Source organism: Streptomyces sp. NPDC085937, assembly GCF_044540535.1.
Lineage (GTDB): Bacteria > Actinomycetota > Actinomycetes > Streptomycetales > Streptomycetaceae > Streptomyces.
The window spans coordinates 224,066-281,736 of the sequence record NZ_JBITSH010000010.1; the positions used below are offsets into that span (position 1 = coordinate 224,066).

Below are 57,671 nucleotides of genomic sequence, written 5' to 3' on the forward strand. Positions count from 1 at the left end.
CTGCTGCCCAACGTCATGGCACCGCTGGCCACCATCGGCACCCTGCACGTCGCCGCCGCCATCGTCGCCGAGGCCTCCCTCAGCTACCTCGGCCTGGGCGTCCCCAAGGAGACTGTCACCTGGGGCGGCATGCTCGCCGACGGCCAGCTCTACCTCGGCACCTCCTGGTGGGTCGCCGTCTTCCCCGGCATCGCACTGATGCTGACCTCCCTCGCCATCAACATCACCGGCGACGCCCTGCGGGACGTCGCGGACCCGAAGGCCTACCGCCGATGACCAACGACCGCACCCCGACCGACCCGTCCCGGCGTCCGGCCAAGGACGAGCCGCTGCTGGAGATCGACGGACTCAGCGTCGACTTCCGGCTGGAGACGTCCGTCGTCCACGCCGTCCAGGACGTCTCCCTGCACGTCCGCGCCGGCGAAACCCTCGCCGTCGTGGGCGAGTCCGGCAGCGGCAAGAGCGCCACCGCCCTGTCCGTCCTGCGTCTCAACCCGAGCCCGCCGTGCGTCTACCCGAGCGGCCAGATCCGCTTCGACGGACGGGACCTGCTGAAACTCTCCGAGAAGGAACTCGGCACGGTCCGCGGCCGCGACATCGCCATGGTCTTCCAGGACCCGATGACCTGCCTCGACCCGCTCCAGCGCGTCGGCGCCCAGGTGGCCGAGGTCCTCAGGCACCACACCGGCATCTCCCGCTCCGAGGCCAAGGGGGCCGCACTGGCGGCACTCGACGAGGTCGGCATCCCCGACCCGGCCCTGCGCTACCGCCAGTACCCGCACGAACTCTCCGGCGGCCTGCGCCAGCGCGTGATGATCGCGACGGCGCTGGTGGCCCGCCCCCGCGTCCTCATCGCCGACGAGCCCACCACCGCGCTGGACGTCACCGTGCAGCGCCAGATCCTCGACCTCCTCGTCACCCTCCAGCACAAGCACGACATGGCCGTCGTACTGATCACCCACGATCTCGCGGTCGTCGCCGAGACCGCCGATCGCGTCGTGGTCATGAACCAGGGCAAGGTCGTCGAGACCGGCGACGTCCTCGACGTCTTCGACCGTCCGGCCGACCCCTACACCCGCGGACTTCTGGCGGCCACCCCACGACTGGAGGCGGCATGAGCACGGACACGGCCGACACCACCGCGCCCGCATCCCCGGCCGGGCGGCCACTCCTCGAACTGCGAGGCCTGCGTAAGGAGTTCGGCGGCAGGCGCACCAACGTCGCCGTCGACGACGTGTCACTCGACGTGCACGAGGGCGAGACCCTGGCCCTGGTCGGTGAGTCCGGCTGCGGCAAGACCACCCTCACCCGGCTGCTCCTCGGCCTCCTCGACCCCACCGCCGGGAGCGTGCGTTTCGGCGGGCAGGACCTCGCCACCCTCACCGCGGCCGAACTGCGCGGTACACGGCGGCAGATGCAGGTCGTCCTTCAGGACCCCTACTCCAGCATGAACCCGCGCATGCGCATCACCGACGTCGTCGCCGAACCTCTGGTCACCCACGACCCCGAGGCACGTGGCCGGCGCGCCCGCGCCCGGACCAGGCAGCGGGTCGGGGAGCTCCTCGAAGCCGTCGGCCTCGATGCCGGCATCCAGGACCGTTACCCGCACGAGTTCTCCGGTGGCCAGCGCCAGCGCATCTCGATCGCACGGGCCCTGGCACTCCACCCCCGGATGCTCGTCCTCGACGAGCCGACCAGCGCCCTGGACGTCTCCGTGCAGGCGACCGTCCTCGACCTCCTGGCGGACCTGCAACAGCGGCTGGGCCTCACCTACGTCTTCGTCTCGCACAACCTCGCCGTGGTGGCGCAGGTGGCCGACCGGGTCGCGGTGATGAGCCGCGGACGTCTGGTCGAGGTGGGCGAGACGGCGGCGGTACTGCGCACTCCGCGGCACCCCTACACCCGGCAGCTGCTCGACGCCGTACCGGTCCTCGACCCGCGCCTGGGCCGGCGTGCCGCGGCCCGCGCGTCCTCCCCGACGGGCGAAGCGGGCCGATGACCCGCCACCCGCCACCGGCACGACAGCCGCTAGAGGTGCGACAGCACCAGACCCGCCCCGCCCAGAAGGGCCACGTCGTCGACCGCGGCGGCACCGACCAGCACCCGGGGCAGCTCGGCCCCCGCGAAGGCGACCGCGTCCCGCAGCCGCTCCTCCACCACGGTACGGAAGCGCTCACCGCCCTCACGCGCCTCACCGTGCAGGATGAACAGGCCCGGCGCGAACAGCTGCTGCACGTTCACCAGCCCCAGCGCCAGGTTGTGCGCGTACTCCTCCACCACCTGCCCGGCGAGCGCGTCGTCCCGGCGCACCAGCGCGGCCAGCGACGTCTCCTCCCCGAGCCCCGCGGCACGCGCCCTGGCCCGCAGCCATCCGGTCGTGGCCAGGGTCTTCCAGCAGCCCCGGTTCCCGCACGTGCACCGCTCGCCGCTGGCCGACACGGTCATGTGCGCGCCGCTGCGCCCGCCGGGCGGAGCCAGCACGTCCCCGTCGTAGAGGACACCCACCCCGAGCACCTCGCCGGTCGACACCGAGGCGAACGTGCGCCGCCCGCGGCCCGCGCCGAACCAGCGGTCGCCGAGCACCTGCAGCCGCGCCCGGTGCTCCACCCGCACCCCGGTCCCGGTGAGGGCGGCGAGCCGTTCCGTAACCGGGTAGCCGTGCAGCGCCGGCACGTCGTTGACCTCCAGGATCAATCCGGCGAGGGGGTCCACGAGCCCTGCGGCGGCGACGCCGATCCCCTGGACCTCGTGGCCGGCGAAGACACCGGCCACCTGGGCCAGCGCCCTGTCGATGTCCGCGGGCGTCGCGCCGGCCGCGTCGTAGCGCGACTCGGTGCGGTCGAGCACCTGTCCCGCCGTGGACAGCACGGCCGCCCCGATCCGGCCGGGCACCAGTTCGACGGCACCCAGGCGCCGCGGCGCCGGGGGAGTGGGGGGCCGCTGCGCGGCCTCGGGGACCAGCCGCAACGGAGAACGTTCGTGGACCATGCGCCGACTGTGCCATGGCCGTGTTTCGGAGAGGTAGCACTGTGAGCCAATCGAAACTGAGTGACCTCACCTGGCAGGAGGTGCGCCGGGCCGGCGAGAACGGCCTGGCCCTGTTGCCCGTCGGCTCGCAGGAGCAGCACGCCGGGCACCTGCCCATGGGGACCGACACCCTCCTGGTCGAGGCGGTCGTGGACCGGGCGCTGGAACTCCTCGACCAGGAGGCCTCCGCGTCCTCCGCACCCTCGGCATCCCCCGTTCCGGACGTCGTGCGGCTGCCCGCGCTGCCGTTCGGACACAGCCCGCACCACCTGTTCGCTGCGGCCGTCTCGCTCTCCGCGTCGACCCTGGGCGCCGTGTTCGACGACATCCTCGACTCGCTCGTGACCAGCGGCCACCACCGGATCATGGTGGTCAACGGGCACGGCGGCAACGACGAGATCATGCGGCTCGCCGTGAAGCGGTTCGCGCTGCGCGCCCAGGTCACGGTCGCGGCCTGCTCGTACTGGACCGTCACCGCCGGGGCCGACGAGGCCGAACGGCCGGACGTCACCCCGGGGCACGCCGGATGGTTCGAGACGTCCCTCATGCTCGCGGCCCACCCCGCCCTGGTGCGCACTCCCGTGCCCGCCCGTACCCCCGTCGAACCGCCCCCGCTGTTCGACAATCCGCCGCACCCCGGCCTGACCGTCGAGCGGCACGGCGAATGGCAACGCGTCGCCGGCTCCACCGACGACGCCTCCGGCGCCGACGCCGACCGCGGCGACCGGCTGCTGCACGAACGGGCGCTGGGACTGGCCCGGGCGATCCGCGCCTTCGACGCGGCGAGCCGATGACCCAGATGATGCGAGGAGAAGCAATGAAGATCACCGACGTCGACGTGTGGGTCGTCAACCTCCCACTCGTCAATCCCTTCACGAGTTCCTTCGAGACCAAGACCGGCGAGACCCGCACCGTCGTCCGCGTGCGCACCGACGCGGGCGTCGAGGGCTGGGGCGAGACGATGTGGGGCGCGCCCGTCGCCGCCGTCGTCCGGCGGATGATCCCCGACCTGATCGGGACCAGCCCGTTCGCGCTGGAGGGCTTCCACCGCAAGCAGCACATGGTGCCCTTCTTCTACGGCTACCTCGGCTACGCGGCGATCGCCGCCGTCGACGTCGCCTGCTGGGACGCGATGGGCAGGGCCACCGGCCAGTCCGTCACCGACCTGCTGGGCGGCGCGGTACGCGACGAGGTGCCGATCACCGCGCTGATCACCCGCGCCGACGCGCCGGGCGCGGCACCCGCCGACCTGCCCAGGGCCATGGCGGAGCACGCGGCACGCGTCGTCGCCGAGGGCGGATTCGAGGCGGTCAAGCTCAAGGGCACCAAGGACTGCGCGGGCGACGTCGCCATCCTGCGCGCCGTCCGCGAGGCGCTTCCCGACGTGAACCTGCGCGTCGACCCGAACGCGGCCTGGTCCGTCCCCGACTCCGTCCGCGCCGGCATCGCCCTGGAGGAACTGGACCTCGAGTATCTGGAGGACCCCTGCGCCGGCATCGAGGGCATGGCACAGGTGAAGGCCAAGATACGCATCCCGCTGTGCACCAACATGTGCGTCGTCCGCTTCGAGGAGTTCGCCCCCGCCATGCGGCTGAACGCGGTCGACGTCATCCACGGCGACGTCTACAAGTGGGGCGGCATCGCCGCGACCAAGGCGCTCGCAGCGCACTGCGAGACCTTCGGCCTGGGCATGAACCTGCACAGCGGCGGCGAACTGGGCATCGCCACGGCCGCCCACCTGGCCGTCGTGTCGAGCACGCCCGTCCTCTCGCGGGCCATCGACAGCATGTACTACCTGCACGCCGACGACATCACCGAGCCCCTGCACCTGGAGAACGGCCGGCTGCGGGTGCCGTCGGGGCCGGGCCTGGGCGTGAGCGTCGACGAGGACAAGCTCCGGCACTACGCGGGCGTCAACGAGCGGGACGGTGACCTGACCGGATGAGCGAGCCGCTCGGTATGCGAGCCGTGGACACGCCCGCGGCTCCCCGTCCCGCGGGCGCCTACTCCCAGGGCGTGGCGGCCGGCGGTTTCCTGTTCACGGCCGGATTCGGCCCGCAGGACCCCGCCACCGGGGCCGTGCCGGAGGGCGTGGGCGCGCAGACCGCTCAGGTCCTGCGCAACATCGGCGCGGTCCTCGCCACCCACGGCCTGTCCCTGCGGGACGTCGTGAAGGTCACGGCGCACCTGCAGCACCTCAGGAGGGACTTCGCCGCGTACGACGCGGCCTACCGGGAGTTCTTCGAGGAACCCTGCCCGGTGCGCACCACGGTCGGGTCCGACCTGATGGACATCCTCGTGGAGATCGACGTGGTGGCCCGGATACCCGACCGGGAACCGCCCCGGTGAAGCCCCGGCCCGCCGGGTGACGCCCCGGCCCGCCGGTCCGGCGGGACCGGCGGGACCGGCGGGACCGGCCGGAATCCGCCGCCGTACGCTGAACAGCACCGACCGACATCGTGTGGGAGTCGAACGTCATGCCCTTGCTGGAACCCAAGCCGGAAACCCTCCGTCCCGGCACGGCCCGTGCCGCCGCCGCCGACCGGGTGCCCGACGACGGGGCCACGGGCACCCCCGAGGCGCTGCGCGCCGGACTGACCGCGCTCCTGGGGCCCGGCAAGGTCCTGTGGAAGATCTCCGACCTGGTGAAGTACGCCTCCGACGCCAGCCCCTACCGGTTCGTCCCGCAGGTCGTCGTCCTCCCGGAGAGCACCGACGACGTGTCGGCGGTGCTGGCGTACGCCCGTGACCACGACCGTCAGGTCGTCTTCCGCGCCGCCGGAACCAGTCTGAACGGACAGGCGCAGGGCGAGGACATCCTCGTCGACGTGCGCCGGCACTTCACCGGCATCGAGGTCCTGGACGACGGCGCCCGGGCCCGGATCCGGCCCGGCACCACGGTCATGCGGGCCAACGCGGCCCTCGCCCGGTACGGCAGGATCCTGGGGCCGGACCCGGCCAGTGCCATCGCGTGCACGGTCGGAGGCGTCGTCGCCAACAACGCCTCCGGCATGACCGCCGGCACCACCCGCAACTCCTACCGCACCCTCGCCTCCCTGACCTTCGTCCTTCCGAGCGGCACGGTCGTCGACACGGCCGACCCGCACGCGGACGAGACGCTGGCCCGCGCGGAACCCGAACTGTGCGAAGGACTGCTGGCACTCAAGGCGGAGATCGAGGCCGACGCCGACCTGACCGCCCGCATCCGCGCCAAGTACGAGATCAAGAACACCAACGGCTACCGGCTGGACGCCTTCCTCGACGGCGCCACGCCCGTCCAGATCCTGCGCGGGCTCATGGTCGGCTCCGAGGGCACCTTCGGCTTCATCTCCGACGTCGTCTTCGACACCCTGCCGCTGGACCGCAGGACCTCCAGCGGCCTGCTGTTCTTCCCGTCGCTGACCGCCGCCGCGGCGGCCGTACCCCTGTTCAACGAGGCCGGGGCCATCGCCGTCGAGCTGATGGACGGCAATACGCTGCGCGCCTCCGTGAGCGTGCGGGGTGTGCCGGCCGACTGGGCCGATCTGCCGCGGGAGACCGCGGCGCTGCTCGTCGAGTTCCGCGCGCCCGACGAGGCGGGCCAGGAAGCCTTCGAGCGGGCGGCGGCCCAGGTCGTCGAACGCCTCGACCTGGTCACGCCGGTCGCCTCGGTGACCAACGCGTTCACCCGTGACCCCAAGGTGATCAGCGGTTACTGGAAGGCTCGCAAGGCCTTCGTCACGGCCGTCGGCGGTTCCCGCCCGGCGGGCACCACCCTGATCACGGAGGACTTCGCGGTGCCGCCGTCCCGGCTGGCCGAAGCCTGCCAGGACCTGCTCGGACTCCAGGCGGAGCACGGCTTCGACGCCGCCGTCGCCGGCCACGCCGCCCACGGCAACCTGCACTTCCTGCTCGCCTTCGACGCGTCGAAGACCTCCGACGTCGACCGCTACGCCGCGTTCATGGACGACTTCTGCCGGATGACCGTGGAACGCTTCGACGGGTCGCTGAAGGCCGAGCACGCCACCGGACGCAACATCGCCCCCTTCCTGGAGCTGGAATGGGGGCCCAGGGCCACCGAGCTGATGTGGCGGATCAAGCAACTGATCGACCCCCGGGGCGTCCTGGCACCCCGGGTCGTTCTCGACCGTGACCCCAGGGCCCACCTGCGCGGACTGAAGACGATCCCCGGCATCGAGCCCGTCGCCGACCCGTGCATCGAGTGCGGCTTCTGCGAACCCACCTGCCCCAGCCACGACCTGACGACCACCCCGCGCCAACGCATCGTGCTGCGACGGGAGATGCTTCGCCAGCCGGACGGATCACCCGTGGAGGAAGAACTCCTCGCCTCCTACGGCTACGACGCGGTCGACACCTGCGCGGGCGACTCCACCTGCGCGATCGCCTGCCCGGTCGGCATCGACACCGGCGCCATGATGAAGGACTTCCGCCACCGCCGGCACTCACCGCGCGAGGAGCGGATCGCCGCACTCACCGCCCAGCACTTCAAGACCGTGGAGGCGTCGGCACGCCTCGCGGTCGGCGCGGCGGAGAAGATCAGCGACCGGCTGCTGGAGGCCGCGACCGGCCTCGCGCGCAAGGCCGTACGCCCCGACCTGATGCCCGAGTGGCTGCCCGAGATCCCGGGCGCCGCCGCCCGCACCACACCGCCCACCTCCCGCACGGGAGCGAGCGCCGTCTACTACCCGGCCTGCGTCAACCGCATCTTCGCCGGACCCGAGGACGACGGCACCCCCTCGCTCCAGCAGGCCGTGGTCGACGTGTCGGCCCGCGCCGGCCGGCCGGTGTGGATCCCCGACGACGTCGCCGGGACCTGCTGCTCGACCATCTGGCACTCCAAGGGCTACGAGGACGGCAACACGCTGATGGCCAACCGTGTCGTCGAGGCCGCCTGGGCCTGGACCGACGGCGGACGGCTCCCGCTGGTCGTCGACGCGTCCTCCTGCACGCTCGGCATCCAGCACGAGGTCGTCCCCTACCTCACCGACGCCAACCGGGAGCTGCACGGGCGCCTGATCGTGATCGACTCCGTCGTGTGGGCCGCCGAGGAACTCCTGCCGCGGCTCACCGTCCGCCGGACGACCGGCTCGGCGGTGCTGCACCCGACCTGCTCGATGCAGCACCTGGGCGACGTGGACCAGCTGCGCACGGTAGCGGACGCGATCGCCGACGAGGTCGTCGTCCCGGACGACGCCGGCTGCTGCGCCTTCGCCGGCGACCGGGGCATGCTGCACAAGGAGCTGACGGCGTCCGCGACGGCGAAGGAAGCCGCGGAAGTCACCTCGTGGGCCTACGACGCCCACCTGTCCGCCAACCGCATGTGCGAGATCGGCATGGACCGCGCGACGGGCCGGGCGTACTACTCGATCCTGATCGAACTGGACCGCGCCACCCGCCCCTGAACCGCCTCACACCGACGACCGGCACGGTGGCCTCCTCACGGAGTCACACTTCTGCGTCGCTGTGCGCCGTGACCGGGTGCACCGTGCCGCCGTCGGGCAGTGACGCGGCGGCCCGTTCCCGGTTGGCGCGGAAACGGCGCAGGTACGCGCGTGCCAGGGGCCCCGGCGGGACACCGCGGGCGAAGGCGCGCATGTTGCGTTCGCCGGTGTTGTAGCCGAGGGCCAGGAGTTCGTCGCGGGTGTAACGCCGTACGTGCCGCCGTGGCAGGCTCCGGTCGAGGTCCCGCAGGTGGAGGGCCGCCGCGCGGATGGCGAAGGCGGGGTCGTCGCGCAGGTCCTGCCACCGTCCCGGCAGGCCGTGCGACCGCCTGACCCGCTCGAACGTCGCCCGGTGCATGTTGGCCACGCCGAAGGACGCTCCGGGCTTCCACCACTGCCACAACCGCTCCAGCAAGGGGTGGTGAGGTTTGTACGCCTCGTTGTGCAGCACGGTCATCACGAGGACGGGGGACACACCGGCCTCCCGGGCGCCGCGCACCACGGCATCGGCGTAGTCGGCCGGCGTGTAGTCGTGCGGACGGAGGGGCGGCGTACGGACGTCGTCACGGTCCGCGGGCCGCCGGACCTCAGATTGCGCCGTCGGCACCCGTCGCAGGGCCATGGCTGTCACCCCTTCACCGTCGTCGGTCGTGGGACTGCGCGTGCCCCCGAGTCCCCTCCGCAATCCGGACGGGCGGCGGACGGTGAGAAGCCAGGGCCGTCGCCGCCGGCTGCCGCGCGGGGCGCCGCACCTAGGGTGGGCGCATGAGCGAGCCGACCTCCGCACCCTCCCTGCAGGCCCTGAACTCCTTCGAGACATGGGCGCCGCTCCTGCGCGCCTGGGCCGACCGGGGCGAGGGCACGGCGCACATCGCGGGAGCCGTGGGGCGCGAGAGCTGGAGTGCGTCGTCAGGGGCCCGCACGCGCGGGCGGGCCACCGACGCGGAAGTGGAGGCGGTGGAGCGTGTGCGCGCTGCCCTGGTGGCAGCCGGCGCGGAATCCGTGACGTTCTCCGCCCACATCGACCCCTCGGGCAGGACCCGCCTGCGGGTACTCGGACCCAGCACCGCGGTGGAGTCCGGGCCGGCTGCCGGGAGGGCGCTGCTGCTGGTCGAGGGCGCTGTCGCCGCGCCGTGGCGGCGACAGCCCACGCGGTTCCCCGACGCGCGGCCCGCCCGGTCGGCCGACCGGGCGGCGCTGGAGCGCTGGTTGCTCGCCAGGCTGCCCGGCGCCATCGGGGCCCGGGACGAGGAGGTCCGCGCGGCCGAAGCGCGCCTGGATCTGACGCTCCCCGACGAACTCGCCTCCCTCTACCGGGTCGTGGGCGGCGTGGGGGAGGGCCGGGGGCAGGACACCTGGTCGGCGAGTGAGGTGTACGACGTCGTCGGCTTCGAGTTGTTCCCGCTGGACGACGTGTACGTGGCGGACAGCGCGTCCCGGCCGGCTCCCTGGAGATACGCGGCCTGCGAGGCACCCGTCACCCTGCCCGACGACGCGGTCCAGGGCCTCGTCGGTTCACCCGGCTGGATCGTGTTCGGTGACAACGGCGGCGGTGACCGGCTCGCGGTCGACCTCACGCCAGGACCCGCCGGTCACACGGGACAGATCGTGCTGCTGAGCCACGAGGGGTTCAGCGGAGCCGAGTTGCTCGCCGACTCGCTCACCGACCTGGTGCGGGGGAAGCGACCGCACAGCCGACGGGGCGGCCGGTCCCGCCGCCGGGGCGAGGGGCCGGCCGTGGCCCACGTCAACGTGGGGCATCTGCGCAGCGTGGAGGCCGCCGCGCACCCCGAGTTGGAGGTCCTCTGCATAGGGGTGTGGGACGACGCGCCGGTCGATCTCACGCCGGTGACCGGACTGCCGCGTCTGCGTACCCTCACCGCCTACCCGGGCACCCTCGCCGACCCCCGGCAGATCGGCGCGCTCGCCGGCCTCGAGTACCTCGAGACCGGACCGGCCGAGTGGCGGACCCTGCTGGACGCGGAGGCCGTCCCCCGCGGCCTGGCGGCGGCCGCCGTCACCACGCACGGTCTGGACGACCACGAACCGCTCGCCGACCTCTCCAACGACATCCTTGCCCTGTGGGGACGACCGCCGATCGTGCGCGTCCTGCTGAACGGTGACCTGAGCCACCCGGCCGGTCGGTGACGGCGAGGCGTCGTCAGCTCAGACCGAGAACGTTCATGGTGTGCTCGGCCATGCGCCGCTCTCCGAGGGCGTTGGGGTGGACGGGCACCACGCTGGTGCCGAAGAGCAGCGGCTCGATCCACCGGGTTCCGCCGGCCTTGCACGCGTCGTGGCCGTCGGAGACCTGGGAGAAGTCCACGTAGGTGGCGCCGGTCTCCTCGCTGGCCCGCCGGACCGCCGCGTTCAGGTGGGCTTGTATGTCACGCAGGTACGGCACGTCACCTTCGGCGACCGGCAGCTTCACGAAGCACGACCGGTCGGCCTCGGCCGGTGTGATCCACGGGTAACCCAGCACGGCCACCCGGGCGTTGGGCGCCTTGGCGCGTACGGCCTGAAGGGCGCTCCTCAGCGCGGGGTAGGTGTTCTTCTCGATCTCGTCGGTGAAGGAGGAGCCGTGCTCGTCCTTGCAGGGGCTGCCCTTGCCGAGGGTGAGCAGACCCGCGCTGCCGCACGCGGTGATGGCGTTGATGAAGGTGCCGTTGTCGTTGCCGCCGATCGTCAGTGTCACCAGGTCGGTGCCCGCGTCGAGCGCGTTCACCTGCGGCGCCACCCCGGGGTACTGCGACGAGGTGAAGTCCTTCGTCTGGGCCGCGCCGCAGGTCACGTCCTTCAGGTGGGCGCCCGTTCGGGACGCGATCACATGGGGGTAGTTCACGGTGGAGCGCAGACACAGGAGGTTGGTCAGATCGACCGGCAGCACGCCCGAACCGGCGCTGTAGCTGTCGCCGAGAGCGACGTACTCCAGCGAGTCGGACGCGTGGGCGGTGCCGCCCGTGAGGCTCAGGGCGAGCGCACCGACGAGCGCGAATGATGTGGCCATGACATTGCGCGGGGCGTGCTTCAGCATGTGATCCCTCTCCTGGGGGCGGAGCTGCGGGTGCGGCGGCCGACAGGGCATGCCGACAGCGAGGAACGGAGCGGTGCGGACGGGAAAAGCGCCTGGCCGAACGGTTACCGGTGGTTCTACCGTCAAGTAATGTGCAGGGCTCCTGAGGCGGAGTCAACATTGTTGACCGAACTTCTTGAAACACTCACGTGACGTCGGGCCGTCCCCGGTGATTGGGTGAACGCGCAGTTGCGAAGCGCGGGGCCGCCTATCCTGACCCGCATGCTGCAGACCGGCTCCAGCGCTTCTACCCGTGACTCCATCCACTCGGCCGCCGCCGAACTCTTCCGGGCCAGGGGCTTCTCCAGGACGACCGTCCGTCAGATCGCGGCCGCCGCCGACACGGACCCCGCACTGGTGATCCGTCACTTCAAGAGCAAGGAGCAGCTGTTCCTGGAGACCATGCATCTGACGCTCGACGACGAACCACTGCTCGACGTGGACCAGGAGCAGTTGGGGCAACGGCTCGTCGAACTCCTCGTCGATCTCAACGGTTCCGCACGGGGTGTCTTCCTCGCCCTCGTGCACGGGAGCAACGAACCGCACATCCACGACCGTCTGCGTGACACGCACGAGCATCTCTTCGTCGCGCCCCTGCGCCGCCGCCTGTCCGGCCCCGACGCCGACGTCCGTGCGCGCATGGCGGCCGCCCTGGCGGGGGGACTGCTGTACGCGCTGTGGGTGGCGGACGACCGGACCCTGCTCCGGATGGACCGCGCGGAACTGGTCTCGCGGTACGGAGCGCTGCTCCAGGAGGTGCTGACGCCGCGCACCCCGTGACGCGGCTTCGCGCCCGCGACCGGACCCGCCGCCTCAGGCAGCCCCAGTCGTCAGGCGTCCATCCCGTCCGGCGTCCGCAGCCCTCGGGCATCCCGTGCAGTTCGGCACCCCGTGCCGTCGGACGGCGTACGGAGTCCTCGGACGGCCCGTGCCCTCACGCGTACGCCGTTCACTCCGTCGGCCCCCGGCGCCCGGCCCCGGCGCGCCGCCAGGGCGCCGATCGGCGCGAGCCGGTGGAGCATGCAGATGCCGGCCAAACCGGCCGTACGACGGCCGCAACCGCCGGCACTGTTCCTCCTCCCTCACGGAGTCGCCATGACCACCGCCCATGATCTGGCGGCCCTCGCTGCCGCTCCCGGCACCGACCCGGCCCCCGACCAGGGGGACCTGTCCCTGGTCCTCGCGGGTGCCGAACTGCTCGACCTGGCCGACGTACGGGCGGTCGTCCTCGGGGCCGACAGGATCACGCCGGTCGTCCCGCCGCACGACGTGGACCCGATGCTGCTGGAAGCCGCGTCCGAGATCACCCGGGAACCCCCGTACGAGACCGTGCAAAGCTGGCTCTGGCGCCGCGGTGCCGGACTGGCCGCACGCTACGGCGCCGCGATGGAACCGGCCGAACCCGACGGGCCGCCACGGTCGCACCGCCGCCCTTTCCGCCGCCCCCGCCCCGTGGTCAGCCCCGTCGTCGTGCGCCACGGCGTCGACCGCCTGCGTGCGGGCGACCCCGTCTTCGTCGGTCTCGCTGCCGCGGCGGGCATGGCGGAGGCGCCCGCGGACGTGTTCGGAGGCCTCGCCGACGACGAGACCGCCGTCCTCGCCGCGATCCATCAGGCCATCACCCAGTTGGCCGCGGAACGGCAACGCAGATCGGCGCAACAAGGAGCCTTCGACACCATCTGGCAGACACCCTGACCGCGACCCCGCCACGAGCCGCGCGGGACCGGCCTCGCCGGACGCGTCCGTAACTCACCCAGAGCCGCAGGACCTGCCGGTCCGAGCCGGTTCGTGCAGCATGGGTCCGAGGAGCCGGTGACCGGCGCCCGCCGGTCCCGCGCGTCGGGCCGACGGCGGACGCGGTGAACCACACGCCTCACCCGAGCCACTGGCCCCGCTGCCGGCCCGCACTGAAGGAAGCCTCGTGCTGAACGCATTCAAGCGTGTGTTCCAAACGCCCGATCTGCGGAAGAAGCTGGCCTTCACGCTCGGCATCATCGTGCTCTTCCGGATCGGGTCGCACGTCCCCATTCCGGGGGTGGACTACAGGGCGGTCCAGAGTTGCGTGGATTCCGTCTCCGATTCGAGCGGCATCCTCGGGCTGGTCAATCTCTTCAGCGGCGGGGCACTTCTGCAGATCACGGTTTTCGCCCTGGGAATCCTGCCCTACATCACGGCGAGCATCATCCTCCAGTTGCTGACGGTGGTCATCCCGCGCCTCGACGCGCTGAAGAAGGAAGGGCCGTCCGGTCAGGCGAAGATCACCCAGTACAGCCGCTACCTCACCCTGGCGCTGGCCGTCCTGCAGGCGACGGGACTCGTCGCGACCGCCCGCAGCGGGGCCCTGTTCCCGAACTGTCCGGCCGCCGCGCAGATCGTGCCGGACGATTCGGTCTTCCGCTCCGCGGTCATGATCCTGACCATCACGTCCGGCACGGCGTGCGTCATGTGGTTCGGAGAGCTCATCACCGAGCGCGGGGTCGGCAACGGCATGTCCATGCTGATCTTTCTGTCGATCGCCTCCACGCTCCCGAGCGCGCTGTGGTCCGTCAAGGAGGAGAGCACACTCGCCGGAGGATGGCTGGCCTTCGGCGTGGTCGTGCTGGTGGGGCTCGTCATGGTCGGCCTGGTCGTCTTCGTGGAGCAGGCCCAGCGTCGCATCCCGGTGCAGTACGCGAAGCGCATGATCGGCCGGAAGTCGTACGGCGGCACGGCCACCTACATCCCGTTGAAGGTGAATCAGGCCGGCGTCGTCCCGGTCATCTTCGCTTCGTCGCTCCTCTACCTTCCCGCGCTGGTCGCACAGTTCGCCGGATCGGGCACCGGGTGGGCGGACTGGATCAACAACAACCTCACCAAGGGCAACCACCCCGTCTACGTGGCGGTCTACTTCGTCCTCATCGTCTTCTTCGCCTTCTTCTACGTGGCGATCACGTTCAATCCGGACGAGGTGGCCGGGAACATCAAACAGGCCGGGGGATTCGTGCCGGGCATTCGGGCAGGAAAGGCCACGGCGCAGTATCTCGGCTATGTTCTCAACCGGCTCACCTGGCCCGGATCGCTCTACCTCGGACTGATCGCTCTGGTGCCGACGGTGGCGCTCGGAAATTTCGGCAGCGCCAATCAGCTCACGGGCACCAGCATCCTGATCATCGTGAGCGTGGGCCTGGAAACCGTCAAACAGATCAGCAGCCAGATCGAACAGCACCGCTACGAGGGTTTCCTGCGCTGAGCGCGGGGCTACTTCTGCACGTCGATCCGGTCGATGTCCGGCGCGTAGCCGTCGCTTCCGCTGTCGATGGTGATCGTGTTCGCTCCGGCCCTCAGCTGCACCGGCACATGGACGCTGTTCACCGTGGACCAGTCACCCGTGGAGGCGAAGGTGTGCGAGGTGGCGCGGCCGCCGTTGGCGGACACCAACGCGGACCGGGCGTCACCGCTGATGTAGGAGATCCTGACCTGGTAGGTGCCTGCCTTGTGCACGACCACGTCGTCGATCGTGAGCTTGCCGCCGCCGTAGAGGTTGCCGGCCTTGCGGCCGCCGGAGCAGACGGAGCAGTCGGCCGTGGCGGCGTTGCCGCTCAGGGTGCCCGCCTCGGCCTCGTGAGCGGTCCACTTGAGGCCGCCGCCGTGCGGGGTCACCGTGAACAGCCGGGAGCCGTGCGCGGGCAGGACCTCGGTGATCCCGTCCCGGTGGGTGCCGAGCTTCTTGCCGTCCCAGACGTCACGTACCGCGGCCTTGCCCTTGAAGCCGAGGGCCGGCCAGTGGGCCGTGACCGGGGCGGGCGCGTCGGCCAGGTTGAACAGCGCCACGGTGTAGGTGCCGTCGGGGTTCTTCGCGGCCCACACCTGCTGCGGGTCGGACGCGGTGACGGGTGCGGCGGGCGGCGCGCCCGACTGGTTGATCGCGATGACCTCGCGGTTGGTGAGCAGCGACAGCCCGTAGGAGTCCAGCCTGGTGAGGTCGTCGCCGGTGTACAGCGGCGACTTGGCGATCGCCCACAGGGTGGCGTAGCTCTGCCGCTCGGCTCTGGTGAGGCCGTCCATCTCGCCGTTGCCGACGTTGAGGGAGTCCAGGTCGTTCCAGCCGCCGGGTCCGGCGTGGGCGGTCCAGGCCGGTGCGTCGGCCCACCGGTCGTCGACCGAGCTCTCCCAGCTGACCAGGGTGTCGCAGTAGCACTCGACGTCGGTGTCGATGCGCCAGCCGTTGGAGTACTTCTTCCAGTCCTCGACGTGTCCGTGGTCGAGGGACCAGGACAGCTCCAGGTGGATCGGACGGCCGGCGGTGGCGATGGCCTTCTGCCAGGCGGCCACGTCGGCGACGTTGTCGTAGTTCTCGCCGCTCTTGAAGGAGCCGGGGCCGACGCCGTCGAGCTTCAGGAAGTCGTAGCCCCAGCCGGCGAACATCCGCGCCTGGGAGTCGACGTACTTCTGGGCGCAGGGGTCGGAGAAGTCGATCTTGTAGGCGCTGTCCCAGCCGTTGGTGGTGCGCAGGTCGGGGTACACGATGTCGGCGGTGGTGCAGCCCTCGGCGTTCCAGACCGGCGTGGTGCCGTCGCCGTAGGCCGCCTTCTCCAGGCCCACGGGGAGGTAGATGCCGGCCTTCAGACCCTTGGAGTGGATGTGGTCGGCGACGGCCTTCATCCCGCCGGGGAAGCGCTCGGGATCCGCCTTCTGCCGGCCGTACGCGTCGTACCGCGGCGTCCACGACCAGTCCATCCACCAGCCGGCGTCGATGTTGACGTACTCGTAGCCGTACGGCTTGAGCTTGGCCGCCATGGCGTCGGCCTGCTTGAGGACGTTCGCCTCGGTGAGGTAGCTGTAGTCGCCCCTGGGGTTGAGTCCCGGGTACTTGGACGACTGCATGGTCCAACTGGTCCAGCCCATGTAGGGCCTGGCCGCCAGGGGAGCGGCAGTCGCCACCGGGGCCGTGACGGTCTGCGGCGTGGCCTGCGCGGCCGGTACGGCCGTGGCCACCGCGGCGCTGAGGGCCAGCACGACGGCGGCTCTCAGCGCGCGTACGGGCAGGGGAGTGTTCGGGGATGACGGCATGGGCCGTGCCTCCTGTTGTCTCGGTGCGGCGAGGGGGTGCGAGGGCGGCTCAGCCCTTGCTCGAGCCGATGGTGAGCCCGCTGATGAACTGGCGCTGGAGCGCGAAGTAGACCAGCAGCGTGGGGATCGCGGTCATGAGGGCGCCGGCCGCGATCAGATTGGGGTTGGTGAAGTAGGCGCCCTGGAGGTTGGCGAGCGCGGAGGTGATGGGCCGCTTGTCACCGGTGTCGACCAGGACGAGGGGCCAGAAGAAGTCGTTGTAGATCCAGATCGACTCCAGCGTGGCCAGTGCGGCGAAGGCCGGCCGGCACAAAGGCAGGACGATCTGGAAGAACTGCCGCCACACGGGGGCGCCGTCGACCTGCGCGGCCTCGGTGATCTCCTTGGGGATCGTCTTCATGTAGTTGCTGAGGACGAAGGTGCAGAACCCGCACTGGTACGCGATGTGGATCGCGATGATGCCCCACAGCGAGTCGTACAGCAGCAGGGAGTCGCTCATCCACCACGGCAGCGGGATCAGCAGGTACAGCCGGTACAACGGGGTGATGAGCACCTGGGCGGGCAGCAGGTTGCCCGCGGTGAAGAGCATCAGCAGGGCGACGTTGAAGCGGAAGCCGAAACGGGAGACGAAGAACGCGACGGCCGCCGAGAACAGCAGCGTGCCGAGCACGGCGGGGACGGTGATGAGGACGGAGTTCCAGAAGAAGTGCGGCATGCCGGACCGGGTCCAGGCGTCCGTGAAGTTGTCCAGGCCGAAGCTGCGCGGCAGGGAGAAGTAGCCGTTGCTCGCGGTGTCCTCGTAGGACCGCAGCGAGGTGTAGACGGCCCACAGCAGCGGCACGAGCCACAGCAGGGCGATCCCGCCCAGCATCAGGTGCCGGCCGACGGCGCGGGGCGGGCGCCCGGGACCGTTCTGCGGCGGCCGGCCGGGTCCGGTCCGGGTGGGGGAGGAGCGCTGTTCGACGGTGGTGGTCACCGGTCCTCCTTCCGGAAGGACTGCACGAGGAAGGTTCCGATCGCCGCGAGCGACACGAGCAGGAGGATCACCGCGAGCGCGGAGCCGTAACCGATGTGTCCGGCCTCGCCGGTGATGTTGTCGGTGATCAGCAGGGAGAGCAGTTCCATGCCGGGTTTGCTGCCGGTGCCGCCGCCGAGGACGTAGACGATGTCGAAGGCGCGCAGGGACTCCATCACCGTGACGACGAGGATGATGATGTTGACCGGCTTGAGCGCCGGGAAGACCACCCTCAGGAAGGTCTGGCGTCCGTTGGCGCCATCGAGGGCGGCGGCCTCCCGCAGGGCGGGGTCGACGCTCTTCAGCCCGGCCAGGTAGAGGATCATGATGTAGCCGGTGTGCCGCCAGCCCGAGGCGACGAGGACGGCCCACAGGTTGAGGTCGGGGTCGCCGAGCCAGTCGATGTGGTGACCGGCCCCGACGGCCCCGAGGACGCTGTTGAGCAGGCCGGTGTCGGGGTTGTAGACGATCTCCCAGATGAAGCCGACCACGGCGAGGGACAGCACCATCGGAAGGAAGATCGCGGTCTGGTAGACGCGGGTGAAGCGGATCTTCTTGTCGAGCTGGTACGCGAGGAAGATGCCGAAGGGGGTCGGGAGCAGCGCCGTGAACAGCAGCCAGATCACGTTGTGCCGCGCGGCCGGCCAGAACGGCGGATAGTTGGTGAAGATCTGCGTGTAGTTCTCGACGCCGGTCCCGTGGATGCCGGACAGGTCGATGCCGTCCCAGGTGGTGAACGACAGGGCGATCGAGGCGAAGGCGGGGAACCAGACGAGGACGAGCAGGGCGAGCAGGGGCAGTCCGACGACGAGCGTCAGGAAAAGTCGGTCGCCGCGGCTGAGCCGCCCGGGAGAGGTCACGGAGGACACGGTGCGCAGGCCTTTCCGGTCCCGGTCAGGCGGTGAAGAAGCGTGAGCGCTGGGACTCGATCTTCTTGAGGACGGAGGAGCCGTCGTCGGGGTGGCCGAGCCACTCCACGAGCCCGGGCAGGACGACGGTGCCGATGAAGCCGGGGTCGCTGTCCCGGTCGGCGAACTGACTGATGTGCCTGGCGGAGTTGACGAGCGCGGCCGACTTGGTCTGCAGGGCGTTGTACGCGCTGGTGTCGGCCTGCTCGTTGGCGGCCAGGTTGCTCGGGTCGACGCCCATGTACAGCTCCTCGGCCCGGGCGCCGCCCAGGAACTCGAGGAACTTCTTCGCCGCGTCCGCGTTCTTCGGTTTCCGGCTCAGCATGAAGCCGTCGGTGGGTGCCTCCACGGCGTCCTGGCCGTGGGCGCCGTCGATCTCGGGGAAGGCGAAGAAGTCGATGTCGGCGCGTATCGCCTCGTCGGTGATCTGCTGGCCGACGAACAGGCCGATGACCGCCATGCCGGACTTCTTGTCGATGAGCGACTGCGCGGCGTCCTGCCAGGGGCGGCCCGCGCCGCCGGACTGGTAGTACGGCGTCAGCTCGCGCCACAGGCCGAGGACGCGCAGCGCCCGCCGGTCGGTCCAGGAGACCTCACCGCGCATCAGCTGCATGTGGAAGTCGTAGCCGTTGGCGCGCAGGTCGAGGTAGTCGAAGGCGCCCAGGACGGACCAACTGTCTCCGCCGCCGTAGCCGGAGGAGACGGGGGAGAGGCCGTCGTTCTTCATCCGCTTGGCCAGCGCGATGAACTCGTCCCAGGTGTGCGGGACTTCGTATCCGCGCTCCCGGAAGAGGCTCTTACGGTAGAAGACCGCCCAGGGATAGTTGTAGAGCGGGACGAAGTAGTACTTGCCGTCGTGGCCGCGCGACAGCTGCTTGGCGGCGTCGCTGAAGCCGGCGCCGATGACGTCCCAGACGTCGTCGACCGGGCTCGCGAGGCCCTTCTTGGCGAAGTACTGCATGCGGTAGCCGGCGAACCACGTGAAGACGTCGTCCGGGGTGCCCTGGAGGTAGCTGGTGATGCTGTTCTGGAAGGTGTCGTGGTCCACCGTGTTGGTCTTCACCGTCAGGCCGGAGTCCTGGGAGAAGGCCTTGGTGACGGCCTCGTAGGCCTTCTTCGGTGTGGCGTCGGCGCCGTTCGAGCCGAACGTGACCGTCTTCGGGTCGGCCCCCGGGCCGCCGCCGCAGGCGGAGAGGACGGGCGCGGCCAGGGCGGCCGCGGACAGGCCGAACAGCCCGCCGACCACGCTGCGCCGACCGGGGCCCCGCCCGGCCAGGGGAACGCTGCTGTGCTGCGTCATGGCTCGCTCCTCGTGCTCGTGCGTGCTAGGCACGCGCGGCAGCGCCGTGGGAGCGCTGCCGGTGGATGTCGGATCTGATGAAGCTCTGGATGGCGGTGGCCGCCGCTCCGCGCGCCCACTCCTCGAACGGCAGCGCACGGGTCCGCACGTCGCACCGTGCGGCCGAACCGAACGCGTACGCGGCGAAGGCGCCCCGGATCTGGTCGGCGAAGAGGTCGTACGCCGCCAGCCCCTCCCCGGAGATGATCACCCGCTGGGGTCCGAACAGGTTGGCCACGGTGGCGATTCCGCGGCCGATCGCCTCACCCGCGGCGGCGTAGACCTCCCGTGCTCCCGGAAGCCCCCGGCGTGCGAGGTCCACGGCGTGGGCGGCGTCGGTGACCGCGACCCCGGTCGTCCCGGTGATGCGGTCGACGATGGCCTGATCGGCCGCGATCGCCTCCACGCACCCCCGGTTGCCGCACCGGCACACCGGCCCTGCCGGATCGATGGCGATGTGGCCGATCTCGCCGGCCACCCCGTGCGCCCCGGCCACCACCTTCCCGTGCACGACGAGTCCGCAGCCGATGCCCGCGCCGACGGTGACCAGCGCGAAGTCGGACAGCCCCACGCCGGCGCCGAACCACTGCTCGGCGACGGTCAGGGCACGCACGTCGTTCTCCACGGTGACCGGCAAGCCGGAGACGGCGCGCGCGAGTTCACCGAGGGCCACGTCACGCCACCCCAGGAACGGCGAGTAGCGGACGGTGCCTTCGACACGGTCCACGTCACCGGAGACGGCGAGACCGAGACCGAGCACCGGCACACCGAAACCCTCGGCCTCGGTGCGCAACTCCCGCACGAGCTCGGCGATGCGGGCGAGCACCGACCGCGGGTCCGGGTCCGTCAGCGGCAGATGCCGGGCCACACGGATCCGGCAGCACAGGTCGGTCAGGACGCCGATGAGTTCGTCACCGGTCGCCTTGATCCCGACGAACAGCGCCCGCCCCGGGTCGACCCGTACCGGGTTGGCCGGCCGTCCCAGGGCCCGGCGGGCGTCGACGGCGTCCTCCGCGAGATACCCGGCGGCGATCAGCGGGCGCACCGCCTTGGTCACCGCCGCCGCGGACAGACCGGTGCGTTCGGCCACCTCGGAACGGGTCAGGGGACCGTGCGAGAGCACCGTGGTGAAGATGTCCGCGACGGCCGGAGTCTGTGCCGGGAAGGCCTCGGGAGGAGACGTCGAAGGTGAAGTCGACTGCATGGCCGGGAACTTAGGGGCATTATTTTCCGCTGTCAATGAAAGAAACAGGAGCTTGTGAAACCTAGGTGTGCCGCGTCCGGCCCGCATGAACCGACTGCCGTGCGCGCTGCGTTGGCATCTGATCGCAGGTCACCTTTGCCGCAAGCGGCATCGTTGCCTTCCGGAGGGTTGACAGGCGACACCCGGCGGACCCAGCCTTTGGCAACGTTGTCATCCGGTCCCGCCCCACGGTGCGGAACCGGTCATCGCGCCCTGCGCTCCTGAGGGGACGTCACACACATGACCGATCGATCGGGTCCGTCGCGCCTGCCGTCGCGACGGGCCGTAGTCACCACGGGACCCGCCCTGCTGGCCGGGTTCGGCCTCGGTGCCGCGCTGCCCGCGTCACCCGCCGCTGCCGCCCCCGCCGGCCCGCGGTCCGGCGGGGAGCTGGCCCGCTACCGCCCCGTCACGGCGTCCTCCACGGCCTACGCCGCCACGCCCGGGTCGTTCGTCGTCGACCGCCTCACGTCCCCGGGCGTCAAGGGCAGCGGATGGCGTGCCGAGGGCGGCGATCCGCAGTGGATCGCCGTCGACCTCCAGGCGGCCGGCGAGGTCACGCGGATCCGTCTCACCTTCGAGGCCGACGCCTCCGACCCGGTGTACACGCCGCCCGTCGAAGGCAATGTGCACAGCGGCACGACCGGCGACGAGATCCAGTCGAGCTACTCCCTGGTCTTCGTGGTGGAGACCTCTCTCGACAACACGTCCTGGACAGCGGTGTACAGCACCACTCAGGGCACCGGCGGCGTGGTGGACATCCAGCTCGCGCGCCCCGCCCGCGCCCGCTGGGTGCGCCTGACGTCCCGGAAACGTTCCAGCCCCCTGCCCCTGGGGCTCAACGGCTTCGAGGTGTACGGCACCGCCGAGGGCCGTCGCCCCGCGGTGACCGGCTGGACCGACTGGGGGACCCGTCCGGGCAAGCCGCCGAAGCTGGCCGTCGCCGACGACGGGACCGTCCCCGTGGAGTCCGGCTGGCGGCTCACCCTGGACGACTGGGCCGGGGCGGACGGCGCCCGCCTGTCGACGACCTCCGTGGACACCGGCGACTGGCTGCCCGCCACCGTCCCCGGCACCGTGCTCGGCTCCCTCGTGGAGCAGGGCAAGCTGCCCGACCCCGTGGCGGGCCTGAACAACCTGCACATCCCCGAGGCCCTGTCGCGCCACGCCTGGTGGTACAAGCGGGACTTCGCGCTGCCGCGAGGGCTGCGCACGGGAGCCGGACGGCACGTCTGGCTGGAGTTCGACGGCATCAACCACAAGGCCGACGTCTGGCTCAACGGCCAACAGGTCGGCGAGCTGGTCCACCCGTTCGCCCGTGCATCCCTCGACGTCACCGGGCACGTCGCCGAGCACGGCGACAACGCGCTCGCCGTACGGATCTCACCCATGCCGGTCCCCGGAAGCCCCGGTGACAAGGGCCCCGCGGGCGAGGCATGGGTCGACGCCGGCGCACAGCAGATGAACCTCAACTCACCGACGTACCTCGCCTCCTCCGGCTGGGACTGGATGCCCGCCGTGCGTGACCGCGCGGCCGGCATCTGGAACCACGTCCGGCTCCGGTCGACCGGGCACGCCGTCCTCGGCGACCCGCGCGTGGACACCTCCCTGCCGAAACTGCCGGACGTGTCGGTCGCCGAGGTGACCGTGGTCGTCCCGGTCCGCAACGCCGGCACCGCCGACCTGCGCACCACGGTCACCGCGTCCTTCGACGGGGTGCGCGTCTCCAGGACCGTCACCGTGAAGGCCGGCCGGAGCGTCGACGTCGTCTTCGCCCCCCACGCGTTCGCGCAGTTGAAACTGCACGACCCCAAGCTGTGGTGGCCCAACGGGCTGGGCGAACCCCACCTGCACGACCTGACGCTGACGGCGTCCGCCGACGGCCGGGAGAGCGACCGCCGCACCACGAAGTTCGGCATCCGCCAGTTCGGCTACGAGTACGCCGTACCGCTGCCGTTCACCGCGTCCGGCGACGCCGTCACGCAGACCGTGACATTCGAACGGCAGCAGGCCCGCCACGTCCGCGTCAGATGCCTGACCCGGGCCACCTCCTGGGGCAGCTCCCTGTGGTCCCTCTCCGTCGGCGACAGCGCCAGGCCCGGAATCGACCTGGCCCTGCACGCGGCCGCGGAGGCTTCCAGCACCGACCAGGACGACCACGGCCCCGCCAACGTCACCGACGGCGACGACACCACCCGCTGGTCCTCGAAGTTCGAGGACGACCAGTGGATACGCGTCGACCTCGGCTCGGTCCAGTCCTTCGACCGGGTCGACCTCACCTGGGAGCAGGCCTACGCCAAGACCTTCGTGGTCCAGGTGTCGGCCGACGGCTCGGACTGGACCGACGTGAAGTCCGTCGACAGCGGGGCCGTACCGCTGCCCTTCACAGGCGGCAACGCCAGCCTCCGGATCGAGGATTTCGAGCGCACGACCGCGCGCTACGTCCGCCTGCAGTGCGGTCTGCGCAACAGCAGCTGGGGCAACTCCCTGTGGAGCCTGAGCGTCGTCGACACCGACGACCCCGGCACCGACCTCGCCCTGCGCCGGACGGCCACCGCCTCCACCGAGGAGCACGACAACCCCGCCTCCCACGCCACCGACGGCGATCCGAACACCCGCTGGTCGTCCGCGTACGAGGACCACCAGTGGATCCAGGTCGACCTCGGATCCCCGCGCGCCTTCGACCGCGTCGCCGTCCTCTGGGAGACCGCCTACCCGAAGACCTACGTCGTCCAGGTGTCCGACGACGGTGACGACTGGACCGACGTCACGTCCGTGTCCAACACCCCCGACCCGCTGATCATCAGCGTCAACGGCGTGCGGGTGCTGGCCCGCGGCGGCAACTGGGGCTGGGACGAACTGCTGCGCCGCATGCCGGCGGAGCGCATGGACGCGGCCGTGCGCATGCACCGCGACATGAACTTCACCATGATCCGCAACTGGGTCGGCAGCAGCGACCGTGAGGAGTTCTTCGCCGCCTGCGACCGCCACGGCATCCTGGTGTGGAACGACTTCCCCAACGCGTGGGGCATGGACCCGCCGGACCGTGACGCGTTCGTGTCGCTCGCCCGCGACACCGTTCTGCGCTACCGGATCCACCCCTGCGTGGCCGTCTGGTGCGGCGCCAACGAAGGCAACCCTCCCGCCGTCATCGACAAGGGCATGCGGGAGGCCGTCCAGGACCAGGCACCCGGCCTGCTCTACCAGAACAACTCGGCCGGAGGAATCGTCACCGGCGGCGGCCCCTACGGCTGGGTGGAGCCGGAGAAGTACTTCGACCCGATGACGTACGGCAGCAAGGACTTCGGCTTCCACACCGAGATCGGCATGCCCGTCGTCTCCACCGCCGCGAGCATCCGCGCCATGACCGGCGACGAACCGGAGTGGCCGATCGGCGGCGCCTGGTACCACCACGACTGGAGCGAGCGGGGGAACCAGGCACCGCAGCACTACAAGGCGGCGGTCGAAGCACGCCTCGGCGAGGCCGGGGACCTCGACGACTTCGCCCGCAAGGCCCAGTTCGTCAACTACGAGAACACCCGCGCCATGTTCGAGGCGTGGAACGCCAACCTCTGGGACAACGCCTCCGGACTGATGCTGTGGATGTCCCACCCCGCCTGGCACAGCACGGTCTGGCAGACCTACGACTACGACTTCGACGTCAACGGCACCTACTACGGCGCCCGCACGGCCTGCGAACCCCTGCACGTCCAGGCAGACCCGGTGAAGTGGCAGGTCGTCGCCGTGAACCACACCTCGGCCGACCTGCGCGGCGCCACCGTCACCGCCGAGCTGTTCGACCTGGCCGGCCGGCGGCTCGGCGCGACCCGACGGGCCCGGCTCGACATCGCCCGGGCGGCCACCGCCCAGGCCTTCACCGCGGCATGGCCGGACGGTCTCCCCGACCTCCACCTCCTCCGGCTCACGCTGACGGACGCCGGGGGCACGGAGGTGTCGCGGAACACGTACTGGCGCTACCGCGACCCCGCATCCATGCGTGACCTGAACAGGACCAGGCAGGTGAAGCTGACCGGAGGGATCACCAAGATCTCGCGTGCGGGGGAACGCCACGCGCTGACGGCGACGGTCCACAACGCGGGAGCGGCGGTGGCCGCCATGGTCCGGCTGTCCCTGCTGGAGGAGGCCGGGGGCCGACGGGTGCTGCCGACCCTGTACAGCGACAACTACCTGTGGCTGCTGCCCGGCGAGTCCCGTACCGTCCGCCTGTCCTGGCCGGCCGAGGCGTGCGCGTCGAGGACCCCGGTCCTGACCGCGCAGGCCTACAACAGCCCGGTGGCGACACTCCGCGGCTGAGCGGCCGGCGCGTGCCGGTCCCGGCGGCCCCGCGCCGGGACCGGCACTTCCTGACAGGGCCGGAACGAGTCCGGCCGCTGACAGGGCCGGAAAGAATCCGGCCGCTCCGCGAGGCCGCGCACAGGCAGTCCGTGCGGCCCGCAGCCCCGGCCCACGGATCTGGCGTCCGTGATGTCCGGATAAGATCCGTTTGTGATCCGCTCAGGAAAGCCCCGGCGCCGTCATCGTCCTCAGGCCGGCCAGCGGGACGCCGTGCTGCTGTCGCCAGTGCTCGTCACCCTCGTCATCACCGCCCTCGCGGCCTCCACGCCGAGGGAGATCGCCTTCAGCCGCCTGCTCACCGCGGCACCCGCCCTCGCCGCCGCACTGTGGCCCGTGCTCCCGACGGTCCTGCTGGGGGTGTTCTGCCTGCTGGTCATGATCAGCCTCAGCTTCTTCTACCCCGACCTGGGGACGCCGTACACGGCCGCCGCGATCGGTGCGGTCACCGCGGCGGCCGCGTACGCGAGCCATCTGCGACTTCAGAGGGAGGAGACCCTGTTCCAGGTCCGGCTCGTCGCGGACGCGGCCCAGAAGGTGCTGCTGCGGCCGCTGCCGCACCGGGTGCACAGCATCGAGATCGAGTCGATCTATCTGGCGGCCCAGGAGCAGGCACGGATCGGCGGCGACTTCTACGAGGCCGCGGACACGCCGTACGGCATCCGTCTGCTCATCGGGGACGTGCGGGGCAAGGGCCTGTCCGCGGTCGGAGCGGCCTCCGCGGTGATCAACTGCTTCCGTGAGAACGCGTACGACCAGCCGGACCTCAGGGCGCTGGTCCGCCGGCTCCAGACCACCATCTCCCGCTACAGCGCCAGTGTCCCCGCCGACGATCAGGCGGAGCACTTCGCGACGGCCCTGCTCGCCGAGATTCCTTACGACGCCGGACACGTCAACATCCTGAACTGCGGGCATCCGCCCCCGGTCTTCCTGCGGGGGGAAGGGGACGTCCAGGTCCTGGAGCCCACACTGACCTCGACGCCCCTCAACCTCGCGGCTCTCCTCGGGCACCACTACCACGTGGACACCGTCCCCTTCCTGCCGGGCGACCAGATGCTGCTCTGCACCGACGGCGTGACGGAGACCCGTGACGGCGCCGGCAGGTTCTTCCCGTTGGCGGACTGGGCGCGGCTGCACCGCCGGACGCCGCCCCGCCAGCTGCTGGACGGGCTGCACAGGGACCTGCTCCACTACGCGCGCGGACATCTCGACGACGACATCGCCGCCCTCGCCGTGCGCCGCCTGTACGCCCCGCTCCCCGACCGGTGACGGCCTCGCCCTCGTCGGGCCCAAGCGCACCGCCGGGCGGCTCGCCCACGTGTGTCGGCGCGAGCCGCCCGGCGAGGGGGAGGGCCGGCGCGCGGGTCACCGGTGTGAGGGAGGCGCGTCAGGCGGATGCCGGGCGGGTTCCGCCGGAGGCCGGTTCGAGCCGGACGACGATGCCCTTCGACGTCGGCTGGTTGCTGATGTCGGCGACGCTGTCCAGCGGGACCAGGACGTTCGTCTCCGGGTAGTAGGCCGCGGCCGAGCCCTTCGCGGCCGGGTAGGGCACCACCTGGAAGTTCTCGGCCCGGCGCTCGGTGCCGTCCGCCCAGACGCTCACCAGGTCGACGCGGTCGCCCTGGGACAGCCCCAGTTCACTCAGGTCGGCCGGGTTGACCAGCACGACGTGACGGCTGCCGTGGATGCCGCGGTAGCGGTCGTTGTTCGTGTAGGGGACGGTGTTCCACTGGTCGTGCGAACGTAGCGTCTGCAGCAGCAGGTGACCCTCGGGCGCCCGGGGGACGACGCGCTCGTTGCGGGTGAACAGGGCCTTGCCGACCGCGTTGTTGAAGACCCCCTCGTTGACCGGGTTGGGCAGCTGGAAGCCGCCGGGACGGGTCACCCGCGCGTTGAACTCGTGGAAACCCGGTACGACGCGGGAGATGCGGTCACGGATGGTGTTGTAGTCGCCCTCGAAGTTCTCCCAGGGGATGTCCGGCTTGCCGTCCAGGGTGAGCCGGGCGAGCCGGCACAGGATCGCCACTTCGCTGAGCAGCAGCGGGGACGCCGGTTCGAGCCGCCCCTGGGAGGTGTGCACCTCGCTCATGGAGTTCTCGACGGTGACGAACTGCTCGCCGTCGGCCTGGACGTCCCGCTCGGTCCGCCCCAGGGTCGGAAGGATCAGCGCCGTGTCGCCGCACACGGTGTGCGAGCGGTTGAGCTTGGTGGAGATGTGGGCGGTCAGCCGGCACGAACGCATCGCGGCCTCGGTGACCTCGCTGTCCGGGGCGGCGCGGACGAAGTTCCCGGCGAGCGCGAGGAAGACCTTGACCTGGCCCTCACGCATCGCCTTGATCGATTTCACGGAGTCCAGCCCGTGCGCGCGGGGCGGGTCGAAGCCGAATCCCTCCCGCAGGGCGTCGAGGAAGGAGTCCGGCATCTGCTCCCAGATGCCCATCGTCCGGTCGCCCTGCACATTGCTGTGGCCGCGCACCGGGCACGCGCCGGTGCCGGCCCGCCCCAGGTTGCCACGGAGCATCAGGAAGTTGACGATCTCCCGGATGGTGGGCACGCCGTGCTTGTGCTGGGTGATGCCCATCGCCCAGCACACGACGACCCGTTCGCTCCGCAGCACCTCGTCGCGGACTGCCTCGATCTCCTGGCGGGTCAGTCCGGTCGCCGCGTGCACGTCGTCCCAGTCGACGGTGCGGGCGTGCCGGGCGAACTCCTCGAAGCCGGTGGTGTGCGCGTCGATGAAGGCGTGGTCCAGCACGGTGCCGGGGCGGGCGTCCTCGGCCTCCAGGAGCAGACGGTTCAGGGCCTGGAACAGGGCGAGGTCGCCGCCGGGCTTGATGTGCAGGAAACGGTCGGCGATCTGGGTGCCGCGGCCGACGACGCCGCTCGGCTTCTGCGGGTTCTTGAAGCGCCGCAGCCCGGCTTCCGGCAGCGGGTTGACCGCCACGATCCGGCCACCGCGCCGCTTGGCCTCCTCCAGCGCGGACAGCTGGCGCGGATGGTTCGTGCCCGGGTTCTGTCCGACCAGGAAGATCAGATCGGCGTGGTGGAGGTCGTCGAGGCTGACGGTGCCCTTGCCGGTGCCGAGGGTCTCGCTCAGGGCGAAGCCGCTCGACTCGTGGCACATGTTGCTGCAGTCCGGCAGGTTGTTGGTGCCGAAGGCGCGGGCGAAGAGCTGCAGGACGAACGCGGCCTCGTTGCCGGCACGGCCGGAGGTGTAGAAGACGGCCTCGTCGGGGGAGGCCAGCTCCCGCAGCTCCCGTGCGAGGACGCCCAGGGCCTCGTTCCAGTCGACGGGCTCGTAGTGGTCGGAGCCGGGCCGCTTGATCATCGGCTCGGTGAGCCGTCCCTGCTGGTTGAGCCACAGGTCGGAGCGGGCGGCGAGGTCGGAGACACTGTGCTCACGGAAGAAGTCGGCGGTGATCCGGCGCGTGGTGGCCTCGTCGTTGATGTGCTTGGCGCCGTTCTCGCAGTACTCGTTGCGATGACGCCGGCCCGGGGCCGGATCCGCCCACGCGCAGCCGGGACAGTCGACGCCCCCGACCTGGTTCATCGTCAGCAGGTCCACCCCCGTCCTGTGCGGGGACGTCTGCTCCAGCGAGTACTCCAGGGCGTGCACGACCGCGGGGACACCGGCCGCCCACTTCTTCGGCGGTGTCACGGAGAGGGTGGTCTCCGGCTCCTCGCCGGGCGCGTTCTGCATCGGTTCGCCTTTCTCTTGCCGTGTCCGGTACGCGGTCAGCCGACGGGCCACTGGGCGACGCGGCTCCTGGGCGGTTCCGGACGGTCGTGCTGCACACGGCCGTTGCGGATCGTGCCGCGCCAGGCTCCGCCCTCCTGCCCCAGTCCCTCGATGAACCGCTTGAAGCTGACCAGTTCTCCGCGCACCAGCCGGGCGGCCATCTCGGTGGCCCGGGACGAGCGGGTCAGGATGCCCGCGACTCCCCGCGGTTCCAGGAGCATCCGTACGGTGATCGTGGTGCCGCCCGAGCCGTTCGGCCGGAACTCGACCTCGCCCTCGTGGGAGGGGTACTGTTCGAGTCCGCGCCAGGCCAGGTAGGCGTCGGGGTCCTGCTCCACGATCTCGACCGCGAAACGGTGGCGCAGCGGCCCGCGGCCGAGGGTCCAGGCCGTCACGGTCGGCCTGACCTGCTCGACGCCGCGCACCAGGCCCGAGAAGCGCGGGAAGGTCTTGAACTGCGTCCACTGGTTGTACGCCGTCCGGACCGGCACCGCGATGTCGACGGTCTCCTCGACGTGCCGCCTGCGCAGCGGCCGGCGGCGCGTGACGCCGTCTCCGTCCGTACGCATCCCCGGCTTGTCGGGTACGGCCCGCTGGGTGTCGTCTTCGTGCGTCATCGTGGAATCTCCTCCGGTGAGGGTGCCGGGCGGGCGGGTACTCGGCGTCACCCCCTGTGTCGTGACTCCTGTTCCGGTTCCCGCATCGCGCGTTTCGAGTCACCCGGAACCACCCGTGTCCCGCGCGGTCTGCGACACCCCCTGGCGATGTGTCTCACCGGGCCGCCAGGCACATGGCTGAAAGGGGTCGGGTGGGGCAGCGGGTGACAAGCGACGGCCGTGCGCTGATTGAAACCGTTCAATCGACGTCCGGGTATGCGGCTGTGAGGAATCACCGCCTGCGCCCCTCGGCTCGGACTCAGGGGACTCACGCATGAACACCCTTACCGACATGGGCACTTCCGGGCCTCATTCTTCACGCCTTTTTACGCGCGCCCCTCATTGACCGCTCGCGCCCGCGCCTCTACGGTGGCCACGCTCACCCCATGTGAAACGATTCAATCCTACCGTGCGAGGTGGCGTAGTGATCAGTCGCAGAAACGTCCTGGCGAGCACGGCGGCCGCGGTGGCCGCCGCGGCCGGAGCCGTGCCGGCCCAGGCCGCGCCCCCCACCACCGCCCGAGCGGGCGGCCGGTCCGCACCCGTGAAGATCACCGCCCCCACCGTCGAGTACGCCCGGCATCCTCTGGGCCTCGACGAACCCCGCCCGCGGTTCAGCTGGCCTCTGGTTTCGGACGAGCCGGGGCTCCGGCAGAGCGCCTACCAGCTGCGGGTGGCCACCAGTGCCGCCGCCCTGACCCACCCGGACGTCTGGGACAGCGGCCGGGTGGCGTCGGACGAGTCGGCCCTCGTCCCGTACGGGGGCCCTGAACTACGGCCGAGGACGCGGTACTTCTGGACCGTGCGGGTCTGGGACGGCCGGGGCAGGGCCTCCGGGTGGAGCGAACCGGACTGGTGGGAGACCGGCCTGCTCGGTACCGATCAGTGGTCCGCACGGTGGATCTCCGCCCCCGCGGAGCTGACCGACGCACCGTCCTTCGAGGGCGGCCACTGGATCTGGTTCCCCGAGGGCGACCCGGCGAGCAGCGCCCCGGCCGCCACCCGCTGGTTCCGCCGCACCGCGGACCTGCCCGAGGCCGTCACCTCGGCCACACTGGTGATCACCGCGGACAACGCCTACGCGGCGTACGTCAACGGCCGCGAGGTGGCCCGCACCGACCTGGCGACGGACAACCAGGACTGGCGCAAGCCCGCCGTCGTGGACGTCGTCGACCAGGTGAGGTCCGGCGGCAACGTGATCGCGGTCGAGGCGGTCAACGGCACCGAAGGACCCGCCGGCCTGCTCGCCGTCCTCGTCGTCCGCACGGCCTCCGGCGAGCGGCGCATCGTGACGGACGCCGCCTGGAAGGTCACCGACCAGGAGCCCGCCGGGGACTGGCGCGGCGCGGGTTTCGACGACACGGCCTGGGCTGCCGCCCGCGAGGCGGCACCCTGGGGAGACGGCCCGTGGGGGACGGTCACGCCCGTCACGCACGCCGTCACCCGGCTGCGCCGTGAGTTCTCGCTGAGGCGCGGGAGGGTGCGGCGGGCGAGGCTGTACGTCACCGCGCTCGGCCTGTACGAGGCGCACCTCAACGGGGCCCGGGTCGGCCGCGACCAACTCGCCCCCGGGTGGACGGACTACCGCACGCGCGTGCAGTACCAGACGTACGACGTCACGGAGTTGGTCCGTAGCGGCGGCAACGCCCTCGGGGTCCATCTCGCACCGGGCTGGTACGCGGGCAACGTCGGCATGTTCGGCCCGCACCAGTACGGTGAACATCCTGCGCTGCTGGCCCAGTTGGAGGTCGACTACGCCGACGGGACCACGCAGCGCGTCACGTCCGACACGGACTGGTCCGCCGCGACGGGGCCGATCGTCGCGGCCGACCTGCTGGACGGCGAGACGTACGACGCCCGCAAGGAGACTCCCGGCTGGACCTCACCGGGCTTCGACGACGGGGAGTGGGCGCGCGCCGGTGAGGCGGACGGCGAACTCCCCGAGCGTGTCGTCTCCCAGGCCGACGCCCCGGTACGGGTGACGCAGGAACTGACGCCGGTCGGTGTCACCGAGCCCCGGCCCGGCGTGTTCGTCTTCGACCTGGGCCGCAACATGGTCGGTTCCGTACGGCTACGCGTCAAGGGCGAGGCGGGCACCGTGGTGCGCCTGCGGCACGCCGAGGTACTCGACGCGGACGGCACCGTCTACACGGCGAACCTCCGCACCGCGAAGGCGACCGACACGTACGTCCTCAAGGGCGGCGGCACCGAGACGTTCGAACCCCGCTTCACCTTCCACGGCTTCCGCTACGTCGAGGTCACCGGCTTCCCCGGCACCCCGACCGCGCGAGCGGTCACCGGACGCGTCATGCACACCGACGCGTCGGCCACGCTCACCTTCGAGACCGACTCGCCGATGCTCGACCAGCTGCACAGCAACATCACCTGGGGGCAGCGGGGGAACTTCCTCTCCGTCCCGACCGACACCCCGGCCCGGGACGAACGTCTCGGCTGGACCGGCGACATCAACGTGTTCGCGCCCACCGCCGCCTACACCATGGAGTCGGCGCGCTTCCTGACGAAGTGGCTGACGGACCTGCGCGACGCGCAGACGGCGGAAGGCTCCTTCACGCACGTGGCACCCGACGTCGGGCGCCTCGGCGACGGAGCCGCCGGCTGGGGCGACGCCGGCGTCACCGTCCCGTGGGCCCTCTACCAGGCGTACGGGGACCTGCGCGTCGTCGAGGACGCCTGGCTGTCCGTGGTGGCCTGGCTGGGCTACCTGGAGAAGCACAGCGACGGCCTGCTGCGGCCGGCGGACGGGTTCGGCGACTGGCTGAACGTCGACGACGAGACACCGAAGGACGTCATCGCCACCGCCTACTTCGCACACGTCGCGGACCTCGCGGCGCGGATGGCACGCGAGCTCGGCCGGGACCCGGCGCCCTACGACGACCTGTTCGGGCGGGTGCGGGAAGCGTTCCGGCGGGCGTACGTCGACGCCGCGGGCAGGGTGAAGGGCGACACGCAGACCGCGTACGTCCTCGCCCTGTCCATGCGGCTGGTGCCGGAGGCGTTGCGGGGCCCGGCGGCCGACCGCCTCGTGGCCCTCATCGAGGCCCGCGACTGGCACCTGTCGACCGGGTTCCTCGGCACGCCCCGGCTGCTCCCCGTCCTCACCGACACCGGACACACCGACGTGGCCTACCGGCTGCTCACCCGGCGGACCTTCCCGAGCTGGGGCTACCAGATCGACCGGGGCGCGACCACGATGTGGGAGCGCTGGGACTCCCTCCGTCCCGACGGTACCTTCCAGGATCCGGGCATGAACTCCTTCAACCACTACGCCTACGGCTCGGTGGGGGAGTGGATGTACACCCACATCGCGGGCATCTCCCCGGGCCGGCCGGGCTACCGCGAAGTCGTCGTCCGTCCCCGTCCCGGCGGTGGCGTCGACGAGGCCCGGGCGACGCTGAGGTCGGTGCGCGGCCCGATCTCCACGTGGTGGCGGCGCCGGCGCGGCCGCTTCGAGCTGACGTGCTCCGTGCCCGTGAACACCACGGCGCAGGTGTGGGTCCCGGCGTCGGCCACGGACCGGGTCACGCACACGGGCGCGACACCGCTGCGCCATGAGGACGGCTGCCAGGTGTTCCGGGTCGGCTCGGGCATCCACCGGTTCACCGTCTGACCGCTGTCCGGCTGCGCGGGCGGACCGGTCCGCCCGCGGAGTCAGATGGACCCTCGTTCCCGTTGTGCTGCGATCCACCGGGTGCGAACACGTCAGGCCCTGTCTCGAAGCCCGCGTGTGCACCGGGCCGATGGCGCACCGCGACCAGCCGGTCGGTCACCGCTTCGGGGCCGCACCGGAGCAGCCGGGACGCCCCTGACGGAGCGGTGGCATGCGCCGCCGACGAACCTCTGACGCGTGGCATCGGAGGGCCGGCGTGGCCAGGTGCGCACTGTCCTCCGGCGCGGTGAGGGTGCGCAGGAGGCCTTCGACGCCGCCCGGGGAGGTCTCGGCGATGAGGTGAGGATCGACGAGACAGCCGCCGCCGTGGCGCCGTCGCGGAGCATGACGCGATGTCGGCCGGCGTCTTCGTCCGGTGTGCCGGCGGCTTGGGCGAGGAGGCCGGTGAGGGCGTTCAGGCACCACCGCGCAGGTGCGGACCCACCCGGACCCGAGAACCTCACGCGGCTCGTGGAGCTGACGACGCCGTCGCTGGGTGGCCGTGACAGCGAGCGGAGCGTCGCGCCCGAACTGCCGCATGAGGTCGGCCTCGACCAGGCGTGGCCCAGGGGCCTAACGACGTCGCGTGGGAGAGTCCTCCACATTCTTGCTCCCGGGCATCGTCCTACAATTAAGTCTGCAGCCGCCACGAGGGGAGACGCTCGTGAAGACGCCGGCCGAAGGACAGGGGTGCCGGCACCCGCGTGGTGTCCCCGGTGACCGCCGCGGACACTGCTGTCTCCGGCCGCCTGATCCCACCGACTGACCTGGACCAGTGGTCACCGTGCAGCCACTGACCGTACACCCGAACCGCGGCCCCTCCGGGCCGCGGCAACGTCGGCACCGACCAGACGGTCCCGGCCCGGTGGCGCCGGACTGTCACCCGCACGGATTCCCCGATCACCTCATCCATGCGTGGCCGCCACGCCTCGGACTTCGACACCGGACCCTCCCGGGAGCGCGCGTTGCGGGCCCGCAGGACTTCGGTGCCCGCGGTGTGGTGTCCGCATCGGACCCGCCCCTCGGCGTCGACGGTCTCACCCGTCGTCGGTTTCCCGTAGGGCTCGACCCTGTCGCCCCGCCCCTGAGGCGCGCCGACGTCATCAGCGCCTACGAGGCCGCCGGCACACCCACCCTCCTGGAGGCCCTTCGCCACCCCACGTCCCACAGCACCGAAACCGAGGCACCATGAGTTCTCAGGACCGCACCCCCGCCCTCACCGCCGGCGCCCCGGCCAGCGACCCCGCCGGGCCGACCGGCATGCTGGCGACCTGGCTGGCCACCACCACCCTGGATGACATCCCGGAAGCGGTGCGTGAGCGCGCCAAACATCTTCTGCTCGACGGCGTCGCCTGCGCCCTGGTCGGCGCACAACTCCCCGTCTCGCGCGCCGGCGTCGAAGGCGTCACGGCTCTGGACGACGCCGGGGACGCCATGATCATCGGCTGGGGCGGCCGGACGACCAGCGCCCCATCGGCGGCGATGCTCAACTCCAGCTTCATCCAGGGGTTCGAACTCGACGACTACCACCCCGTCGCACCGCTGCACAGCAACTCCCTCATCCTGCCCGCGCTGCTCGCCGCGGTGCCCCGCCTCGGCATCGTCCCGGGCGCCCGCCTCCTGCTCGGCGCGATCCTCGGCTACGAGACCGGGCCGCGGGTCGGGCTGGCCCTGCACGGCGGGGAGATGCTGTCACGCGGCTGGCACTCGGGGCCCGTGTTCGGCACTCACGCGGCGGCCGCGGCGGCCGGCACCCTGTACCGTCTCGACGCCGCCGGCTTCGAGGACGCCCTCGGGATCGCCGGCACCCAGTCCGGCGGGCTGATGGCCGCGCAGTTCGAGTCCATGGTCAAGCGGATGCAGCACGGCTTCGCCGCCCGCAACGGCTTGACCGCCGCGGCGCTCGCCGCATCCGGGTACGTCGGCATCAAGCGCGTCTTCGAGCGCGAGTACGGCGGCTTCCTCTCCACCTTCGGTGAAGGACACAGCCCCGACGCGGACCAGATCGCCGGCACGCTCGGCAGCACCTGGGAGACCGAGCGCATAGCCGTCAAGGCGTACGCGGCCATGGGCGGTCTGCACGCCGCGATCGACGCGGCCGTCGAACTGCGCCACGGACTGCCGGCCCCGGCCGAGGACATCGAGCACATCCGCGTCGACGTGTCCGAAGCCGCGTACCACCACGGCGGATGGCGGGCCGCTCGCCCCCTGGAGCCCATCGGCGCCCAGATGAACCTCGCCTACGCCGCGGCCACCGCGCTCATCGACGGCGCCGCTCTCCTCGACCAGTTCACCGCCGAGCGGATCAATCGCGACGACGTCTGGCGTCTGATCGAACGAACCGAGGTCCGCCACGACCCCGCCTTCGACCGGCTCGCGCGCGACGAGCGGCTGACCACCCGGCTCACACTCACCCTCAAGGACGGCAGCGTCCGCACCATCGAGGTAGCCCACCCGCGCGGCACGGGCGACCGCCACCTGAGCAACACCGACATCGCGACGAAGTACCGCGACCTGACGCGTGCGCTCGTCACCCCGGAGCGGCAGGCCGCGATCGAGCAGGCAGTGCTCGGTATCGATCACCTCGAGGACATCGCCGAACTGACGAACCTGCTGTCACCCGAGGTGCGGGCCGCTCTCGACTGACGCGCCCCCCGCGGCCACCCCCGGCCGGCCGCCGGCCGCCGTGACGCGTGCCGCCGGCGCGGCCACGGCACGCGCCGGGAGCCGTCTCCCCGTACGCCGGTGTCTCATCCCCGCGCCGCACCGCCCACGCCTTCGCCAACCGGTTGAGAAAGGTATCTCACCATGCCCATCACCGCACTCGACCCCACGACCGCCCTGGTCGTCATCGACCTCCAGAACGGTGTGCTGGCGGCGCCAGCCGCTCCGCACGCCACCCCCGACGTGCTGGAGCGCACCGTCACACTGGCGGACGCCTTCCGCGCAAAAGGCCTGCCCGTGGTGCTGGTCCGGGTCACGGCCGCGCCCGACGGTTCGGACCGCACGCCGGGGCGCACGGACGCCGCACCGCACGTCCAGAGCCCGCCGGCGGGCTGGGACCAGGTGTCCGACGCGCTGGCCGGTCACCCGGAGGACATCACCGTCACCAAGCGAAACTGGGGTGCCTTCTACGGCACCGACCTGGACCTGCAGCTGCGGCGGCGGAACGTCACGCAGATCGTGCTGACCGGAGCCGCCACGAGCATCGGAGTGGAGTCGACGGCCCGCGCCGCCCATGAGCACGGTTACCACGTCACGGTCGTCACGGACGCGGTGACGGACGTGGACGCCGACGCCCACCGCAACAGCGTGGGGAAGATCTTTCCCCGCCTGGCTGAGACCGGAACCACGGCAGAGGTTCTGGAGTTCCTCGGCAAGACCGTCGCCGGATGACCGCCTGTCGCTGAGGGGAGGCCACACCCCCGGCGGTGGGCGGGACGCCGCTGGCAGTGCGTCGCGCACGCCCGGCCCCGGCCCGTCCGGAGGACCCCGACCGTATGCGCCCGGGGGACGGCCGCGTCCGGCCGGCGCCATGAGCTGCGGGGGCGAGTGCCACCGGGGCCGTCGCGGCGGAGGCCGCCCGAGGGCGGAGACGTCCGGGCATGCCAAGGGGGGGACCATGACCCCGGCCCGTGCAGCCCCGGGCGGGTGCTCTGAGCTCGTAGCTCTCCCGCCCCGTGGGCCAGGGCGAATCCTCCCCGTTCTGGCCGCTGTTGATCGCCGCGGCCGCCAACGGCCGGGTTCCCTCGGGTGGCCGCCTCCGCCCCTGTGCGAGGCGCACCGCCTTCCGTTCCACGGGGACGGTGCCGGGGCTGACGTGAGGCGTTACCGGCCGGTCGGCCCGGCGGGACGGCACACGGAGCCGACCGCCGCACTGAGCGCCTGCCGGTGGAGCGGGTCCAGGTGTTCGACCGTCGCTCCGGACGCGCCGGCGAGTGCCAGCTGTACCCCGCAGGCGACGGGCTTGTCGCGCACCTGTTCCGTGTTCTTGAGTTCCGCGAGCAGGGCCGTGGTCAACCGGTCGAGCTTGCCGCGGATCGGTCCGAGGTCCGGACGCGTCGTGGGAGCCTCGTCGGGGTGAGCGGTCCAGTGGTCGAACAGTCCGCGCTGCACGATTTTGCTCGCGGTGATCTGGTCACGGAAGAACGCCTCCGCCGCGTCCGCGTCCACCCCGGCGGCCTCGGCCTGCTCTCGGACCGCGTCCAGCACCCGTGCCTCGCGCGCCGGGTCCTCGATGGGCGAGTCCGTACCGAACTTGGAGGCCGCCACGTCGTCACTCACCTGGAGGCGCTCGATGACGAGCCCCGTGAGAGGGCCGAGCTTGCCGAGCGGCTTGGCCACCGCCCCGCTGACGGGCCCGGTGGACGCTCGCGTGTCGGAGGCCGTGGCCTGAGGGGCGGTCAGGGCCGAGGCGGCCAGCAGCAGGCCGAGGGTCGCGGCGTAGCGAGTCGTCCGGTGTCGCGGATTCAATGGATTTCCTGGTCTCGATGTGGGGGGAGGGACGAGGGGCAGGGCCCTCATGCGAGGTGGGGCAGGGGGATGGCTCGGAAGACGTGGGCGGGATCGAAACGGCGCTTCACATCGAGCAGCCGTGCGGTGTTCGACCCGTAGGCGTGTGTGATCTGTGCGGTCTCGTCCGGCCCCAGCAGGTTGGGGTAGCCGCCCGGAAGGGCTTCGGGGCCGAGCGCGTCGGCCACCTTTGCGGCCCAGGCGCGGTGTTCCGTCGCGTGGGTGTCGGCGGGGTCCCACAGGGCGATGATCTCGATCATCAGGTGCGGATCACGGTTGCCGAAGGCGGTGGCCGCCACGGGGACGCGCGTGGCGGCTCCGTGCAGGCTGTGCACCGACACGGCCGAGTAGGCAGAGGTCAGCGTGTCGCCCGCGAGACCGAGCGTGCCGCGCACCGCCGAGGTGAGTGACGGCACGGAACGGGAGCGGATAGCGACGTGCCGCCCGAAGGGGAAGAGCGCGTCGATGCCGACCAGCATGGCGGAGGTGGTGGTCGGTCCCACCTGGGAGACGAGGGGTGGGCCGAGGGCGTCCAGGCGCGCCAGCGCTGCTTCTCCCGCCTTGGCGTCCTCGCCGCTCCACGTGGGTGAGAGGAACAGAGTGGGGCTGCCGTCGGGTCCGGGCAGGACGCCGGACTGCACGGTGAGTTCGTCCGGGCTCTCGGCCAGGACGGCCGAGAGCCCGGCCAGGACGGTCTCGCGCCGGTCCCACGGATACAGCACCTGGCCGGACAGCAGGGTGGGCACACGGTGCAGACGTACCCGCATCGAGGTGACCAGGCCGAAGTTCCCACCGCCACCGCGCAGGGCCCAGAAGAGGTCCGGTTCCCGTTCGGGTCCGGCGGTGACGACCGAACCGTCGGCCAGCACGACGTCGGCGGACAGCAGGTTGTCCAAGGCGAGTCCGAACCTGCCGCTGAGCGGTCCGTACCCCCCGCCGAGGGTCAGGCCGGCCATGCCCACGGACCCTGCCGAGCCGGTCACCGCCGTCAGGCCGAAGGGCTCGGCGGCGGCCACCACATCGGCCGCCGTGGCCCCTCCGGACACCTCGGCCACCTCGGCCACGGGGTCGACCACGACCCGGCGTATCCCCGAGAGGTCGATCGTGAGGCCGCCGTCGCTCAGTGACCTTCCGGCCCAGTCATGACCGCCGCCGCGCACCGTCAACGGCACCTCGTGCGTCCGCGCGGCCCGTACGGCCGCCTGGGCGTCCGCCGGGTCGGCGCACCGGACGAGGACGCCGGGGCGGGCGGACACGGCGCCGTTCCAGATACTCCGGCCCGCGTCGTAGTCCAGCCCCGTGGTGACCACCCGTTCCGGCCGCACGGTCCGTCGCAGGGTGTCTGTGAGGCGGGCGACACGCTCGCTGTCGATGGGGGGCATATGACCTCTTCCTTTGCTGCCGAGCATGGGCGGCCGGACTCCCACCGCCGGCCTGCGCCGGGGGCGGTCCGGCCGGGAGGGCGTCGCACCGATCGGGGCGTGCGGGAACGCGGCCGGTCGATGATCCACACCGGGTCTGACGGGCACTCCGGTTCCCTGTCGGCTGGGGGAGGTGGGTGGTCGCCCCGGAGCAGGTGGGCGCCGCGGTTTTTGAGGCCCCCGCATCTCGACCGCCGCCGCGACAGGGGGTTTCGTCGCTGATGCCGACGCGTATGCCGCCGTACGGTCGCCCTCCTTCAAGGGGAACGAACGTTCCGTCTTGGTCATCATCACAAGACCGGTTCCCGACTGTCAAGACAGAACGTTCTCCCGCGAGCCGTGGCGGGATTCCGGATCTGTCACCACTGCCCGAGCGCAACCCATCTCCGGCTGGTGCGGCTGATCACGACGGTGCTGCGAAGGTGAGTGAGGCGCGGACGGGACGCCGCCCTGTCGTGGAGCCGGAACTGGACGACGGTTCCCGTCCGTTTCGGGACAGGCGCTGTCGGCCGGTGCGTTCGGGTCCGGCAGCCGCAGAGTTCCAGGCACTCGAGCCGCCTTGCCCGTAGCGGGCCTCGATGGTGCCGAGTCGTACCCTGCGGTCGCGGAAATGCCGGCCTGGTCGTGAACGTGGCGTGCGGCGCGAGGCGCAGACCTGTGGCGCCGGTCATGTGCCGGCCCTGTGCCCTCCCTCGGGCTGACCCGGCAACCCGGTGATGGCCAAGTCCGCCTGGATGGCGGCCCGGAGAGCGATGGTCCCGAAGGACCTCGTCGTTCGCACACGGTTCATCGGCGGGCGCCCGTATTACAGCCAACTGGTAGATCATTCAAGTGCTTACATTTCCGATCCCAGGGTGGTCGGATGCAGTCGATCATTGACTCTGGAGGAAATGTTTTGCTTCCCTACACCCGAAGAGCCGCGGCCTCGATGGCCGCCGCTCTGCTCGCCGCCTCGATCGCTCCCGCAGCAGCGCACGAGGCAACTCCCGCTCCCGCCGGACAGGTTGCCTCGGCTGCGCAGGTTGCGTCGGCCCAGCGGAATGCCGCGCCGCGCAAGCCGGTCGCGGTGACGCTGATCACCGGAGACAAGGTGACGGTCACTCAGGGACCGGACGGCGCGGTGTCGGTCGACGACATCGCGCGCGTGCCGGGAGCGCGGGGAGCGGTACGGGTCGTCGTCGAGCACGGCGACACCTACGTGTACCCCGACGCCGCCATGCCCCACATCGCGACCGGCCGGCTCGACAAACAGCTCTTCAACATCACTCAGCTGATGGCCCAGGGATACGACGACGCCCACGCGGGCGCGCTCCCGTTGATCGTCACCCACTCCGCGGGCCCGTCCGCCGCCCGGCGTGACACCGTCGAGGAGTCCCGCTCCGCCGCCTCACTGCCCGGTGTGGAGAAGACCCTCGGCCTTCCGTCCGTCAACGGTGAGGCTGTGGAGGCCCGTCGCTCGACGGCCTCCGCCTTCTGGTCCGCGCTGACCGGAAGCGGCGGGCATGACGTGTCGGCGAACCGGACCACCAACGGCCCCGGCGACGGGACGAGCCCTTCCTTCACCGCCGACATCGACCAGGTGTGGCTCGACGGCAAGGCCGAGGCGGACCTCGCGGAGTCGGCGGCCCAGACCGGCGTCCCCAGGGCCCGGGAAGCGGGCGGCACGGGCGCGGGTGTCCGCGTCGCGGTGCTGGACTCCGGGGTTGACACCACGCATCCGGATCTCGCCGACCGCATCGTGGCGTCACGCAGCTTCATCGAGGGCGAGGGTGTCACCGACCGCAACGGGCACGGGACGCACACCGCCTCCACCGTCGTCGGGACGGGAGCCGCCTCCGAGGGCAAGGAAGCGGGTGTCGCCCCGGCCGCCGACCTCGTCGTGGGCAAGGTGCTGGGCGACAGCGGGTCCGGCCAGATCTCGGGGATCATCGCCGGTATGGAGTGGGCGGCGCGGACCGAGCACGCCAAGGTGATCAACATGAGCCTGGGCACAGCGGCGTGGCACACCCAGGACGACCCACTGAGCCAGGCGGTCAACCGACTCAGCGCGGAGACGGGCGCACTCTTCGTCGTCGCCGCGGGCAACAGCGGCAACAGTCCCTACAGCGTCAGCGCCCCCGGAACGGCGGACGCCGCTCTCACCGTCGGCGCGGTGGACGCCTCCGACCACCTCGCGGAATTCTCCAGCGCCGGGCCGCGAATGACCGACGACGGGCTCAAGCCCGACCTCACCGCGCCCGGGGTGGACGTACTGGCCGCGCGTTCGCAGCAGATGAGCGGGGGAGAGGGCTACTACCGCCGGGAGAGCGGCACTTCCATGGCGGCGCCGCACGTCGCCGGCGCGGCGGTGCTCCTGGCCCAGAAGCACCCGACGTGGACGGGGCCGCGGATCAAGGACGCCCTGATGGGCACCAGCGTCCTCACTCCCGGCTACAGCCCCTACCAGGCCGGCACCGGCCGGCTGGACGCGGGCACCGCCTATGTGCAGGACGAGGTCGTCGCGAGCGGCTCCGTCGACGCGGGACTCGTTCCCTGGTCGAAGGACCGGGAGCCGAAGACGGTCAAGCGGCGGATCACCTACACCAACACCACCGACCGGCCCGTCACCCTGGACCTCACGCAGGACCGCGGGGACACGCCCGCAGGAGTCTTCACCCTCGCGACCGACCGCGTCACGGTCCCGGCGCGGGGCACCTCGGCCGTCGCGCTCGCGGTGGATCCGCGAAAGCTGACACCCGGCCAGTACGCCGCCCAGGTCACCGCGCGTTTCGCGGGAGGCGCCGTGCACACCGCCGTGGGCGTGGCCGTCGAGTCCGAGAAGCACACGCTGACGGTCCACCTGAAGGACCGTTCGGGCGAGCCGGTCAGCGGGGAGGTCGAGATCACCGGAGCCGACGGCACGTCCACCCTCATGTGGGTCGAGGACGGCACCCTCACCAGCCGCTGGGCGCCCGGCTCCTACACCATCGTCTCCGCCCTGGACGTGGAGGGACGCAACGGCCCGCGCTCGCTCGGCTACGCGATACTCACCCTGCCCGAACTCGATCTGACGTCGGACACGACCGTCGACCTGGACGGCTCACGGCTGCGCGAGGTCAAGGTGGCGACGCCGAAACCCACGTCCGTCACCCACAGCAGGATCGACGTCTTCCGCTCCTTCACCTCCGACCGGCCCACCCCCGACGACCAGCGGGCCCTGCACGAGATCTTCATGCCCCCGCCCGCCTACGACAGCATCTGGGCCCTCCCGACCAAGGCCAAGGCGACCAAGGGCAGTTTCGTCTTCACCACCCGGATCCGTGCCAAGCAGACGCCGTTGAAGATCACCTACGGTCGGCACGACCTCGACGACACGCTGCTGGTGCAGCCCGGGTCCGCGACGTTCGGCGACGGCAGCACGCGCTTGGACGCGGTCTACGCCGGTGACGGCGCACCGGGTGAGTACGCCGGACTGTCGGCCCGGGGCAAGGCCGTGATCGTCCGCGGCAACGGCAGCGTGACCCCGGCGGAACAGGCGGCAGCGGCCGGCGCGGCGTCGGCGGCGGCACTCCTCGTGGTCGGCGACGGGTACGGCCGCGAGAGCAGCTGGTACGGCGAACCGGACGGGAAGACGACCGGCCCCGTGCCGGTCGCCACGATCAGCCAGGACGACGGCGAGGAACTGATCAGGACGGTCAAGGCCGCGGGGAAGAAGCGGACCAAGCTGACGGTCGAAGCACACTCCACGCCCGAGTACCTGTACGACCTGGCCGACTATCACCAGGGCGGAGTCCCCGCCGACCCGTCCGCCGCGACGGACCCCGGCAGCCTGGCGCGCATCGAGAACACCTTCGCGCCGCCGCCCGGCAAGCAGATCATCGAGAGCCGTGAGGACAGCCCGTCCTACGAGCGCATGCCCGCCGCCTACCCCTACGCGGTCTTCGGGGCGACGCGCGTTCCCCCGTTCCCGAAGGAGCCGGTCGCCCCGGGCCACCGTACCGACTGGGTATCCGCCGGCAACGATGTCAGATGGCAGCAGTACGGGTCGATCGACGGTTGGTCGACCTTCACCGACATCACCGGCTACCGGCCGCGCACTGTGCAGAGCGAACACTGGTTCGGCCCGATCACGCGGCCGCGCATGCTCACCTTCGAGGTCCCGCACCGGGTCGACAACGCGATGGGCGGGCAGATCGCGGCCTTCGGCGACGGAGGATCCGCGCACAGCGGTGACACGCGGTGGATGTCCCGGAGCTTCGCGCTCTACCAGGGCGACAGACTGCTGACGCAGAACGGGCCGCGCCCCGACTTCGGTGTGGGCGACCTCTCCCCGCAGCGGCTGCCGTACCGACTGGTCACCACCACGAAGAGCAACGCCGAGCTCACTCCGTACTCCACCACCACGCACACCGAGTGGACCTTCATGTCCGGCCAGGCCGAGAACGAGGCCATCCCGCTGGCCCAGTTGGACTACGACACGGATCTGGACCTGGCCGGGCGGGCGAAACGCTCGTCGGTCCTCTCGGTGAAGCCCGCTGTCGTCGGCAGCGACGCCGCCGAGGACGCCGTCACCTCGGTCGCACTGGAGGTCTCCTACGACGACGGCGCGACGTGGCGGCCGCAGGTCCTGAAGAAGGCGGACGGCGCCTGGCAGACCCGGCTCCACGCGCCCGTCCGGTCCGACTACGTGTCCCTCCGGGTCACCGTCAGACAACGCAACGGCGGCGGTGTCACGCAGACCATCAGCCGGGCCTTCGGGCTGAAGTAGCAGCTGCAGTGGCCGGAGCCCGAGGTGCCGGGCTTCGGCCACTGCAGCTCAGGGCGACGCACCTCGGCCCTTTCACGGAGCGAAATCCGACGTTGATGCGCGACCGAGTGGCCTGGTCCTGCACTCCAGGCGGCCGACGGTCTCGTGAACCGCAGGAACCGACAGCGGCCCGGCTGCGACCGGGCCGCTGTGCTGTTTCCGCTCGATCGTTGTCGTGAACCTTCTCGTCGACCGTGCCGGTGACCTCCACGACCTGCGTCAAGAGGGCGAAGAAGTGATCGCGGGCGAATCGAGCATCGCCTTGAGGATGCGCTGCAGTTCGACGCGGTCCTGGGGGGTGATCCTCGCCAGCCTGCGGTCGTACTCCGCCGCGAGGGCCGCGAGTGCCCGATCGCGTGCTTTCGTGCCCTCGTCGGTCAGAACGAGCCGGTGACGCCGCAGGTCCGCCTCGTCGATCTCGCGGCGGATGAAGCCCTTGGCGGCGAGGTTACGGACGTAGACCGTCACGCTCGCCTTGGGCAGCAACAGCGCGGTCGCGATCTCGGCCGGGTACGGCGATGCCTCCACCTCGGTCAGGACGAAGAACTCCTTCGTCTCCAGCCCGAGCTTGGCCAGCTCCTCCGTGCAGGCATCCATCACGACTGCCAGCAGCCGCTGATTCAGCGTCCACAGCTGCGCCCCGTCGACCGGCATGAGGTCCTCCGTTCCACATGATACAGTTTCGTACTAGTTCCACTTCGTACAAGATGTTTCTTGTACTGGACTTCTATGGAACAACGATCTCATGAAGGAAGCCGGCCATGCTCCAGCACCTCACCATTCCGCGCGGCCCCATCAACCTGGCCGCCGACCTCCACCTGCCCGACAACGCCGACGGCCGCGCACCGCTGCCCGCCGTGGTGCTCTCCACACCAGGCAGCAGCGTGAAGGAGCAGATCGGCGCCAACTACGCCTCCCGTCTCGCCGCCCGCGGCATCGCGGCGCTCGTCCTCGACCCCGCCCATCAGGGCCGGAGCGAGGGCGAGCCCCGCGACCTCGAAGACCCTTACCGGCGAGGTGAGGACATCTCCTACGCCATCGACGGGCTCACCACGGCCGTCGGCATCGACCCGCAACGCATCGGCGTCCTAGGTATCTGCGCAGGTGGGGGCTATGCCGTGCACACGGCCCGCACGGACCATCGCATCAAAGCGGTCGGCACGGTCGTCCCCGTCAACATCGGCGCCGCGTTCCGCGGTTTCTCCCCCGACGGCCCGGCGGCGGCACTCGACGGCCTCGCCGACGCGCGTACCGCAGAGGCCCGCTCGGGCGAGACGACCCGGGTGAACTGGCTGCCCGACACCCTGGAGGACGCCACGGCAGCGGGCCTGACCGACATCGACACCCTTCAGGCCGTCACCTACTACCGCACCGAGCGCGGCGGCGCCGAACACTCCACGAACCGGCGTCTGCTGCGCAGTGACTCCCTCCTGCTGGGCTATGACGCCTTCCACCTGGCCGATCAGCTCATGACCCAGCCGCTCCAGGTCGTCCTCGCCGGACGCGTCGGCAACACCGGCTCCTATGACATGGGCATGCAACTGTGGAAGACGGCCTCCCGTCCCGTCGACCTCATGGTGATCGACGGCGCCGGCCACTACGAGATGTACGACGAACCCGCGTACGTCGACGCTGCCGTCGAACGACTCGCCGGCTTCTATGCGAACCACCTGTAAGACGCCCGAAGAGGCACACCGTCCGTCTCGTCGCTGACGCCGTGAGCGTCGTACGCGGCCTCGACGTCCGTCGGCGCTCTCGGGTCGACCGGCGTACCCGGCAGGTCTCGCCCCAGCGGCGGCGTGCGGGGTGGGGAACTTCGTGACAACGCCCGAAATCGATCAGAATCAATCAGGGTCGACCAGGTAAAGATCTGCTCATGATCCAACAGGGCCCTTCGCGACGGCTGTTTCGCCTGTAACGATCACTCCGCTGCAACCCGCACTCGGAGGCATCACCGCCTCCAGCACCCGCATCGGCGGCCGTCACCATCCGTGGACAGCCGAACAGAAGGACCCGGAATTGAGTTCCTCCAGCAACAGGACTGTGTCCCCACAAGGTTCACACCGCCCCGGACGCCGCCTGGCCGCGACCGTGGTGATCACCACCGCGGCCCTGGCGGTTTCCGTGCTGCCCGCCTCCGCCGGTGCCGCGTCCCCTGGCGACACATCGGGGCAACCCCGGTGGGTGGGAGCGCTCCCTCAGGTCGACGCGACGGCCCGGCCAGGGGCCAGGGCCGTCCCCCTGTCGCCCGCCCGACGCCGGCAGTTGCTCGGCCAGGCGGCCGACACGGCGCCGGACACGGCCCGTTCACTGGGCCTCGGCAGTCACGAGACACTGATCCCGAAGAACGTCGTCGAAGACGCCGACGGGACGGTGCACACCCGCTACGACCGCACGTACGCCGGACTGCCCGTGCTAGGTGGCGACCTGGTGGTCCATCAGCAGGGCGGGTCCCTGACCGTCACCTATGCCGCCCAGGGCGAGTTGACCTTGGGGACGACCACGGCCGAGGTGCCCGCGGCCACGGCGAGGAAGTCGGCCCTGAGCAAGGCCTCGGCGGAGGGCACCCGCGAGGCGGACGCGCACGACGCCCCCCGCCGGGTCGTCTGGATGATGGACGGCCGCCCGAAGCTGGCCTGGGAGACGGTCGTCACCGGCGTGCAGCAGGACGGCTCTCCCAGCGAGCGCCATGTGGTGACTGACGCCGCGAGCGGTACCGTCCTGGAAAGCGCCGAACACGTGAAGTCGGCCCAGGGCAACAGCCTCCACAGCGGGCGCGTCACGATCGGTTCCACTCCTCAGGCGGACGGCACCTACGCCCTGATCGACGCCGAGCGCGGTGGCCACCGCACGCTCGACTCGAGCGTCGACTCACGCGGGGTCCTGGTCACCGACGACGACGACGTGTGGGGCGACGGAACGCCGTCGGACCCCCAGACCGCGGCGGTCGACGCGGCGTACGGCGCGCGGATGACGTGGGACTTCTTCAAGGACCGCTTCGGCCGCAACGGCATAGCCGACGACGGCCGCGGCAGCACCTCCCGGGTGCACTACGAGCAGTCACGAGGGGTGCCTCTCGCCAACGCCAACTGGCAGGACGGCTGTTTCTGCATGAGCTACGGCGACGGCGCGGACGGCCAGCACCCGGTGACGTCCCTGGACATCGCCGCCCACGAGATGACGCACGGAGTCACCTCCGCCACGGCCGGGCTGGGCGACTTCGGTGAATCGCCGGGCCTCAACGAAGCGATCAGCGACATGATGGCTGCCGCCGTCGAGTTCTACGCCGACAACCCCCACGACGTGCCCGACTACATGGTGGCCGAGCTGGACGACCTGCACGGCGACGGCAAGCCCATCCGATACATGGACCGTCCCTCGAAGGCCGGCGTCAGCGCGGTCGGTTACGCGCCCCTGGACTACTGGACGCCGGAAGCCAGGTGGAAGGAAGCGCACATGGTGGCCGGGATAGGTGACCACTTCTTCTACCTGCTCGCCGAGGGCAGCGGGCAGAAGACCATCAACGGTGTGGACTACGACAGCCCGACCTACGACAAGCTGCCCGTCGCGGGCATCGGGCGGAGCGACGCCGCCGAGGTGGTGTACCGCGCCCTCACGGTCTACATGACCAGCACCACCGACTACGCGGGCGCCCGCACCGCGACGCTGCAGGCCGCGGCCGACCTGTACGGCTCCCAGGGCGATGCCTACGAGGCCGTCGCCAACGCCTGGGCGGGCGTCAACGTCGGCAACCGTTTCGTCAACCACATCGCCGCGGACCCGCTGCCGACCGAGCCGGTGGCCACCGGCCAGCCGGTCAGCCGCCGGATCAGGGCGTCCAGCACGCGTCCGGGTCCGCTGACCTACTCCGCCCGAAAGCTGCCTCCGGGCCTGTCGATCGACCGCACCACCGGCCTGATCACCGGCACGCCCCGCAAGGCCGGTGACTACCCGTCCTCCCTCGTTGTCACGGACGCGGCCGGGGACACCCGGACGTTCTCCTTCACCTGGACCGCTCTCGAGTCCGGAGGCCACTTCTTCGTCAACCCCACCAGGTACGTGATCCCCCAGTGGGGGGTGGCCGAGTCCCCGCTGGTCTACAAGGGGAAGCCGGGCAAGGCGCCGAGCGACCTCAAGGTCACGGTCGACCTCGACCACGAGTTCAGCAACGCCATGCTGATCGACCTGATCGCCCCCGACGGCACCGTCGTCCCGGTCAAACCCTGGGGACCCTGGGTGCTCACGCCCGAACTGCACGAGACGTACACGGTCGACGCCTCCGCCGTCACGAAGACCGGTACCTGGACGCTTCGGGTCACCGACGCCACACCGGGGCTGTACGACCTGGACCCGGGTCATCTCCAGCGCTGGAGCCTGACCTTCTGAGGATCCGTGACCTCGCCGGTGTTCGGCGCCGGCGGGCTCACCCTGGATGGCGCCGGAAACCGCACGTCACCCGGTACGGGGTGGCGGCTCCCGGCCTGGGTCCGCTGCTCCGCACGGAGGCCGACTGCTTCAGGCGGCGACCCGGGCGTGAACGTGGCGAGGCTCAGGGCGGGTCCGGGCTGGATCTTCTGCCCCCAGGTGGGCGTCTCGTGGCGGGGGGCGCCCATGCTCACCTCTTCCTTGCGCCGCAGATACAGCGAGCGGGCGAGGTAGTTGCGGATGGAGGCGCCTACGGGCGGCGGCCGCCGTCGGCCGTAGGTCGCGGGGCGCGCGGCACCGTCGGCCCTGTGAAGCACTCTTGAGCGGCGACCAGTTGTGGACGCACGCGGGGTGAGGCCGCCTGCCGGTGTCGATGGGGGAGGGGCGCGTCAACGCTCACCGAACCGTCCCTCGTCGGGGGAGCGGGAAGTACAAGGAACCTCTGCCCGCGTCACCCGGGCTCGGTGCCGGCACCGAGCCCGGGTGAGGGTGTCAGTGGGTGCTGCGGGAAGCGTCCTCGATGATCTTCGTGACGGCGCCGGGGCGGCTGACCATCACCGCGTGGGAGGCGTTGACCTCCTCGGTGTGGGCGTGGGCCCGCTTGGACATGGACCGCTGGAGGTCGGTGGCGATCGCCTTGTCCTGACGGGTGATGAGGCTCCAGGAGGGGATGCTGCGGTAGGCCTCGGTGACGCTGGCGTCGGTCACCGCGTTGGTGTTGGCGGGCCGCTGCGCGGCCGCGAGGTTCGCGGCCGTGGTCCTGTCGACGTCACCGGCGAAGGCCTCCCGGAAGTGGGCCGGGTCGATCGAGACCTCCGTGCCGCCGGGGACGTCGGTGGAGACGAGGGGGAGCGGAGGCGAGGACTTCGCGGCCAGGTCGCCCACCGTCTCGCCCTTGGCGGGGATGAAGCCGGCGATGTAGACGAGAGCCTTGACGTCGGGGTCCGAGGCCGCGGCGTTGGTGATCACGGCACCACCGTAGGAATGGCCGACCAGGACGACCGGGCCGTCGATGGTGGCGAGGTAGCTGGAGACGTACGCGGTGTCGCTGGTCAGTCCCTGCAGAGGGTTGGCGATGGCCCGCACCGGATAGCCGTCCGCGCGCAGGCGCTCCATCACGGATGACCAGCTGGAGGAGTCCGCCCAGGCTCCGTGGACGAGGACCACGGTCGGCTTCGGGAAGGCCGTCCGCTCACCGCTGGACGTTGCTACGGCCGGTGCCGTGGCGGCGCCCAGGAGGGCGAGGGCGCCTGCGGCGAGGGCGACGCGACGTGAGATACGAAGACGCATGACGTGTCCTATCGGTCATAAGGGAACGGCGGGTCGCGACCGGAAGGACCTGACCCGACGCTCGTGTGAGGGAGAACGTTCGGTACACCGATTAGACGCCGCCATCCGTGCGGAGTCAAACCGAACGTTCTCCCTCACGCGGAGGCCGGGTGACGAAACCGCACGGAGTTTGCTGCGGAGCGCGCTGCCGCGACCCGGCGTTCCTCACCACGCTCGAGCCGTGCAGGACGGGAGCGGCGGGGGCCCTCGGCCCGTATCGATGGCGCTGTGGAGGACGGCGGCGTTGTTCGGCGACTTCGCTCGATGTGCGCCGATCTTCCGGTACGGGTGGCGCGGCCACCGCAAGTCGCCCTGCGGGCCCACCGTCGGCCAGGTCGCTGACGGCCGCCGGCCACTTCCGAGAGGTGTCGCGGGCCGAGTTCGCCCGCGTAACCGAAGTGCTCAGCGCACGAGCCTCGCAGGCCCAACGACCGACATCTGCTGGATCGCTGACGTCCGTCGGCGCGGGGGTGACGCGGCCGGTTCCCGAGTCCGGTCGAGACGCCCCCGCACCGACTGTGGGCTGCTCGGCTCCGGTTGTCGTGTCGGCTCGGAAGGCTCAGCCGACTTCGATCACGATCTTGCCGAACAACCCGCCGGAGGTCTGGGCCGTGTACGCGGCTGGAGCGTCGCGGAAGTCGATCCGGCGGTCGATCACCGGGTGGATGTCCTGGGTCTCCACATACCGCACAAGATCGCGGTGCATGGCCTCGCTGCCGACTGCGACGCCGCGGAGGCGAGCCTGCTTGCCGAGCAGGGCGTATCCGTCCAGCGGGCCCCCAGCCGCATCGAACAGGCCGAGGGTGGCGATCTCACCGCCCGGCGCGAGGGCGGCCAGTGCCTGGGGCAGGATGGACACGCCGACGCTGTCGACCACCTTGTCCACGCCTCCGGACAGCGCGAAGACCGCGTCGCCCCAGTCCTGTCCGGTCCGGCCGTCGACGTAACCGGCAGCGCCGAGGCGAACCAGGGCCTCACCCGCGGCGTTGTTCCGCACACTCGCGTAGACCTGGGCGCCGGCCGCGCGAGCGAACTGCAGGGTGGCGAGCGCGACGCCGCCGCTGCCGATCACCAGTACGGTGCTGTCAGCAGTGATCGGGTGGTCTCCGTAGAGGGCGTTCCAAGCGGTCAGGGCCGCCACGGGCAGGGTGGCTGCCTCGGTGTGGTCGAGGTTGGCGGGTGCGCGCATGACGCGTCGGGCCGGAAGGACGACGTACTCGGCGAGCACCCCGTCCTCGTGCAACGCGCCCAGTCCCAGGCCCATGGCGGCCGGCGGGGGGCCGTCGCTCCAGTCGAGCACGTGCAGGTCGGTGACGCGGTCACCCACATTCCAGCCCGTGACCTGCGGACCGACGGCGTCTATCTCACCGGCGACGTCCGACAACGGAATAAGATCCTTCCCCGGCAGCCGGCCGAAAGGCCCCTTGAGGATCAGGTGGTCGCGGTAGTTCATCGAGATCGCCCGGACGCGCACGCGGACCTCGCCGGGGCCCGGTACGGGAACGGGCGCCTCGTCCAGGACGAGGTCGGCGGCATCGGTCGCGTCCGCCGGCAGTATCCAGCGGTGCATCAACGGCGTGGAGGCTGCGCTGTCGCCGGTGTGAAGGGAAGTCATGGGTTCCTTTCTACGGAGGTCGCGGGCACCGGGCGAGGTCTGGACGAACCTGGTTACGGCAGGACCAGTCAGGGGGTGTCCGTAGGCCGCTACGCTGGAGGAATGCCACGCGACCGCGCCGCGCTCGGAGCGTTTCTGCGCTCCCGCCGGGACCGTCTCACCCCGTCACAGGCCGGCATCGAGCCCTTCCCCGGAGCGAGACGGGTGCCGGGACTGCGCCGGGACGAGCTGGCCGTAGCGGCGGGCGTGAGCCCGGACTACTACAGCCGGCTCGAACAGGGACGCCAGGCGAACGTGTCCGCAGGAGTGCTCGAGGCGCTGGCCCGGGCCCTGCGCCTGGACGAGGTCGAGCGGGCTCACCTCCGTGACCTGGCCGCGCCCACCGCCCCGCACCGGCCGGCGACCTCAGGTACGGTCCAGCGCCCCGATCCTGGGCTGCTGCGGCTCATGCACACCCTCCACCACGTCCCGGTGCTGTTGCTCGGCCATCGCGGCGAGGTTCTTGCCCGCAACGCCTTGCTCCCACAGATCCTGGGCAGCCCACTGGAGCCAGGCGCATCATTCGTCCGCTACATGTTCCAAGAGCCCATCGCCCGTGAGCGGATCGTCAACTGGCCCGACTTCGCCTCAGCCACTGTCGCCACCATGCGCCGTGAGATCGCCCGCCGTCCGCACGACCAGCGTCTCACCGCGCTCGTGGACGAGCTGCGCGCCACCGACCGCGACGTCGCCGGATGGTGGGACGATCACGGGGTCCGCGACTATGCGTCGGTGAGCAAACGTATCCAGCACCCCACCGCCGGGCCGTTGTCCTTCGACATCGAAATCGTCTGCGCGCCCCATGAACCGGATCAGCGTCTTGTCGTCTACACCGCCGAGCCCGACTCTCCGACCGCCCACGTCCTGCCGATGCTGGCCAGTTGGAACGCCGTGTCGCACCGCTGACCGGCCTGACCGGCCGCAATTCCGTGAACCCCTCCGCCCACATCCCCTTGGCGCTCCACATCCCGGCCATGCACCGGAGACGGCCAGTTCACGGCTTTCTGCGGAATCCTTCACACGCGTACTGGGGAGGCGCTGACGAGAACGAGCGGCCCGCAGCGTTCGGTGAGCGTGGCGGTGAAGGCGATGGCCCGCTCAGCGGTCCAGCGGTCGGTGGGACCGGAGACGGCCACCGACGCCACGGGGTGACCTTCTGGACTCAGGACGGGGACCGCGATGCCGCGCAGGCCCGGATGGTTCGCTCCGGTGGAAAGGGCGAACCCCTGGTTTCGGATCGTCGCGAGGCCGTCAAGCATCTCCTGCGTGGTGTCACCCTGCTCCGCGCGGGAGAGCACGGCGCGGTGATCTCGTCAGGTGGCAGGTGGGCCAGAATGGCGCGGCCGCTGGCGCCGCGGTGCAGTGGGGTGGTCGACCCGAGCCGGGCGGTTCGGCGCAGCTCGTAGTCGCTTTCCGCACCGAGGACCAGGACCGCTTCGTCACCGGCCCGAACGTGCAGGGTAGCGGTCTCCCGAGACAGCTCGGCCAGCTCGCGTAGGACCGGACGGGCGGCTGCATAAAGGTCGGCCCGCGGCATCACCGCTGCCGACAGGGCCGTCAGCGCGCTGCCGATGGTGTAGCCGCCCAAGTCGTGGTGTGTCAGGTACGACTCCTCCTGGAGTACGCGCACCAGGCGGTAGGCGGTGGACTTGGTGAGGCCGGCGGAGTCGGCGAGGTTCTGGAGGCTGACGGGCGCACCGGAGGCGGCCACCGCTTCCAGCAGGCGCAGCGCGCGACGGGCGGTGTTCCCGCCCTCGGTCCGTCCTGCCACGACTATCACCTTGTTCTGAAGGATGGAACTTCTGTTCTCAGTATGTGGAACCATAAAGATGTGCTGCCCGTCGGCCGCTGGCACCGGCGTGTCCTTGTCGTGGTGGGCCTGGGCTCCTTCTTCAACTTCTTCGAAGTGGCCCTGGGCAGTCTGCTCATTCCGCTGCTGCCTGAGGGCTGGGCCGCGAGCAGTACGGACAAGTCGCTCCTGATCGGCGCGACCTTCGTGGGCGAACTCGTCGGAGCGCTGCTGCTGTCCGGGCTGGCCGACCGGTACGGCCGGCGCCGCATGTTCCAGATCAACCTGGTCAGCTACGCGGTGCTGTCGGTGGCCGCGGCCTGCGCCCCGGGTGCGACGTCCCTGATCGTGCTGAGGGTCCTGCTCGGTGTCGGCCTGGGCGCCGAACTGGCCTTGGTCGACACGTACTTGACGGAGATGATGCCTGCGGCGCGGCGCGGCCGGATGCTCGCCTCGGCCTACGCGTTCGGGATGCTCGCCGTTCCCGTGGCAGGAGTGCTGGCCGCGAAGCTGCCGTCCTCGATCGCCGGGGTGGACGCTTGGAGGTGGCTGATGACGCTCGCCGGGGCGGGAGCGGTCAGCGTCTGGCTGCTGCGCCGCAGGCTGCCCGAGTCCCCGCGCTGGCTGGCCCTGCACCGCCCCGATCAAGCCCTTGAAGCTGTTGCCCGGATCGAATCGGACGCCAGCCGCGGTCGGACCGGCACCGTGCCAGACCGTCCCGACGACGCCGCTCCGGTCGCTCGCCACGTCGCCGGTCCCACACGGGACGCCCTGCGTTTGTGGGGTCCGGCGTTGCGGCACCGCACCGCCTTGCTGTGCGTGATGGAGACCCTGGGCCCGATCGGATTCTACGGTTTCTCCTCCATCGCCCCGCTGGTCCTGCTGCACAAGGGGTTCACCGTGGTCGAGTCGCTGTCGTACACGGCGCTCACCGCGCTCGGCTACCCACTGGGATGCGTCCTGCTGATGTGGATGGCCGAGCGGATCCAGCGCAGGACTCTCGTGGTGGTCACGTCACTGCTGGTGGCCGCGGCCGGAACGGTGTTCGGGCTGGCCACCAGCGTATGGGTGATCGTGCCCGCGGGGCTGCTGACTTCGCTGGCCGGCGTCGTCAACGCGACCGTTTCGCGGTCGTACGGCGCGGAGCTGATGCCCACCCGCGCTGCTCGGGCCGCGGACGAACGCCGCACCGCTGGAGGGAATCTGACCGGTGCCGGGCTCAGTCGTGCTCGGGCGGTACGAGCAGGCGGCGGAAGTCCGCCTGCCCGCCTGCCCGGTGCGCGGTCAGCAGGCGCAGCGCGCGCGGCACGTCGTTCTGCTCGAAGGCGTTCACGATGCCCTCGTGCTCGTCGAGCACAGCCCGCGCCCGCTCGTGCTCGCCTGCCGCTGCCGCCCGCCGGTAGGACAGGGCGCGGTGCGGTTCGAGGGCTTCCCACAGCTGGGTGACGAAGCGGAGCAGCCACTCGTTGTCGCAGCGGTCGAGCAGGGAGAAGTGAAAACGCCGGTTGGCGGCGATCACGGCCAGCACGTCGGCTGCTTCCGCAGCGGCGGACTGTTCGATCAAAGCGGAGCGCATGGCGGCGACGTCCTGTTCGCGCAGCCGGGCCGCGGCGCACTGCTCGGCCTCGGCCTCCAGCAGCTCGCGGACCCGGAAGATGCCCTGGACGCCGGCCGGGCTGAGTTCGGTGACGGTGTAGCCGCGCTGCGGCACGTAGGTGACGATGCCCTCGCCCGCGAGTGTCTTGAGTGCCTCGCGTACCGGGATGACGCTGAGCCCCAGCTGCTCCGCGGCGGCGCTCTGCCGGATCGGGGCGCCGGGTGCCAGGTCGCCGCGCACGATCGCGTCGCGCAGCTCGACGAGGGCCGCGGCCTCGGCGGTGCGGGGAAGAGAAGTTCGTCTCAGTGCCACTCGACCATCCTAGGCGGGAAGTAGATGTTATAAATTGTAATGAGCCGTTGAGGCGGCTTCTCCTGCCACTACCGCGCATCACTGGAGGTGAGAGCGGTGTCCACATCAGCACCGACACCGACGGCCACTGAAAAGTCCGCCGCCCCGCACCGGCCCACCGATCCCGACGGCCCCACGGGCCGTCTGTCCGAATGGCTGGCCGCCACCACTCTGAACGACATCCCGGCGTCCACGCGCGAGCGCGGCGCCCACCTCATCCTCGACGGCCTGGGCTGCGCCCTCATCGGCGCACAGCTGCCTTGGTCCCGCCGGGCCGTTGACGGCGTCCTGGCCATGGAGGACGCCGGAAGCACCCCGGTGATCGGCTGGGGACGCGACACCAGCGGCCCGGCCGCCGCCGTCCTGAACGGCACGTTCATCCAGGGCTTCGAGCTGGACGACTACTACCCGCGCGCCCCGCTGCACAGCGCCTCGCTGGTGCTGCCCGCCCTGCTGTCCACGGCCGTGGCACGCGACGACGTGCGCGGGGCGGACTTCCTGCGCGCTGCCCTGCTCGGCTTCGAGACCGGACCGCGCGTCGGCCTCGCCCTGCACGGCCCGCAGATGCTCTCGCGCGGCTGGCACTCCGGCTCCGTCTTCGGCACGCACGCCGCGGCGGCCGCCTGTGGTGCGCTGCGCGGCCTGGACGCCGCCGGCTTCGAGGACGCCCTGGGGCTGGCCGCCACCCAGTCCGCCGGACTGATGGCCGCCCAGTACGAGGCGATGTCCAAGCGCATGCACCACGGTCTGGCCGCCCGCAACGGCTTCTACGCCGCAGGTCTGGCGCAGGCCGGATACACCGGCATCAAGCGGGTCTTCGAGCGGCCCTACGGCGGCTTCCTGTCCACCTTCGGCGAGGGCCACGATCCGGACGCCACCCAGATCACCAAGGACCTGGGCTCCACCTGGCACACCGAGGCCATCACCGTGAAGATCCACGCGGCAATGGGCGGACTGCACCCGGCCATCGACGCCGCCCTCTCCCTGAGGGCCGAGCACAACCTCGCGGCCGGCGACATCGCGTCCGTCCGCATCCAGGTGCCCGACGCGATCTATCACCACGGCTGGTGGCTGCCCGAGCGCCCGCTGACCACCATCGGCGCGCAGATGAACATCGGCTACGCGGTCGCCGTGGCCCTGCTCGACGGGCAGGTGAGCCCCGCGCAGTTCCATGACGCGTGCATCGACTCCGACGCCGTCTGGCAGCTGATCGAGCGCACCGAGGTGTTCCTGGACGACACCCCGCAGGACCCCGACTGGGCGGATCCCGGCTACAACACCCGCGTGACCCTCACCCTGCGGGGCGGCGAACAGCTCACACGTGCGCTCAACCAGCCGCACGGCGGCCCCGACGACCCGCTGACCAACGCCGAGATCCGCGACAAGTACCGGGCCCTGACCGCCCAGGTCATCGACACCCCCCGCGCCGCCGAGATCGAGCGACTCGTCCTCGACCTGGAGAACACCGACCACCTCGACGATCTCATCGGCCTGCTGGCCGCTCCCGTTCGCGGCGCCCTCGACTAGATCCCGAAGGACTCGTCACCGCACGTGAAGGAACGACGACACCATGACCACCACCCCAGGCACCCGGCTGCGAACCTTGATCGATCAACATCAACTCACCCTGGCACCCGGCGTGTTCGACGGTCTGAGCGCATCTCTCGTCGCTCGTACCGGTTTCAACGCCGCCTACCTGACCGGCGCCGGGGTCGCGGTCGCCGGATTCGGCCTGCCCGACATCGGGCTGCTCACCCAGAGCGAGATGACCGACCGCACCCGCGTCGTCGTGGAAGCACTGGGCGACCTGCCGCTGATCGCCGACGCCGACACCGGATACGGCGCCCCGATGAACGTGGTGCGCACGGTGCGCGCCTACGAACGCGCCGGTGTCGCCGCCATCCAGCTCGAGGACCAGGCGATCCCCAAGAAGTGCGGCCACCTGCCTGACAAGGAACTCATCTCCGCCGACGCCTTCGCGGACAAACTGGACGCCGCCCTGCAGGCCCGCACGGACGCGTTGATCGTCGCCCGGACCGATGCCCGCGGCCCGCTCGGCATCGACGCGGCCATCGAGCGTGCCCACCGCTATGCCGCCGCCGGCGCGGACGTCCTCTTCGTCGAGGCCCCCGAGTCCCTCGAGGAGATCGAGAAGATCGCCGCGTCCATCGAGGCACCCCTGCTCATCAATATGGTCCAGGGCGGACTGACCCCCGACACCGCACCGGAGCGGCTCGCCGCCCTCGGCTACCGGATCGCCATCCACCCCGGCGCACTGCTCGCGCCGTATGTCCAGC

Annotated in this window: 40 protein-coding genes and 1 pseudogene (2 of these 41 running past the window's edge); 23 read left to right on the top strand and 18 right to left on the bottom strand. The window is 71.1% G+C overall.

Annotation, left to right across the window (positions count from 1 at the left end; genetic code table 11):
- The 3 genes in view from ACIF8S_RS22150 to ACIF8S_RS22160 are tightly spaced (each overlapping or abutting the next) and all read left to right on the top strand, a layout consistent with a single transcriptional unit that may run on beyond the window.
- A protein-coding gene (locus tag ACIF8S_RS22150) for an ABC transporter permease (protein WP_400001104.1) crosses the window boundary here: on the top strand, positions 1-276 show its final stretch. The gene continues 645 nt to the left of window position 1, outside the view; the window shows 276 of its 921 coding nt (coding positions 646-921); the start codon falls outside the window, past its left edge; the stop codon is at positions 274-276.
- Positions 273-1,118 (top strand): ATP-binding cassette domain-containing protein, encoded by an 846-nt coding sequence (locus tag ACIF8S_RS22155; protein WP_400001106.1) that lies wholly within the window; start codon positions 273-275, stop codon positions 1,116-1,118. The genes ACIF8S_RS22150 and ACIF8S_RS22155 overlap by 4 nt, the downstream gene beginning before the upstream one ends.
- Complete coding sequence (locus ACIF8S_RS22160; RefSeq protein WP_400001108.1) at positions 1,115-1,999, top strand: ATP-binding cassette domain-containing protein; 885 nt, start codon at positions 1,115-1,117, stop codon at positions 1,997-1,999. Before ACIF8S_RS22155 ends, ACIF8S_RS22160 begins: the two co-directional genes overlap by 4 nt.
- Before the next feature lie 29 nt (positions 2,000-2,028).
- On the opposite strand, the gene ACIF8S_RS22165 is transcribed toward ACIF8S_RS22160, so the two are convergent.
- Complete coding sequence (locus tag ACIF8S_RS22165; RefSeq protein ID WP_167534705.1) at positions 2,029-2,967, bottom strand: ROK family protein; 939 nt, start codon at positions 2,965-2,967, stop codon at positions 2,029-2,031.
- A gap of 62 nt (positions 2,968-3,029) precedes the next feature.
- On the opposite strand from ACIF8S_RS22165, the gene ACIF8S_RS22170 reads away from it, so the two are divergent.
- From ACIF8S_RS22170 to ACIF8S_RS22185, 4 genes are all read left to right on the top strand, one after another.
- Positions 3,030-3,821, top strand: a complete 792-nt coding sequence (locus ACIF8S_RS22170; RefSeq protein WP_400001110.1) for a creatininase family protein — start codon at positions 3,030-3,032, stop codon at positions 3,819-3,821.
- A 23-nt stretch (positions 3,822-3,844) separates the two neighbouring features.
- On the top strand, positions 3,845-4,972 hold the full coding sequence (locus tag ACIF8S_RS22175; protein WP_400001111.1) for a mandelate racemase/muconate lactonizing enzyme family protein: 1,128 nt from the start codon (positions 3,845-3,847) through the stop codon (positions 4,970-4,972).
- Positions 4,969-5,376, top strand: a complete 408-nt coding sequence (locus ACIF8S_RS22180) for a RidA family protein (protein WP_400001113.1) — start codon at positions 4,969-4,971, stop codon at positions 5,374-5,376. Before ACIF8S_RS22175 ends, ACIF8S_RS22180 begins: the two co-directional genes overlap by 4 nt.
- Before the next feature lie 128 nt (positions 5,377-5,504).
- A complete protein-coding gene (locus ACIF8S_RS22185) occupies positions 5,505-8,429 on the top strand; it encodes an FAD-binding and (Fe-S)-binding domain-containing protein (RefSeq protein ID WP_400001115.1) in 2,925 nt (974 codons plus the stop codon).
- A gap of 43 nt (positions 8,430-8,472) precedes the next feature.
- Here ACIF8S_RS22185 and ACIF8S_RS22190 read toward each other — a convergent pair whose 3' ends face one another.
- The gene (locus tag ACIF8S_RS22190; RefSeq protein ID WP_400001116.1) at positions 8,473-9,090 is read right to left on the bottom strand and encodes a lytic transglycosylase domain-containing protein; all 618 of its coding nucleotides are present in this window, start codon (positions 9,088-9,090) and stop codon (positions 8,473-8,475) included.
- Between the two features lie 143 nt (positions 9,091-9,233).
- On the opposite strand from ACIF8S_RS22190, the gene ACIF8S_RS22195 reads away from it, so the two are divergent.
- The gene (locus ACIF8S_RS22195; RefSeq protein ID WP_400001118.1) at positions 9,234-10,616 is read left to right on the top strand and encodes an SMI1/KNR4 family protein; all 1,383 of its coding nucleotides are present in this window, start codon (positions 9,234-9,236) and stop codon (positions 10,614-10,616) included.
- 13 nt (positions 10,617-10,629) lie between these two features.
- On the opposite strand, the gene ACIF8S_RS22200 is transcribed toward ACIF8S_RS22195, so the two are convergent.
- A complete protein-coding gene (locus tag ACIF8S_RS22200; RefSeq protein WP_400001119.1) occupies positions 10,630-11,502 on the bottom strand; it encodes an SGNH/GDSL hydrolase family protein in 873 nt (290 codons plus the stop codon).
- Positions 11,503-11,763: 261 nt separating this feature from the next.
- Here ACIF8S_RS22200 and ACIF8S_RS22205 point away from each other — a divergent pair, with 261 nt between their 5' ends.
- The 3 genes from ACIF8S_RS22205 to secY all read left to right on the top strand — a co-directional run bounded on the left by ACIF8S_RS22205 (position 11,764) and on the right by secY (position 14,770).
- Positions 11,764-12,321, top strand: coding sequence for a TetR family transcriptional regulator (locus tag ACIF8S_RS22205; RefSeq protein WP_400001121.1), 558 nt, complete (start codon positions 11,764-11,766; stop codon positions 12,319-12,321).
- A gap of 315 nt (positions 12,322-12,636) precedes the next feature.
- Entirely contained in the window at positions 12,637-13,236 is a 600-nt protein-coding gene (locus ACIF8S_RS22210; RefSeq protein WP_400001123.1) for a GPP34 family phosphoprotein, read from the top strand.
- A 226-nt stretch (positions 13,237-13,462) separates the two neighbouring features.
- A complete protein-coding gene (gene secY, locus ACIF8S_RS22215) occupies positions 13,463-14,770 on the top strand; it encodes a preprotein translocase subunit SecY (protein ID WP_349796173.1) in 1,308 nt (435 codons plus the stop codon).
- Positions 14,771-14,778: 8 nt separating this feature from the next.
- Here secY and ACIF8S_RS22220 read toward each other — a convergent pair whose 3' ends face one another.
- From ACIF8S_RS22220 to ACIF8S_RS22240, 5 genes are read right to left on the bottom strand one after another with little or no spacing between them, the layout of a single operon-like run.
- Positions 14,779-16,590, bottom strand: coding sequence for an alpha-galactosidase D (locus ACIF8S_RS22220; RefSeq protein WP_400001124.1), 1,812 nt, complete (start codon positions 16,588-16,590; stop codon positions 14,779-14,781).
- A gap of 49 nt (positions 16,591-16,639) precedes the next feature.
- Entirely contained in the window at positions 16,640-17,566 is a 927-nt protein-coding gene (locus tag ACIF8S_RS22225) for a carbohydrate ABC transporter permease (RefSeq protein WP_400001126.1), read from the bottom strand.
- Positions 17,563-18,465 (bottom strand): carbohydrate ABC transporter permease, encoded by a 903-nt coding sequence (locus ACIF8S_RS22230; protein WP_400001128.1) that lies wholly within the window; start codon positions 18,463-18,465, stop codon positions 17,563-17,565. The genes ACIF8S_RS22225 and ACIF8S_RS22230 overlap by 4 nt, the downstream gene beginning before the upstream one ends.
- A gap of 34 nt (positions 18,466-18,499) precedes the next feature.
- Positions 18,500-19,813 (bottom strand): ABC transporter substrate-binding protein, encoded by a 1,314-nt coding sequence (locus tag ACIF8S_RS22235; protein ID WP_400001130.1) that lies wholly within the window; start codon positions 19,811-19,813, stop codon positions 18,500-18,502.
- A 25-nt stretch (positions 19,814-19,838) separates the two neighbouring features.
- The gene (locus tag ACIF8S_RS22240; protein WP_400001132.1) at positions 19,839-21,056 is read right to left on the bottom strand and encodes an ROK family protein; all 1,218 of its coding nucleotides are present in this window, start codon (positions 21,054-21,056) and stop codon (positions 19,839-19,841) included.
- A gap of 279 nt (positions 21,057-21,335) precedes the next feature.
- Between ACIF8S_RS22240 and ACIF8S_RS22245 the strand changes: the two genes are divergently transcribed.
- Both ACIF8S_RS22245 and ACIF8S_RS22250 read left to right on the top strand, forming a co-directional pair.
- On the top strand, positions 21,336-25,409 hold the full coding sequence (locus ACIF8S_RS22245) for a discoidin domain-containing protein (protein WP_400001133.1): 4,074 nt from the start codon (positions 21,336-21,338) through the stop codon (positions 25,407-25,409).
- Between the two features lie 192 nt (positions 25,410-25,601).
- Positions 25,602-26,717 carry a PP2C family protein-serine/threonine phosphatase gene (locus ACIF8S_RS22250; protein WP_400001135.1) on the top strand — a complete coding sequence of 372 codons (1,116 nt, stop codon included), beginning with the start codon at positions 25,602-25,604 and terminating at the stop codon, positions 26,715-26,717.
- Positions 26,718-26,835: 118 nt separating this feature from the next.
- On the opposite strand, the gene ACIF8S_RS22255 is transcribed toward ACIF8S_RS22250, so the two are convergent.
- A complete protein-coding gene (locus ACIF8S_RS22255) occupies positions 26,836-29,148 on the bottom strand; it encodes an FdhF/YdeP family oxidoreductase (protein ID WP_400001136.1) in 2,313 nt (770 codons plus the stop codon).
- Positions 29,149-29,183: 35 nt separating this feature from the next.
- Positions 29,184-29,804 carry an SRPBCC family protein gene (locus tag ACIF8S_RS22260; RefSeq protein WP_400001137.1) on the bottom strand — a complete coding sequence of 207 codons (621 nt, stop codon included), beginning with the start codon at positions 29,802-29,804 and terminating at the stop codon, positions 29,184-29,186.
- 463 nt (positions 29,805-30,267) lie between these two features.
- Here ACIF8S_RS22260 and ACIF8S_RS22265 point away from each other — a divergent pair, with 463 nt between their 5' ends.
- The 3 genes from ACIF8S_RS22265 to ACIF8S_RS22275 all read left to right on the top strand — a co-directional run bounded on the left by ACIF8S_RS22265 (position 30,268) and on the right by ACIF8S_RS22275 (position 36,906).
- Complete coding sequence (locus ACIF8S_RS22265; protein ID WP_400001138.1) at positions 30,268-33,471, top strand: alpha-L-rhamnosidase; 3,204 nt, start codon at positions 30,268-30,270, stop codon at positions 33,469-33,471.
- Between the two features lie 1,227 nt (positions 33,472-34,698).
- Positions 34,699-36,156 carry an MmgE/PrpD family protein gene (locus ACIF8S_RS22270; protein WP_400001140.1) on the top strand — a complete coding sequence of 486 codons (1,458 nt, stop codon included), beginning with the start codon at positions 34,699-34,701 and terminating at the stop codon, positions 36,154-36,156.
- A gap of 162 nt (positions 36,157-36,318) precedes the next feature.
- Entirely contained in the window at positions 36,319-36,906 is a 588-nt protein-coding gene (locus tag ACIF8S_RS22275) for a hydrolase (protein ID WP_400001142.1), read from the top strand.
- A gap of 432 nt (positions 36,907-37,338) precedes the next feature.
- On the opposite strand, the gene ACIF8S_RS22280 is transcribed toward ACIF8S_RS22275, so the two are convergent.
- Both ACIF8S_RS22280 and ACIF8S_RS22285 read right to left on the bottom strand, forming a co-directional pair.
- Positions 37,339-37,983, bottom strand: coding sequence for a chorismate mutase (locus tag ACIF8S_RS22280; protein ID WP_400001143.1), 645 nt, complete (start codon positions 37,981-37,983; stop codon positions 37,339-37,341).
- Positions 37,984-38,030: 47 nt separating this feature from the next.
- Entirely contained in the window at positions 38,031-39,404 is a 1,374-nt protein-coding gene (locus tag ACIF8S_RS22285; protein ID WP_400001145.1) for an FAD-binding oxidoreductase, read from the bottom strand.
- A 967-nt stretch (positions 39,405-40,371) separates the two neighbouring features.
- Between ACIF8S_RS22285 and ACIF8S_RS22290 the strand changes: the two genes are divergently transcribed.
- Positions 40,372-44,190: a S8 family serine peptidase gene (locus tag ACIF8S_RS22290; protein ID WP_400001146.1), complete on the top strand. Its 3,819-nt coding sequence runs from the start codon at positions 40,372-40,374 to the stop codon at positions 44,188-44,190.
- Positions 44,191-44,448: 258 nt separating this feature from the next.
- Here the strand turns inward: ACIF8S_RS22290 and ACIF8S_RS22295 are convergent, their stop codons facing one another.
- Positions 44,449-44,883 carry a MarR family winged helix-turn-helix transcriptional regulator gene (locus tag ACIF8S_RS22295; protein WP_400001148.1) on the bottom strand — a complete coding sequence of 145 codons (435 nt, stop codon included), beginning with the start codon at positions 44,881-44,883 and terminating at the stop codon, positions 44,449-44,451.
- Between the two features lie 107 nt (positions 44,884-44,990).
- Between ACIF8S_RS22295 and ACIF8S_RS22300 the strand changes: the two genes are divergently transcribed.
- Both ACIF8S_RS22300 and ACIF8S_RS22305 read left to right on the top strand, forming a co-directional pair.
- Positions 44,991-45,905: an alpha/beta hydrolase gene (locus ACIF8S_RS22300; protein ID WP_400001150.1), complete on the top strand. Its 915-nt coding sequence runs from the start codon at positions 44,991-44,993 to the stop codon at positions 45,903-45,905.
- 415 nt (positions 45,906-46,320) lie between these two features.
- A complete protein-coding gene (locus ACIF8S_RS22305) occupies positions 46,321-48,615 on the top strand; it encodes a M4 family metallopeptidase (protein WP_400001151.1) in 2,295 nt (764 codons plus the stop codon).
- Positions 48,616-49,146: 531 nt separating this feature from the next.
- Here the strand turns inward: ACIF8S_RS22305 and ACIF8S_RS22310 are convergent.
- Both ACIF8S_RS22310 and ACIF8S_RS22315 read right to left on the bottom strand, forming a co-directional pair.
- Positions 49,147-49,944: an alpha/beta fold hydrolase gene (locus ACIF8S_RS22310; protein WP_400001152.1), complete on the bottom strand. Its 798-nt coding sequence runs from the start codon at positions 49,942-49,944 to the stop codon at positions 49,147-49,149.
- Positions 49,945-50,542: 598 nt separating this feature from the next.
- The gene (locus tag ACIF8S_RS22315) at positions 50,543-51,598 is read right to left on the bottom strand and encodes an NAD(P)-dependent alcohol dehydrogenase (protein ID WP_400001154.1); all 1,056 of its coding nucleotides are present in this window, start codon (positions 51,596-51,598) and stop codon (positions 50,543-50,545) included.
- Positions 51,599-51,700: 102 nt separating this feature from the next.
- On the opposite strand from ACIF8S_RS22315, the gene ACIF8S_RS22320 reads away from it, so the two are divergent.
- Positions 51,701-52,543 carry a helix-turn-helix transcriptional regulator gene (locus ACIF8S_RS22320; RefSeq protein ID WP_400001156.1) on the top strand — a complete coding sequence of 281 codons (843 nt, stop codon included), beginning with the start codon at positions 51,701-51,703 and terminating at the stop codon, positions 52,541-52,543.
- Between the two features lie 110 nt (positions 52,544-52,653).
- Here the strand turns inward: ACIF8S_RS22320 and ACIF8S_RS22325 are convergent, their stop codons facing one another.
- A complete protein-coding gene (locus tag ACIF8S_RS22325; RefSeq protein ID WP_400001157.1) occupies positions 52,654-52,896 on the bottom strand; it encodes an IclR family transcriptional regulator C-terminal domain-containing protein in 243 nt (80 codons plus the stop codon).
- Positions 52,800-53,408, bottom strand: a complete 609-nt coding sequence (locus tag ACIF8S_RS22330; RefSeq protein ID WP_400001159.1) for an IclR family transcriptional regulator — start codon at positions 53,406-53,408, stop codon at positions 52,800-52,802. The genes ACIF8S_RS22325 and ACIF8S_RS22330 overlap by 97 nt, the downstream gene beginning before the upstream one ends.
- 60 nt (positions 53,409-53,468) lie before the next feature.
- Between ACIF8S_RS22330 and ACIF8S_RS22335 the strand changes: the two genes are divergently transcribed.
- Positions 53,469-54,872 carry an MFS transporter gene (locus ACIF8S_RS22335; RefSeq protein WP_400001160.1) on the top strand — a complete coding sequence of 468 codons (1,404 nt, stop codon included), beginning with the start codon at positions 53,469-53,471 and terminating at the stop codon, positions 54,870-54,872.
- Here ACIF8S_RS22335 and ACIF8S_RS22340 read toward each other — a convergent pair.
- Positions 54,763-55,335 (bottom strand): annotated as a pseudogene (locus ACIF8S_RS22340) (GntR family transcriptional regulator); the annotation flags it as partial. The gene ACIF8S_RS22335 and the pseudogene ACIF8S_RS22340 sit on opposite strands and share 110 nt — an antisense overlap.
- A 96-nt stretch (positions 55,336-55,431) precedes the next feature.
- Here ACIF8S_RS22340 and ACIF8S_RS22345 point away from each other — a divergent pair.
- The gene (locus tag ACIF8S_RS22345) at positions 55,432-56,901 is read left to right on the top strand and encodes an MmgE/PrpD family protein (RefSeq protein ID WP_400001161.1); all 1,470 of its coding nucleotides are present in this window, start codon (positions 55,432-55,434) and stop codon (positions 56,899-56,901) included.
- A gap of 43 nt (positions 56,902-56,944) precedes the next feature.
- On the top strand, positions 56,945-57,671 hold the 5' portion of the coding sequence (locus ACIF8S_RS22350) for an oxaloacetate decarboxylase (protein ID WP_400001162.1). It continues 143 nt past the right edge of the window; the window shows 727 of its 870 coding nt (coding positions 1-727); its start codon is at positions 56,945-56,947; the stop codon falls past the right edge of the window.

Bases quoted from the DNA above. Each gene is read 5' to 3' on its own strand.
- ACIF8S_RS22155 (WP_400001106.1), top strand. From the start codon at position 273: ATGACCAACGACCGCACCCCGACCGACCCGTCCCGGCGTCCGGCCAAG.
- ACIF8S_RS22160 (WP_400001108.1), top strand. From the start codon at position 1,115: ATGAGCACGGACACGGCCGACACCACCGCGCCCGCATCCCCGGCCGGG.
- ACIF8S_RS22175 (WP_400001111.1), top strand. From the start codon at position 3,845: ATGAAGATCACCGACGTCGACGTGTGGGTCGTCAACCTCCCACTCGTC.
- ACIF8S_RS22180 (WP_400001113.1), top strand. From the start codon at position 4,969: ATGAGCGAGCCGCTCGGTATGCGAGCCGTGGACACGCCCGCGGCTCCC.
- ACIF8S_RS22185 (WP_400001115.1), top strand. From the start codon at position 5,505: ATGCCCTTGCTGGAACCCAAGCCGGAAACCCTCCGTCCCGGCACGGCC.
- ACIF8S_RS22190 (WP_400001116.1), bottom strand. From the start codon at position 9,090: ATGGCCCTGCGACGGGTGCCGACGGCGCAATCTGAGGTCCGGCGGCCC.
- ACIF8S_RS22195 (WP_400001118.1), top strand. From the start codon at position 9,234: ATGAGCGAGCCGACCTCCGCACCCTCCCTGCAGGCCCTGAACTCCTTC.
- ACIF8S_RS22200 (WP_400001119.1), bottom strand. From the start codon at position 11,502: ATGCTGAAGCACGCCCCGCGCAATGTCATGGCCACATCATTCGCGCTC.
- ACIF8S_RS22205 (WP_400001121.1), top strand. From the start codon at position 11,764: ATGCTGCAGACCGGCTCCAGCGCTTCTACCCGTGACTCCATCCACTCG.
- ACIF8S_RS22210 (WP_400001123.1), top strand. From the start codon at position 12,637: ATGACCACCGCCCATGATCTGGCGGCCCTCGCTGCCGCTCCCGGCACC.
- ACIF8S_RS22220 (WP_400001124.1), bottom strand. From the start codon at position 16,590: ATGCCGTCATCCCCGAACACTCCCCTGCCCGTACGCGCGCTGAGAGCC.
- ACIF8S_RS22235 (WP_400001130.1), bottom strand. From the start codon at position 19,813: ATGACGCAGCACAGCAGCGTTCCCCTGGCCGGGCGGGGCCCCGGTCGG.
- ACIF8S_RS22240 (WP_400001132.1), bottom strand. From the start codon at position 21,056: ATGCAGTCGACTTCACCTTCGACGTCTCCTCCCGAGGCCTTCCCGGCA.
- ACIF8S_RS22245 (WP_400001133.1), top strand. From the start codon at position 21,336: ATGACCGATCGATCGGGTCCGTCGCGCCTGCCGTCGCGACGGGCCGTA.
- ACIF8S_RS22255 (WP_400001136.1), bottom strand. From the start codon at position 29,148: ATGCAGAACGCGCCCGGCGAGGAGCCGGAGACCACCCTCTCCGTGACA.
- ACIF8S_RS22260 (WP_400001137.1), bottom strand. From the start codon at position 29,804: ATGACGCACGAAGACGACACCCAGCGGGCCGTACCCGACAAGCCGGGG.
- ACIF8S_RS22270 (WP_400001140.1), top strand. From the start codon at position 34,699: ATGAGTTCTCAGGACCGCACCCCCGCCCTCACCGCCGGCGCCCCGGCC.
- ACIF8S_RS22275 (WP_400001142.1), top strand. From the start codon at position 36,319: ATGCCCATCACCGCACTCGACCCCACGACCGCCCTGGTCGTCATCGAC.
- ACIF8S_RS22285 (WP_400001145.1), bottom strand. From the start codon at position 39,404: ATGCCCCCCATCGACAGCGAGCGTGTCGCCCGCCTCACAGACACCCTG.
- ACIF8S_RS22290 (WP_400001146.1), top strand. From the start codon at position 40,372: ATGGCCGCCGCTCTGCTCGCCGCCTCGATCGCTCCCGCAGCAGCGCAC.
- ACIF8S_RS22295 (WP_400001148.1), bottom strand. From the start codon at position 44,883: ATGCCGGTCGACGGGGCGCAGCTGTGGACGCTGAATCAGCGGCTGCTG.
- ACIF8S_RS22300 (WP_400001150.1), top strand. From the start codon at position 44,991: ATGCTCCAGCACCTCACCATTCCGCGCGGCCCCATCAACCTGGCCGCC.
- ACIF8S_RS22310 (WP_400001152.1), bottom strand. From the start codon at position 49,944: ATGCGTCTTCGTATCTCACGTCGCGTCGCCCTCGCCGCAGGCGCCCTC.
- ACIF8S_RS22315 (WP_400001154.1), bottom strand. From the start codon at position 51,598: ATGACTTCCCTTCACACCGGCGACAGCGCAGCCTCCACGCCGTTGATG.
- ACIF8S_RS22320 (WP_400001156.1), top strand. From the start codon at position 51,701: ATGCCACGCGACCGCGCCGCGCTCGGAGCGTTTCTGCGCTCCCGCCGG.
- ACIF8S_RS22325 (WP_400001157.1), bottom strand. From the start codon at position 52,896: ATGCTTGACGGCCTCGCGACGATCCGAAACCAGGGGTTCGCCCTTTCC.